48 protein-coding genes are annotated in these 46,057 nt (G+C 43.9%); 19 read left to right on the forward strand and 29 right to left on the reverse strand.

Features of this window, described 5'->3' with window-relative positions; translation table 11 throughout:
* Nucleotides 1-303: 303 nt before the first annotated feature.
* The gene (locus tag AAEO50_RS16145; RefSeq protein ID WP_341985335.1) at nt 304-1,467 is read right to left on the reverse strand and encodes an iron-containing alcohol dehydrogenase; all 1,164 of its coding nucleotides are present in this window, start codon (nt 1,465-1,467) and stop codon (nt 304-306) included.
* Between the two features lie 191 nt (nt 1,468-1,658).
* Here AAEO50_RS16145 and AAEO50_RS16150 point away from each other — a divergent pair, with 191 nt between their 5' ends.
* A complete protein-coding gene (locus tag AAEO50_RS16150; RefSeq protein WP_032086367.1) occupies nt 1,659-1,892 on the forward strand; it encodes a DUF378 domain-containing protein in 234 nt (77 codons plus the stop codon).
* Nucleotides 1,893-2,014: 122 nt separating this feature from the next.
* On the opposite strand, the gene AAEO50_RS16155 is transcribed toward AAEO50_RS16150, so the two are convergent.
* From AAEO50_RS16155 to pruA, 4 genes are all read right to left on the reverse strand, one after another.
* Nucleotides 2,015-3,412, reverse strand: a complete 1,398-nt coding sequence (locus tag AAEO50_RS16155; RefSeq protein WP_341985337.1) for an aldehyde dehydrogenase — start codon at nt 3,410-3,412, stop codon at nt 2,015-2,017.
* Between the two features lie 143 nt (nt 3,413-3,555).
* A complete protein-coding gene (locus tag AAEO50_RS16160; RefSeq protein ID WP_341985378.1) occupies nt 3,556-4,800 on the reverse strand; it encodes a Glu/Leu/Phe/Val dehydrogenase in 1,245 nt (414 codons plus the stop codon).
* A 195-nt stretch (nt 4,801-4,995) separates the two neighbouring features.
* On the reverse strand, nt 4,996-6,192 hold the full coding sequence (locus AAEO50_RS16165) for an ornithine--oxo-acid transaminase (protein WP_341985338.1): 1,197 nt from the start codon (nt 6,190-6,192) through the stop codon (nt 4,996-4,998).
* A 146-nt stretch (nt 6,193-6,338) separates the two neighbouring features.
* Complete coding sequence (pruA, locus tag AAEO50_RS16170) at nt 6,339-7,883, reverse strand: L-glutamate gamma-semialdehyde dehydrogenase (protein ID WP_341985339.1); 1,545 nt, start codon at nt 7,881-7,883, stop codon at nt 6,339-6,341.
* 262 nt (nt 7,884-8,145) lie between these two features.
* Here pruA and AAEO50_RS16175 point away from each other — a divergent pair, with 262 nt between their 5' ends.
* On the forward strand, nt 8,146-9,534 hold the full coding sequence (locus tag AAEO50_RS16175) for a sigma-54 interaction domain-containing protein (RefSeq protein WP_341985340.1): 1,389 nt from the start codon (nt 8,146-8,148) through the stop codon (nt 9,532-9,534).
* A gap of 184 nt (nt 9,535-9,718) precedes the next feature.
* On the opposite strand, the gene AAEO50_RS16180 is transcribed toward AAEO50_RS16175, so the two are convergent.
* From AAEO50_RS16180 to AAEO50_RS16220, 8 genes are all read right to left on the reverse strand, one after another.
* Nucleotides 9,719-10,051, reverse strand: coding sequence for a DUF779 domain-containing protein (locus AAEO50_RS16180; RefSeq protein ID WP_341985341.1), 333 nt, complete (start codon nt 10,049-10,051; stop codon nt 9,719-9,721).
* Between the two features lies 1 nt (nt 10,052).
* Nucleotides 10,053-11,573, reverse strand: a complete 1,521-nt coding sequence (gene adh, locus AAEO50_RS16185; RefSeq protein WP_341985342.1) for an aldehyde dehydrogenase — start codon at nt 11,571-11,573, stop codon at nt 10,053-10,055.
* Nucleotides 11,574-11,752: 179 nt separating this feature from the next.
* On the reverse strand, nt 11,753-12,319 hold the full coding sequence (locus AAEO50_RS16190) for an MEDS domain-containing protein (protein WP_341985343.1): 567 nt from the start codon (nt 12,317-12,319) through the stop codon (nt 11,753-11,755).
* 174 nt (nt 12,320-12,493) lie between these two features.
* The gene (locus AAEO50_RS16195) at nt 12,494-13,078 is read right to left on the reverse strand and encodes an MEDS domain-containing protein (protein WP_341985344.1); all 585 of its coding nucleotides are present in this window, start codon (nt 13,076-13,078) and stop codon (nt 12,494-12,496) included.
* A 121-nt stretch (nt 13,079-13,199) separates the two neighbouring features.
* Complete coding sequence (gene yugI, locus AAEO50_RS16200) at nt 13,200-13,607, reverse strand: S1 domain-containing post-transcriptional regulator GSP13 (RefSeq protein ID WP_175990525.1); 408 nt, start codon at nt 13,605-13,607, stop codon at nt 13,200-13,202.
* Nucleotides 13,608-13,811: 204 nt separating this feature from the next.
* Entirely contained in the window at nt 13,812-15,095 is a 1,284-nt protein-coding gene (locus tag AAEO50_RS16205; protein WP_341985346.1) for a hypothetical protein, read from the reverse strand.
* On the reverse strand, nt 15,088-15,645 hold the full coding sequence (locus AAEO50_RS16210) for an RNA polymerase sigma factor (RefSeq protein WP_341985347.1): 558 nt from the start codon (nt 15,643-15,645) through the stop codon (nt 15,088-15,090). Before AAEO50_RS16210 ends, AAEO50_RS16205 begins: the two co-directional genes overlap by 8 nt.
* 431 nt (nt 15,646-16,076) lie before the next feature.
* Nucleotides 16,077-16,373 (reverse strand): spore morphogenesis/germination protein YwcE, encoded by a 297-nt coding sequence (locus AAEO50_RS16220; protein WP_341985348.1) that lies wholly within the window; start codon nt 16,371-16,373, stop codon nt 16,077-16,079.
* A gap of 336 nt (nt 16,374-16,709) precedes the next feature.
* Here AAEO50_RS16220 and AAEO50_RS16225 point away from each other — a divergent pair, with 336 nt between their 5' ends.
* Together AAEO50_RS16225 and AAEO50_RS16230 are read left to right on the forward strand one after the other, a co-directional pair.
* On the forward strand, nt 16,710-18,038 hold the full coding sequence (locus AAEO50_RS16225) for a sodium-dependent transporter (protein ID WP_341985350.1): 1,329 nt from the start codon (nt 16,710-16,712) through the stop codon (nt 18,036-18,038).
* 157 nt (nt 18,039-18,195) lie between these two features.
* Nucleotides 18,196-18,558 carry a helix-turn-helix transcriptional regulator gene (locus AAEO50_RS16230; protein ID WP_341985351.1) on the forward strand — a complete coding sequence of 121 codons (363 nt, stop codon included), beginning with the start codon at nt 18,196-18,198 and terminating at the stop codon, nt 18,556-18,558.
* A 369-nt stretch (nt 18,559-18,927) separates the two neighbouring features.
* Here the strand turns inward: AAEO50_RS16230 and AAEO50_RS16235 are convergent, their stop codons facing one another.
* Both AAEO50_RS16235 and AAEO50_RS16240 read right to left on the reverse strand, forming a co-directional pair.
* Nucleotides 18,928-20,100 carry an aminotransferase gene (locus tag AAEO50_RS16235; RefSeq protein WP_341985352.1) on the reverse strand — a complete coding sequence of 391 codons (1,173 nt, stop codon included), beginning with the start codon at nt 20,098-20,100 and terminating at the stop codon, nt 18,928-18,930.
* Nucleotides 20,097-20,597, reverse strand: a complete 501-nt coding sequence (locus AAEO50_RS16240; RefSeq protein WP_341985353.1) for an Lrp/AsnC family transcriptional regulator — start codon at nt 20,595-20,597, stop codon at nt 20,097-20,099. Before AAEO50_RS16240 ends, AAEO50_RS16235 begins: the two co-directional genes overlap by 4 nt.
* A gap of 164 nt (nt 20,598-20,761) precedes the next feature.
* Between AAEO50_RS16240 and AAEO50_RS16245 the strand changes: the two genes are divergently transcribed.
* Nucleotides 20,762-21,664 carry an alpha/beta hydrolase gene (locus tag AAEO50_RS16245; protein WP_341985355.1) on the forward strand — a complete coding sequence of 301 codons (903 nt, stop codon included), beginning with the start codon at nt 20,762-20,764 and terminating at the stop codon, nt 21,662-21,664.
* Nucleotides 21,665-21,903: 239 nt separating this feature from the next.
* Nucleotides 21,904-23,067: a MalY/PatB family protein gene (locus AAEO50_RS16250; protein WP_341985356.1), complete on the forward strand. Its 1,164-nt coding sequence runs from the start codon at nt 21,904-21,906 to the stop codon at nt 23,065-23,067.
* Nucleotides 23,068-23,172: 105 nt separating this feature from the next.
* Here AAEO50_RS16250 and AAEO50_RS16255 read toward each other — a convergent pair whose 3' ends face one another.
* The 3 genes from AAEO50_RS16255 to AAEO50_RS16265 all read right to left on the reverse strand — a co-directional run bounded on the left by AAEO50_RS16255 (nt 23,173) and on the right by AAEO50_RS16265 (nt 25,188).
* A complete protein-coding gene (locus AAEO50_RS16255) occupies nt 23,173-23,706 on the reverse strand; it encodes a superoxide dismutase family protein (RefSeq protein ID WP_341985357.1) in 534 nt (177 codons plus the stop codon).
* A gap of 137 nt (nt 23,707-23,843) precedes the next feature.
* On the reverse strand, nt 23,844-24,047 hold the full coding sequence (locus tag AAEO50_RS16260) for a hypothetical protein (protein ID WP_341985358.1): 204 nt from the start codon (nt 24,045-24,047) through the stop codon (nt 23,844-23,846).
* Between the two features lie 403 nt (nt 24,048-24,450).
* Complete coding sequence (locus AAEO50_RS16265; protein ID WP_425383213.1) at nt 24,451-25,188, reverse strand: peptidylprolyl isomerase; 738 nt, start codon at nt 25,186-25,188, stop codon at nt 24,451-24,453.
* Between the two features lie 92 nt (nt 25,189-25,280).
* On the opposite strand from AAEO50_RS16265, the gene AAEO50_RS16270 reads away from it, so the two are divergent.
* Nucleotides 25,281-25,688 carry a kinase-associated lipoprotein B gene (locus tag AAEO50_RS16270; RefSeq protein WP_341985380.1) on the forward strand — a complete coding sequence of 136 codons (408 nt, stop codon included), beginning with the start codon at nt 25,281-25,283 and terminating at the stop codon, nt 25,686-25,688.
* A gap of 79 nt (nt 25,689-25,767) precedes the next feature.
* Here the strand turns inward: AAEO50_RS16270 and kapD are convergent, their stop codons facing one another.
* A complete protein-coding gene (gene kapD / locus AAEO50_RS16275; RefSeq protein WP_341985359.1) occupies nt 25,768-26,388 on the reverse strand; it encodes a 3'-5' exonuclease KapD in 621 nt (206 codons plus the stop codon).
* A gap of 277 nt (nt 26,389-26,665) precedes the next feature.
* On the opposite strand from kapD, the gene AAEO50_RS16280 reads away from it, so the two are divergent.
* Both AAEO50_RS16280 and AAEO50_RS16285 read left to right on the forward strand, forming a co-directional pair.
* Nucleotides 26,666-27,880: an MFS transporter gene (locus AAEO50_RS16280; RefSeq protein WP_341985381.1), complete on the forward strand. Its 1,215-nt coding sequence runs from the start codon at nt 26,666-26,668 to the stop codon at nt 27,878-27,880.
* Between the two features lie 17 nt (nt 27,881-27,897).
* Entirely contained in the window at nt 27,898-29,748 is a 1,851-nt protein-coding gene (locus tag AAEO50_RS16285) for a transglycosylase domain-containing protein (RefSeq protein WP_341985360.1), read from the forward strand.
* A 370-nt stretch (nt 29,749-30,118) separates the two neighbouring features.
* On the opposite strand, the gene AAEO50_RS16290 is transcribed toward AAEO50_RS16285, so the two are convergent.
* Both AAEO50_RS16290 and AAEO50_RS16295 read right to left on the reverse strand, forming a co-directional pair.
* A complete protein-coding gene (locus AAEO50_RS16290) occupies nt 30,119-30,694 on the reverse strand; it encodes a DUF5366 family protein (protein WP_341985362.1) in 576 nt (191 codons plus the stop codon).
* A 194-nt stretch (nt 30,695-30,888) separates the two neighbouring features.
* Nucleotides 30,889-31,158 carry a hypothetical protein gene (locus AAEO50_RS16295; RefSeq protein WP_341985363.1) on the reverse strand — a complete coding sequence of 90 codons (270 nt, stop codon included), beginning with the start codon at nt 31,156-31,158 and terminating at the stop codon, nt 30,889-30,891.
* Between the two features lie 313 nt (nt 31,159-31,471).
* Between AAEO50_RS16295 and AAEO50_RS16300 the strand changes: the two genes are divergently transcribed.
* From AAEO50_RS16300 to mnhG, 7 genes are read left to right on the forward strand one after another with little or no spacing between them, the layout of a single operon-like run.
* Nucleotides 31,472-33,877: a Na+/H+ antiporter subunit A gene (locus tag AAEO50_RS16300; RefSeq protein ID WP_341985364.1), complete on the forward strand. Its 2,406-nt coding sequence runs from the start codon at nt 31,472-31,474 to the stop codon at nt 33,875-33,877.
* Nucleotides 33,874-34,305 carry a Na(+)/H(+) antiporter subunit B gene (locus tag AAEO50_RS16305; RefSeq protein ID WP_175990507.1) on the forward strand — a complete coding sequence of 144 codons (432 nt, stop codon included), beginning with the start codon at nt 33,874-33,876 and terminating at the stop codon, nt 34,303-34,305. Before AAEO50_RS16300 ends, AAEO50_RS16305 begins: the two co-directional genes overlap by 4 nt.
* Nucleotides 34,305-34,646, forward strand: a complete 342-nt coding sequence (locus AAEO50_RS16310; protein ID WP_175990506.1) for a Na(+)/H(+) antiporter subunit C — start codon at nt 34,305-34,307, stop codon at nt 34,644-34,646. Before AAEO50_RS16305 ends, AAEO50_RS16310 begins: the two co-directional genes overlap by 1 nt.
* Complete coding sequence (locus tag AAEO50_RS16315) at nt 34,639-36,120, forward strand: Na+/H+ antiporter subunit D (protein WP_341985365.1); 1,482 nt, start codon at nt 34,639-34,641, stop codon at nt 36,118-36,120. Before AAEO50_RS16310 ends, AAEO50_RS16315 begins: the two co-directional genes overlap by 8 nt.
* Nucleotides 36,121-36,126: 6 nt before the next feature.
* Nucleotides 36,127-36,603: a Na+/H+ antiporter subunit E gene (locus AAEO50_RS16320; protein WP_341985366.1), complete on the forward strand. Its 477-nt coding sequence runs from the start codon at nt 36,127-36,129 to the stop codon at nt 36,601-36,603.
* Nucleotides 36,603-36,887, forward strand: a complete 285-nt coding sequence (locus tag AAEO50_RS16325; protein WP_175990503.1) for a Na(+)/H(+) antiporter subunit F1 — start codon at nt 36,603-36,605, stop codon at nt 36,885-36,887. Before AAEO50_RS16320 ends, AAEO50_RS16325 begins: the two co-directional genes overlap by 1 nt.
* Nucleotides 36,871-37,233, forward strand: a complete 363-nt coding sequence (gene mnhG, locus AAEO50_RS16330; protein ID WP_341985367.1) for a monovalent cation/H(+) antiporter subunit G — start codon at nt 36,871-36,873, stop codon at nt 37,231-37,233. The genes AAEO50_RS16325 and mnhG overlap by 17 nt, the downstream gene beginning before the upstream one ends.
* Nucleotides 37,234-37,361: 128 nt before the next feature.
* Here mnhG and AAEO50_RS16335 read toward each other — a convergent pair whose 3' ends face one another.
* Nucleotides 37,362-37,730, reverse strand: a complete 369-nt coding sequence (locus tag AAEO50_RS16335; protein ID WP_341985368.1) for a DUF2188 domain-containing protein — start codon at nt 37,728-37,730, stop codon at nt 37,362-37,364.
* Between the two features lie 110 nt (nt 37,731-37,840).
* Complete coding sequence (locus tag AAEO50_RS16340) at nt 37,841-38,224, reverse strand: PaaI family thioesterase (protein ID WP_341985369.1); 384 nt, start codon at nt 38,222-38,224, stop codon at nt 37,841-37,843.
* A gap of 174 nt (nt 38,225-38,398) precedes the next feature.
* On the opposite strand from AAEO50_RS16340, the gene AAEO50_RS16345 reads away from it, so the two are divergent.
* Entirely contained in the window at nt 38,399-38,803 is a 405-nt protein-coding gene (locus AAEO50_RS16345) for a hypothetical protein (RefSeq protein ID WP_341985370.1), read from the forward strand.
* A gap of 102 nt (nt 38,804-38,905) precedes the next feature.
* Here AAEO50_RS16345 and AAEO50_RS16350 read toward each other — a convergent pair whose 3' ends face one another.
* From AAEO50_RS16350 to AAEO50_RS16360, 3 genes are all read right to left on the reverse strand, one after another.
* Nucleotides 38,906-39,118, reverse strand: a complete 213-nt coding sequence (locus AAEO50_RS16350) for a hypothetical protein (RefSeq protein ID WP_341985371.1) — start codon at nt 39,116-39,118, stop codon at nt 38,906-38,908.
* A gap of 482 nt (nt 39,119-39,600) precedes the next feature.
* Nucleotides 39,601-40,917, reverse strand: coding sequence for a Na+/H+ antiporter family protein (locus AAEO50_RS16355; RefSeq protein ID WP_341985372.1), 1,317 nt, complete (start codon nt 40,915-40,917; stop codon nt 39,601-39,603).
* A gap of 589 nt (nt 40,918-41,506) precedes the next feature.
* Nucleotides 41,507-43,012 carry a leucyl aminopeptidase gene (locus tag AAEO50_RS16360; protein WP_341985373.1) on the reverse strand — a complete coding sequence of 502 codons (1,506 nt, stop codon included), beginning with the start codon at nt 43,010-43,012 and terminating at the stop codon, nt 41,507-41,509.
* A 157-nt stretch (nt 43,013-43,169) separates the two neighbouring features.
* Between AAEO50_RS16360 and AAEO50_RS16365 the strand changes: the two genes are divergently transcribed.
* Nucleotides 43,170-43,649, forward strand: coding sequence for a divergent PAP2 family protein (locus AAEO50_RS16365; protein ID WP_341985382.1), 480 nt, complete (start codon nt 43,170-43,172; stop codon nt 43,647-43,649).
* A gap of 10 nt (nt 43,650-43,659) precedes the next feature.
* Nucleotides 43,660-44,469, forward strand: a complete 810-nt coding sequence (locus AAEO50_RS16370; protein WP_341985374.1) for a cobalamin-binding protein — start codon at nt 43,660-43,662, stop codon at nt 44,467-44,469.
* 59 nt (nt 44,470-44,528) lie between these two features.
* Here AAEO50_RS16370 and AAEO50_RS16375 read toward each other — a convergent pair whose 3' ends face one another.
* From AAEO50_RS16375 to AAEO50_RS16385, 3 genes are all read right to left on the reverse strand, one after another.
* The gene (locus AAEO50_RS16375; protein ID WP_341985375.1) at nt 44,529-45,236 is read right to left on the reverse strand and encodes a 3D domain-containing protein; all 708 of its coding nucleotides are present in this window, start codon (nt 45,234-45,236) and stop codon (nt 44,529-44,531) included.
* Between the two features lie 232 nt (nt 45,237-45,468).
* Nucleotides 45,469-45,786 carry a YuiB family protein gene (locus AAEO50_RS16380; RefSeq protein WP_341985376.1) on the reverse strand — a complete coding sequence of 106 codons (318 nt, stop codon included), beginning with the start codon at nt 45,784-45,786 and terminating at the stop codon, nt 45,469-45,471.
* 80 nt (nt 45,787-45,866) lie between these two features.
* A partial coding sequence (locus tag AAEO50_RS16385; protein WP_341985377.1) for a hypothetical protein occupies nt 45,867-46,057 on the reverse strand: 191 nt, incomplete at its 5' end.

Here is a 46,057-nt window from a genome sequence, read left to right on the forward strand (position 1 = left end):
AGGCGAGCAAGCCGGAAAGGCGTTCTTTGCCTTTTTGGCTTGCTTGACTTATGACCTCGAGCCTCTAGCCGCCGGAGCTGGACAGGTCTCACATTAGCTACTTTTTCCGTAGGAGTCTTCGTCTTCCACTCCAATCAACTGCTGGTATCACCCTAATATTAATAACGGAGGATAACTAAGAAATAAACAACAGGTGCGATCACTCATGAATTGAGAGCAACTCTCGTTCATTTCCGATTTAATTATTATTATCACCTTATAGAAAAAGAGCAGCCGTAAAAGCTGCTCTTTTCCGATGAAAGATTATAAAGAAGCTCTAAGAATAGAAAGAACGTCTTCTTTGTTGAGTTTGTTGAAGTTGCCGAATTCTCCGTTTGCCATTGCTTTGTCTGCCATGATGTCAAGCTTGCTGTCATCGATGTTGTAGTCGGCAAGGCTTGATGGTGCACCGATTGAGGTCCAGAATTCGCGAAGTTTGCTGATTCCTTCGAGTGCTGTTTCTTCTTCTGTCTTGCCAGTCGGATCGACATCGAATACACGTTCAGCCATTTGCGCAAAACGAGCTGGATTTACTTTCAGATTGTGCTTCATCCAGTTCGGGAAAAGGATCGCTAGACCGCCGGCATGAGGGATATCATATACAGCTGATACAGCATGCTCGATATTGTGGCTTGCCCAGTCGCCGCGGTAGCCCATTTGGAGCATCCCGTTCAATGCGATCGTTCCTGAATACAGGATTGTTTCACGAAGCTCATAATTTTCAAGGTCATTGATTAATTTGGGAGCTGTTTCAATAACCGTTCTTAATGTACTTTCACACATGCGATCCTGTAAAGGTGTGTTTGTTGCATCGTTAAAATACTGTTCAAATACGTGGGACATCATATCAACCATCCCGTAAACAGTGTGATTTTTCGGCACCGTGAACGTATTTACCGGATCGAGGATCGAGAATTGCGGGAATGTCACAGGGCTTCCCCATCCGTACTTCTCCTGGGTTTCCCAGTTTGTGATAACAGAACCGGCATTCATTTCAGAACCCGTCGCAGCAAGCGTCAGCACCGTTCCAAATGGCAGTGCTTCATGAGCCACGGCTTTCTTCGTCACAAGATCCCATGCATCACCGTCATATTTAGCACCGGCTGCGATCGCTTTTGTACAGTCGATGACACTGCCGCCACCGACAGCAAGAAGGAATTCGATATCGTTTTCCTTACAGATTTTCACCCCTTCTCTCACAGAAGAAAGACGCGGGTTCGGATCTACACCTGGGAGCTCATGCACTTGTGCATCAATGCTATTTAAAATGGAAACCACTTCATCGTATAGGCCATTGCGTTTAATGCTTCCGCCGCCATAAACGAGAAGCACTTTCTTTCCATATTGAGGTACCAATTCTTTCAATTGTTCAACTTGATCCTTACCAAAGATCAGCTTGGTCGGATTATAATAAGTAAAAGTATTCATTTATGTTACCTCCTTTTTATAATGACGGGCTTACTAAATTGATCAAGCCCGAATCATTCACCTTTCCATTATCGAATATATCTTTCCCAAATTGCAAAGAACTTGCACACAGAAATACTTTCTTGTCTGGAATAAGAATAAAAAGATTGGACACCTTATTAATGAGCCATTGTTTAAGGAGGAAAAATGACATGAGTGCAATTCAACGTATTGCTTTGGTTCTAACGATCATAGGGGCCATTAACTGGGGACTAATCGGATTTTTCCAATTTGACTTGGTAGCGGCCATCTTCGGTGGACAAGATTCTGCGCTATCTCGGATCATCTATGGTTTAGTTGGTATCGCCGGTCTCATAAATCTCGGATTATTATTCAAACCAACCGAAGAGATCGAAAGAGAACCGCACACAGAACCGACACGCTAAGACTTTGATAACAATAAAGGCCCGTCCCTCGCTGCTTTAAAGCAGCGAGGGACGGGCCTTTTAATTATCCCAACAAAACCAAATAAGGAGACTCATTCACCTAAGCTAGAGTCCCCTCCACATCATTTAAACAGTTTCTTAAGGATTTTCAACCCGAATTTTGAATTTGGATAGCGGAAACTGAAATCAAACTTGGTGGTTTGTTTCAGAATGCTTTTATAATGGGAAAACGTCGAAAAGCTTGATTCTCCATGATAATTTCCGATTCCGCTTTCCCCTACCCCGCCGAATGGAAGATAGGGAGTGGCAAGATGCATCAGCGTGTCGTTCACGCAGCCCCCTCCATACGAAACCGAGCTGTTTACTTTATCCGCAACATCGTCATCACTTGTAAATAGGTAAAGCGCTAAAGGTTTCGGACGATCATTAATAAACTCGATCACCTCATCCAGAACTTCAAACTCCATCACAGGGAAGATCGGTCCAAATATTTCATCCTGCATGACAGGAACAGAATCGTCGTTCGGTACCATAAGGGTTGGTTCGATCTTAAGACTGGCATGATCTACACGTCCTCCTGTCAAAATCTCTCCGTCCTGCAGGTAGCCCGTCAGTCTATTGAAGTGACGTTCATTCACTATTTTCCCGAAGGTGTCATTGGTAAGCGGGTTTTTTCCGTAAAAATCGTGAACGGCTTTCTGGAATTCCTCAATAAATTCTTCTTTCACTTCTTTATAAACGAAGAGATAGTCGGGGGCGACGCAGGTCTGCCCCGCATTCGTCACTTTACCGAACGCAATCCGTTTTGCCGCAAGTGCGATATTGGCCGTTTTATCAACGATACACGGACTTTTCCCGCCCAGTTCTAACGTAACGGGGATAAGCTGCTTCGCTGCCGCCTCCATGATCACCTTTCCGACCGGCACGCTTCCCGTAAAGAAAATATAATCAAAAGGCTGTTCCAGTAAATGCCGGGTTGTATCTACCCCGCCTTCCACTACCTTTATATATTCAGGATCAAAATGTGAATGGACGATATCGGCAATCAAATTAGACGTGTGCGGTGTCAGCTCAGAGGGCTTGATTACTGCCGTATTTCCGGAAGCGATCGCCCCGATGATTGGAGAAATCGCAAGCTGCAGCGGATAATTCCAAGGAGCGATAATGAGTGCGGCCCCGTATGGCTCAGGGACTTTGTAGGCTTTGGATCCCACATGAGTTTTCGCCGTTTTCACCTTGACCGGGGCAGCCCATTCGTCTATATGCTTTAATGTAAATCTGATTTCTTCCAGCAGGATGCCGATTTCAGTCGCATAGGTTTCCATTTCAGATTTATTCAAATCCTGCTTTAGCGCATGCAGGATTTCTTTTTCATGATTTTTTACGACATCAGCCAGCTTTTCAAGCGTTTGTTTACGAACGTCCAGCGGCTTCGTCTTGCCCTCTTTAAAAAATTGCTTTTGCTTTTCAATTACAGCTTGTATGATTTCCCGGGATGATTCTTCAATTGCTGCAGCCACTAAGATCCCTCCTAATGAATAAATTTTTTCACCTTATTGTAAATATAGCATGAAATGCCATTTTATTCCGTATGGTAAACTCTGAAAAACAAAAGAACCTGCCCCCTAATAACTTGGAGACAGGTCCTGCCTATATGATGGGGCTATACCCAACCTCTGAATCTTGACGCCTCTGCCATCTTGCGTGCACCGACCATATATGCGGCAAGGCGCATATTGACGCGGCGATTCTGCGATGTTTCGTATACATTATTGAAAGCATCAATAAGTTTAGCTTCAAGCTTCTCGTTTACTTCTGCTTCAGACCAGTAGTACCCTTGATTATTCTGAACCCATTCGAAGTAGGATACCGTTACTCCTCCTGCACTGGCCAGTACATCGGGAACAAGCAGGATTCCTCTCTCGGAAAGAATTCGTGTTGCTTCAAGAGTGGTCGGTCCATTAGCAGCTTCTACCACAATGGATGCTTTGATATCATGAACATTTTTTTCAGTGATTTGATTTGAGATCGCTGCCGGAACCAGGATATCACAGTCAAGCTCCAACAGTTCTTTATTCGTAATTGTGTTTTCGAACAATGTCGTTACTGTTCCAAAACTGTCACGGCGGTCTAATAAATAATCAATATCAAGACCTGCAGGGTCGTGAAGTGCTCCGTGAGCATCAGAAATGGCAATCACTTTTGCACCGGCATCGTGCATGAACTTCGCCAGGAAGCTCCCTGCGTTTCCAAAGCCCTGGATCACGACCCGTGCACCTTTGATATCGATATCGCGTTTTTTTGCGGCTTGCTCGATACAGATGGTTACCCCTTGAGCCGTTGCTTTTTCACGTCCCTGGGAACCACCAAGTACGATCGGTTTGCCGGTGATGAAGCCAGGTGAATCATTTTCACGAAGGCGGCTGTACTCATCCATCATCCACGCCATGATCTGGGAATTTGTATATACGTCAGGTGCAGGAATATCCTTCGTAGGACCCACAATCTGGCTGATTGCGCGAACATATCCACGGCTTAATTTTTCAAGTTCAGTAAAAGACATCGTACGAGGATCACATACGATACCGCCTTTTCCTCCCCCGTACGGCAAATCGACGATACCGCATTTTAAACTCATCCACATGGATAAGGCCTTTACTTCTTCCTCATCCACTTCAGGGTGAAAACGGACGCCTCCCTTAGTTGGACCGACTGCATCGTTATGCTGCGCACGATAACCGGTAAACACTTTGATGCTGCCGTCATCCATGCGTACTGGGATTCGGACGGTCAACATACGAATCGGCTCTTTCAGCAACTCATACATTTCCTCTGAATAACCGAGTTTTGATAAAGCATCATTAATGACATGCTGTGTAGAAGTAAACAGATTAAGGTTTTCTCCCATTTTAAACATTCGCCTCTTTATTATGTGATCTAAAACGTAGTTATTGTAACATATTACCTTGTACTAAACCATTGGCTTTTTTTAAATAAATTTTTCATTCTTATTTTTACACTTTAAAGGGACACTAACTATCTATTCAAAGCGGATCAAAAACGTGAAAAGCCAGTTTATTTCTGGCTTTCACACATATTCATATTATTTTGAAAGCACCTTTTTAATGCGGTCGATCGCCCAATCAAGCTCTTCCTGTGAAATGACGAGCGGAGGAGCGAAACGGATCACTGTGTCATGCGTTTCTTTGCAAAGCAGCCCTTCCTCTTTCAACTGTTCACAATATTTACGTGCCGGCTCATTAAGCTCAACTCCGATGAACAACCCTCTTCCGCGAACTTCCTTAATCATAGGATTGTCTATCTCACGAAGTTTACTCATAAAGTATTCTCCAAGTTCCAATGAGCGGTCTGCAAGCTTTTCATCAAGAAGGACATCGAGTGAGGCCACTGACACGGCACAAGCCATCGGATTTCCGCCGAAAGTGGAACCATGGGAGCCGGGATTAAACACGCCTAGTACTTCATTGCTGGCTACGACACATGAGATTGGGAATACTCCGCCTCCAAGTGCTTTCCCGAGGATGTACATATCAGGATCTACATCTTCCCATTCACATGCAAACATTTTACCGGAACGGGCGAGCCCCGCCTGGATTTCATCTGCGATGAACAGAACATTATTTTCTTTACAAAGCTCGTAAGCTGCTTTCAGGAAACCTTCAGGAGGAATGACGATACCCGCCTCACCCTGGATCGGCTCAATCAGGAATGCAGCTGTGTTTGGTGTGATTGCTTCTTTAAGGGCATCAAGGTCTCCATAATTAATCAGGTTGATTCCTGGAAGCATCGGTCCGAATCCACGCTTGTATTCTTCTTCTGAAGAAAGGGAAACAGCTGTCATCGTTCTTCCGTGGAAGTTTCCGTTACATGCGATGATTTCCGCTCTGTTTTCTTCTACCCCCTTGACATCATAAGCCCAGCGGCGTGCCGTTTTGATGGCCGTTTCGACTGCCTCTGCCCCGGTGTTCATCGGAAGCGCCATTTCCTTGCCTGTTAGCTTACAGATTTTTTCATACCAAGGAGCCAATTGATCGTTGTGGAAGGCACGTGAAGTCAATGTCACACGATCCGCCTGATCCTTGAGCGCCTGGATGACTTTTGGATGACGATGCCCCTGATTTACTGCAGAATAGGCACTCAGCATATCCATGTACTTGTTTCCTTCAGGATCTTTCACCCATACACCTTCTGCTTCAGAGATGACGATCGGAAGCGGGTGATAGTTTTTCGCACCATATTTTTCTGTTTGTTCGATAATGGAATGAGTATTCACTGACATAAAAAAGTTCCTCCTTAATGAAATCGCAGATAGCTTTTAAAAAAATTGCAGCTTACGGAAATCTATCTTCCGCGGTTACAATCACATACTTATACAAAAGGATGGAGCCTCTGCTAACAAAGGCTCCTCCCTATTCTCATGTGGTATTATAGTGTTTCTGAAGTTGTTTTAGCCTGCATGTGAAGAAGCAGGTAGTCCGGCCCGCCGGCTTTAGAGTCGGTCCCTGACATGTTGAATCCGCCGAATGGCTGGTATCCAACGATTGCTCCCGTACAACCCCTGTTGAAGTATAGGTTACCAACGTGGAAGTCTTCACGAGCCTGTTCGATCTTCGCACGGTTATTTGTGATGACCGCACCAGTCAAACCATATTCTGTGTTGTTTGCAATCTCTAGCGCGTGATCGAAATCCTTCGCTTTGGAGAATGCTACAACAGGTCCGAAGATTTCTTCCTGCATCAGGCGCGCATCAGGTGCAACGTCTGCAAAGATCGTCGGTTTCACGAAGAATCCCTTGGAATTGTCTCCTTCTCCGCCGATCATCAGCTTGCCTTCTTCTTTGCCGATTTCAACGTAACTCATAATTTTGTCAAAGGATGCCTGGTCGATCACAGGACCCATGAAGTTATCATTGTCAACCGGATCGCCGACTGTTAATTCTTTTGTTAATTCAACTGCACGATCGAGCACTCTATCGTATACATCTTCTACGATGACTGCACGTGAGCAGGCAGAACATTTTTGACCTGAGAATCCAAATGCAGAAGCAACGATTGATTGCGCTGCAAGCTCCAGATCTCCTTCGCTGTCTACAACGATTGTATCTTTACCGCCCATTTCTGCGATTACACGCTTCAGCCATTTTTGGCCTTTATGGACCATGGCAGCTCTTTCGTAGATGCGCGTCCCTACCTCACGTGAACCTGTGAATGAAATAAAGCGTGTCTTCGGATGATCAACCAAGTAGTCACCCACTTCAGCACCGCTTCCAGGAACGTAGTTGATAACACCTGCAGGAAGTCCCGCTTCCTCCAATACTTCAATGAACTTGGCTGCTACAACGGATGTCGTTGAAGCCGGCTTAAGAAGGACAGTATTACCAGAAACGATTGCAGCTACAGCTGTACCCGCCATGATCGCAAACGCAAAGTTCCAAGGAGAGATGACAACGCCAACTCCAAGCGGAATATAATTGAACTGGTTGTATTCACCAGGACGGCTTTCTACAGGGAACCCATCTTTAATACGAAGCATTTGACGCCCGTAGTACTCCATGAAGTCGATTGCTTCTGCTGTATCAGCATCCGCTTCCTTCCATGGTTTACCGGCTTCCTTCGTTAATAAAGCAGAGAATTCATGCTTACGGCGACGAACAATGGCAGAAGCACGGAACAGGATGTCTGCACGTGTTTCAGGTTTCACTTTACGCCAGGTCTGGAACGTATCATAGGCAACATTCATTGCTTTTTCGGCAAGATCCTTGTCAGCTTTTGAAACGCGTCCGATAAGTTCTTCTTTGTTTGCCGGATTGACAGAAACAATCTTATCTTCAGTCGTCACACGCTCACCGCCGATAATCAGCGGATAATCTTGACCCAGGTAACTTCCTACTGCTTTTAAACCTTCTTTGAATGCCTTCTGATTATCTTTTTGTGAGAAATCAGTGAATGGTTCGTGCTTGTAAGGAATCATTTGGGTATTCCCCCTTTTTAACAAAGATTTTTATTCATCCTCTAAACCGAGGTTAGATAACAGGCATGCAAAAAAAATTTGCATTTAGAAAACCCTTACACTTATAATAATGCAAAAGATAGTTGCGTTTTTCAAGAGTTTTTTAAAAATTTTTTCATTAAGCGCTTTCATATTAACTCATTTTACTGAAATAACAATTTCGCACGCATCTGAAAACTGGCAAACTAAGAATCGGTACTTTAAAATTGAGGAGAGAGACATCATGCAAGAATTCGAAAAACGTTTATATATGTATGAAAAAGCCGCCGAACATCTCGAATCAGGTGTCCATGTCATCGACTCAAGGGGCAAAACCATCATCTACAATCGCAAAATGCGTGAAATTGAAGGTATGGAAATAGAAGACGTGCTCGACAAAAACCTTCTCGATGTATTTCAATTCCACTCCGAAGAAGAAAGCACTCTTCTTCAAGTCCTGAAAACCAAGGAACCCGCTCTCAATGTAAAACAAACTTACTTTAATATAAACGGAATTGAAATCACGACCATCAATGATACCTTCCCAATTTGTCATGACGATGTGCTGATCGGTGCTATCGAGATTGCCCGGGACGTCACCATGCTCGAGAAAATGATGCGTGATAATCTGCACAAACGGACGAACAGCCTCTATACATTTGACAGCATCGTTGGCGGAAATCTCCGTTTACAGGAAGCAGTCGAAACCGGCAAAAGGGCGACACGGACTTCTTCCCCTGTCTTGATCTGCGGGGAAGCAGGGACCGGTAAAGAGTTGTTTGCTCAGAGCATCCACAACGGCAGCTTGCGTTCCGATCGCCCGTTCATCGCCCAGAACTGCTCTTCTTTGCCGGAAGACATACTGGAGAGTATTCTGTTTGGAGCGGACACAGAGACGAAGGAAGCGGAAGCATCAGACCGTCAAACCCTTTTTCAGCAAGCACAGGGGGGGACATTATTGCTCGATGAAATCAACTCATTACCCCCTTCCCTCCAGCAAAAGCTGTTAAACATCCTGCAGGGGGGGACTGACCTTCCACATGATGTCAGGGTGATCGCAACGGTGAACGAAGACCCGATCGACGCAATCGCTGAAGGGCGCCTGTTAAAGGATTTGTATTATCGATTAAGTGTCGTTTCCATCTTCATCCCTTCTCTTCGCGACCGAAAAGAAGATATGAAAGAATTGATCTCATTTTTCATCAATCAATTCAATCACCACTTCGCAATGAACATCAGAGGACTGACAGAAGAAGTCGAAAACGTTTTTCTAGAATATGAATGGCCAGGGAATGTCAGAGAATTGGAGCATGTAATAGAAGGAGCCTTCAACCTGGTCGGATTTGAAGAAATGATCAATTTCAATCATCTGCCGATCGGTTTCAGGCAGCGCCTTCAGCATGGTGCTACCAGTCAGGACGTCCAGGATGACTCAGACTTCCTGTACCAGACAGGGACCGACATCAAGCCGCTTGAGATGTTTGTTGTAGAAGCAGAAACCTATTATATTCAAAAAGCGTTGAAGTATCATGAATATAATATTACTCAAACTGCAAAATCCCTTGGCATGAGCCGCCAAAATCTGCAGTATCGGATCCGGAAGTATGGAATCGAGCGAGGGGCTGGGTATTGAGTGATGTGATGAGATGTTTCTGGGAAGAGAGCCACGCCCGTAGTTATCGGGTGTGGCTCTTTTTGTTAAACTAATCAAACTGTAAGTAAGGAATCCAATCAACTGACCCATAAAAAAGAGACAACTTATAAAATAAGTTGTCTCATAAAATATTATTTTTTAATAATGGAAATGGAGTTGGTAACTAAGACTTCATCAGCTCAGAATCCGTGATGAACCTCATTCCCTCGGTGGATTCCAAAGAGAATACGCCTCCTCTTCCGGGTTTCACATCCAATATGATCTTGAAATTCTTCCAGTATTCATATTGCTGTGAGTTCATATAGAAAGGACAATCGGCTGCAGTACCCACTAACACATCGCTGTCACCTATGATCAAATCATCCTGACTCAAGCACATCGGGGAACTTCCATCACAACATCCTCCTGACTGATGGAAAAGCAGAGGGCCATGCTTACTCTTAAGCTTTTCGATCAATTGAAGGGCCTGCTCTGTCGCCTCTAGTCGATTTTCCATTTTAGAAGAATCCTAACTTCTTAGGGCTGTAGCTAACCAGTAAGTTCTTTGTTTGTTGATAGTGAGATAGCATCATCTTATGATTTTCACGGCCGATACCGGACATTTTGTAACCGCCGAATGCTGCGTGTGCAGGGTATTGGTGGTAGCAGTTTGTCCATACGCGTCCCGCTTGAATTTCTCTTCCGAAACGGTAAGCGGTATTCATATCACGAGTCCAGACTCCCGCTCCCAGACCATAAAGTGTGTCGTTGGCAATTTCAAGCGCTTCTTCCTTCGTTTTGAAAGTTGTGACTGACACAACTGGTCCAAAAATTTCTTCTTGGAAGATACGCATGCTGTTGTCGCCTTTAAATACAGTCGGCTTCACATAAAAACCTGTTTCATGATCCCCGTCTAATTTATTTTGCTCTCCGCCAATCAGACATTCCGCACCTTCTTGTTTACCAATTTCAATGTAAGAAAGAATCTTCTCTAATTGTTCTTGAGATGCTTGAGCACCGAGCATCGTTTCTGTATCTAACGGATTGCCCTGCTTGATTTGCTTTACGCGCTCAATCGCTCTTTCCATGAACTTGTCATAGATCGATTCCTGGATAAGCGCTCTTGAAGGGCATGTACACACTTCCCCTTGGTTAAGAGCGAACATAACAAAGCCTTCCACAGCTTTATCAAGGAAATCATCATCTTCATTCATGACATCTTCAAAGAAGATATTCGGTGATTTACCACCAAGCTCAAGTGTTACAGGAATGATGTTTTGAGAAGCATATTGCATGATCAGGCGTCCGGTTGTTGTTTCCCCAGTGAAGGCCACCTTTCCAATACGCTTACTTTGCGCAAGTGGCTTACCTGCTTCAACACCGAAACCTTGAACCACGTTTAATACCCCTTTTGGCAGTAAATCCTGTATTAATTCCACAAGGACCATAATAGAAGCCGGTGTTTGTTCAGCTGGCTTCAGGATGACGCAGTTTCCGGCAGCAAGTGCAGGAGCAAGCTTCCATGTAGCCATTAGAATAGGGAAGTTCCAAGGAATGATTTGACCTACCACCCCAATCGGTTCATGGAAATGATACGAGACCGTGTCTTGATCAAGCTCACCAACCGAACCTTCCTGAGCCCTGATGCAGCCTGCGAAATAACGGAAATGATCAACCGCTAACGGTAAATCTGCAGCTAAAGTCTCCCGGACGGGTTTTCCATTATCCCATGTTTCAGCTACTGCAAGCATTTCCAGGTTTTCTTCTATGCGATCAGCGATTTTATTTAAAATGGAAGATCTTTCAGCTACAGATGTTTTCCCCCACGCATCCTTCGCCGCATGTGCAGCATCCAGCGCCTTTTCCACATCCGCTTCGTTTGAACGCGCAATCTTCGTAAAAAATTTTCCTGTTACTGGTGATACATTCTCAAAGTACTCACCATTTGCCGGCGGTACAAATTCCCCACCGATGAAGTTATCATATTTGTCTTTGAATTGAACCAACGATCCTTCTGTATTCGGATTATTATAAAGCATTTTAGCCCCTCCCGATTATTATGTATTTCTATTTTTAAAGCGCTTTCATTTTTCATTATATTCTATATAAGTTGTACGGACAAGTATATTGTTTAAAAATTCTATATTTTTCGCCAAATCCTGACGTTTACAGAAATAAAGCGATGACTCCCCCCTACTGGATTCATTGCTTTACCTATTTACAGCTTGATTTTATTGTACAACGCAGAATCAATAAGATCTTCATCGGTCATTATGTAAGGATGACTTTTTTCTAAGATGGACTGCATGTCTGCCGGCATTTTTTCTGCTTCATACGCACATACGAGTGTAAGTTCTTGTTCATTAACCACTTTATCCGTTTCTTTTTCGAACCAATCTACGATGTGAGCAGGATTTTCCAGTGCCCCCCACTCTACATTTGTCCAGGTTCGGAATGGGGCATCACCTTTAAAATAAGGTGTGTATATCTTTATTAATTGCTCATAGATCGCAGGTGGATGATAGCTCCCGCTTGATAGATAGAAATCGAAATTACTGATCATATGAACGTGTTTAAATTGATTGTCTGTTAGCTTCTCTTTTAATCGACCGACAAGCAATTTCAGGTTTTTCTCACTTTCAATTAGAATGACAGTTTCCCCTGACTCGACCCCATCCACAAGAAAGGCAAGCACCTTTTCTATATATGAATCTATATCGTGGTAACAGTAGAGGATATGTGAGCATGGGTTTGCTTTTACAAAACCATTTAGTTCTTTTGACATTTTATGAAGTCCTCCCTGCGTTTCTTTTATTACATGTATTCGTCATAAATCTTAGAAATCTTCTTCAAGCAAAAAGACAGCTTGTTACTGAAGCATCTTCGAGATTAAATTTATATTTACAGTTATGACTGTGTAGAAGTTTAATTTAGACATGCAAAAAAAGAACTGATTCATTTATTTAGAATCAATCACTTTATTTACAGCCAAATGTGAAGGGTCGTACGTGTATGATTTATAAAAATTATCATCCGTCATTATATAGGGATGACTTTTTTCCAGAATTGATTGCAAACAATCAGGCATTCTGGCTGCCTCATATGCACAAACAACTTTCAAACCATATTCATGAACTGCTTTATCCGTTTCTTTTTCAAACCAGTCTACGGTTTGAGAAGGATCTTCAAGCAACCCCCATTCCACATTTGCCCACGATCGAAAAGGAGTATCGCTCTCTAAATAAGGAGTGATTGTTTTCCTCATCTGCTCAAGAATGGCAGGTGCGTGGTAGCTTCCCCTTGCAAGATAGAATTCGAAGTTACTGATCACATTGATCTTTTCTAACTGATCATTGGTTAATCGGCTTTCCAGTTGTTTGAACAGTACTTTCAAATTCCTTTCATTTTCAATGAGAATTATGGAATCTCCCGCCTCGATCCCGTCGGTAATATAGGAGATGGCATTTTTTATATAGTGCTCACCGTTTTCATATGAGTACAGGACATGAGTACACGTGCTTTGATTCATTATTTCGCTTTTCATTTAGTATCCCCCCCCATTACCAATAACTCTTTCTCTATATAACTTCGGTACAAACTGCAGAAAACCTTTATATAAATAAAGACCACCCCAATTCATATGTTGGGGCGGTCTTATAAAGTCATTATTTCTTGATTAGGTCTTCACGTTCAGATTGCTCGATCCACTCTTCAAGCTTGTCTTTGAGTGTGTTGAAGCCTGCTGGAGTTGTTTCTTCAGCTGCCGGCTTTACACTTCCTTGACGGCGAGGTTTTTTCGCTGCTGCAGGCTTAGCCTGTTGTGCAGGAGCTTCTTCTGTAGCACGGATTGAAAGGCTGATTTTACCAGCTGCTTCGTCCACTGATAATACTTTGACCTTTACTTCGTCGCCTACTGAAAGGTGCTCACTAACGTCTTTAACAAAGCCGTGTGTGATTTCAGAGATATGAACAAGTCCTTGAGTTTCTTCGTCTAATGCAACAAATGCTCCGTATGGCTGGATGCCTGTAACTTTACCTGTTACAACAGATCCTGTTTCGAATTTTGTAGTCATGGTAACACTCCTAGTATATATATTATTTTTCTCTTTTACACGCAATTTTAGATTATACCATAGTTTGTGGGTTTCGGCAAAAAGGAATTATACAGGAGTATGAATTTGTTCCTTTTATCCATCTAAAATAACGCATCTCACTAGTTATGTTTCCCTATTCATCTAAATATTAAAACGATTTTCACTTTTTGATATCCTTGGTGATCAACCGCTGCCCTCGTAAATCTTTTGCACTTCTGATGAAATAATGACCGGTGTATGCTGCACCCAATTTTCAGGCTTCACAAAATTCGATTTCCGCAGTTCATTCAAGACCTGCTGCAGACTATCTGCGGTTTTATAAGATGAATAGTTCTCCACTATATATTCGTAGGCTTCATGCACTTCCGGCTTCAGCTTGCCTTTCTCTGTAAAGATCGGCTGATTGACGCCGCCGTTCACATAATGCTGATAAAGAAGATCGTAATCCAGCTTCACTTCGTTTCTGAATTGGGAATCCTCAGGCAGCTTTTTAAGGATTTGTTCAAGGAGCATGAGCCTGTCTCCCGCTTCCTTCCAGCCCGTTGTAAACTCTCCTGCTTTCAATACAGAAGCCTGCCGGGTTTGCATGTAGGAAACATACACATCGGGAAGGGCGTCTTCTGACAATATGCTGACGTACTCAAGGTCAATGGTTGTTTCAAGAGTATCTTCCTTTTCATTGTAGGACAGCTTTATCGCATTGTTTGTAATCCCACCGAGCATCATCCTAAATTCACTAGGGTAAGGTTGAGCTGCATTCAAGCTTTTCATATTGATTTCACCGTTTTCAATATGGGGCTTCCACCATTCCTTATTTTCCTGAAGTTTTTCTTCATAAATGGGAAGCAGCCCAGTCTGCTTTTCCATGAATTCTTTAGTCCAGGCCTCCGCCTCCATCATTGTGACGTTGCCTTTGAGACTCCGGATCATCATATCAGGCGTCCTCAATGATTCTTCAATCCATTCTTTCCCTCTATTTGCCCATTCAAGTTTCATATCATGGGGATAGTCGCGTTTGGTGATGGATTTCACATAAATTACCTGTCCCTGTGCATCCTTATCCAGCTGCGTTGTACTAAATGTGGACTCTGTGAACCCAAGACGCTCCATTGCCTGTGTCTTCCTAAGTTCATAGAGGGCTTCGGCATCCTCGATTTCTGTCTGTAACTCTTTGCTTGTTTTACCTTGATCGTGATTCTCGGCAGCTTGCCGGCTTTGCTCTCCTGGTTCACCCTGAGTATCTCCACCCATCGTCAATTGCAGAGCCAATACGGTGCCGATGAGGAGGACACCGATAAAACTTGCAACATAGGGCCAGTGGATGACCGGACGGGAACGCTTTTTCTTTGATCGACTCTTTTCTTCCTTAATGGCTTTAAGGATGGCATTCGAATCGGTCTGAGAAGGCATTTTCATATACGAACGGCCCAGTAGTTCCATCCGCTTTTCAAACCTTTTTTCATCCATTGATTGTTCCCTCCCCATTTTCCGCTTCCTCGAGCAGTTTTTTAAGCATGCTTTTCCCTCTCAGGATCCGGGTTTTAATCGTGGACAGATTGACGGAGAGTATATCTGCAATCTCTTCATATTTCTTGTCATGAAAATAGTATAGGATGATCGGGGCTCTATACTTCTCATCGAGCTCTTGAATGCATTCGTGAAGAGCACGGTCCTCTTCCTCCCTAAGGATGGTTGCATGAATGGATGCCGTCTCTTGCAACGGTTCGCTCATCACCTTCTGAAGTCTTTGGTTATACTGATTTTCTTTTCTCTTAAAGTCCCTCGATACATTTAATGTTATTTTATAAAGCCAGGTCGTGAATTTTGCATGTGTGAATCCGTCGATGAACCGGTATACCCTGATAAAGACTTCCTGACTGATATCCGGTATATCATCTATTTGGTTCCCCATCTGATAAGCGAAGCGTTCCACGATGGGGGAATAGTCGATGATCAATTTGCTGTAGGCGGTAAGATCGCCCTGTTTTGCCTTTTCGATGAGCTGTATTTCTTCCAATGCTCTAAACTCCTCCTCCCTTTCTGACTTTTCTTATCTATGTAACGCAGCCTGAATGACTTTTGTTTCAAAAAGAGGTATTATTTTTCTGAATTGGGTGTCAGTTTTATTAATCATACCATCATGGTTGTGGAGAAAAGAATCGAACATTTTAGAGACGGCTCTGAATACCGCTAATGATTTCCGCGCAAGACTTCGCTTTCCGCGGGTAGCCTGTGAGCCTCCTCGTCACTGCATTCCTGCGGGGTCTCACATTAGCTACTCTTCCCGCAGGAGTCTTCGTCTTGCACTCCAATCAACCGTTGGAACAAGCTAATTCAACAAACATGCTTAAACAAAGCCAAATAAAAAAAATCCGAACTAATTCGAATTCTAATTAAAGAATTTTGAATTATAGTTCGGATTTTTTTTACTAAAACTTTTTTCCATCCTCATTTATCAAGACTATACTTGCGCTGTTCCATCATTTTCTTTCTGTGCTTCTTCAAGTAAGGCGCTGCGTATAACCAAAACGCTGCCAGATGTGCGAAAGCAAAGTTGAAGACAAATAGACTCCAGAAGGTCACATGTCCCCAGCCGCCCATTTCAGGTACTGCCACATAATAAATGAAGATGGCCCATAATGCTACTAAAAATGGAATATGAATCAATGCCCATTTCCGGTGCTCGATCCATAAAAATAAAGGAGTAGCCGTTGCAACGAACAAATACACCATAAACATATCCATAAATGATCCCTCCATAGTTAAGCGCTTTCAATTTTGACTAATTAATGTCGGATTCGTGTCTAATTTGTGAACGTATTGTTACCACTAGTATACTATACTTTGCTAACTTTTCCAGCCCGTTTTTATTTTTTCAATAAAATAGGAGTTTTTTCATGATTTAAAACGTTTACAACCATACTAATGAAGAAGACATCATGAATTATTTGAAAAATCCCTGAATTCATTACATTTACCACCATTTTTAATATATATTGAAAATTTAAAAATCCGGTGTACACGGCATAAAAAACATAGTAGTATGGAAAAATCATTTTGTTTTTAGAAAGGAGCATCGTCATGGCGAAGAAACAACAGTGGTCTTCAAAACTAGGATTTATTCTGGCAGCTGCGGGTTCTGCCATCGGCCTAGGGGCAATCTGGAAATTCCCTTATATGGCCGGCGCAAATGGAGGGGGAGTGTTCTTTCTGCTCTTCATCATCTTCACGATTTTGATCGGCACACCGATTTTGCTTGCAGAGTTTGTCATCGGAAGAAGAGCCGGTGCCGATGCTGTCACTTCTTATAAGAAGCTTGCGCCTGGATCTGCCTGGCACTTAATCGGATATCTAGGCACAATCGTTTCATTTATCATCCTCTCCTTTTACAGCGTTGTGGGAGGCTGGATTCTTTCTTATCTTGCCAGAAGCTTTACAGGAGCTCTCTCAGGAAAAACCCAAGAACAGTACGGTGCACTGTTTGAAAGCATCATTGCGAACCCTTGGGAAATCCTGATCACGCAAGCCGTGTTTATTGTACTGACTGTAATGGTCGTTCAGGGAGGGATTCAAAAAGGGATTGAGCGTGCGAGCCGATATATGATGCCGTCTTTATTCATTTTATTCCTTATCCTGGTGGCGCGCTCGCTTACCCTTGACGGGGCAATGGAAGGTGTACGATTCCTGCTGGTCCCTGACTGGAAATACCTGACGGGAGAAACGGCATTACTTGCGCTTGGACAAGCCTTCTTCTCGTTAAGTGTCGGACTTTCCGTCATGGTGACATACGCTTCCTATCTTTCAAAGGAAGACAGTATGCCGAGGTCGGCAATTTCGGTATCAGGACTGAATATCTTCATCTCTCTGCTGGCAGGGTTGGTGATTTTCCCATCTGTCTACGCATTGGGGTTCCAGCCTGATGAAGGGCCCGGAATCGCCTTTGTCGTCCTTCCTGCCGTTTTTAATGAAATAGCTTTCGGCGGGATTTTCCTGACCGTATTTCTAGTCCTTCTGCTCTTTGCGACGTTGACATCTGCTTTCTCCATACTCGAAATCGGAGTAGCCGCGTTAACGAAAGGAAATCAAAAGAAGAGAATGCCTTATACATGGTTGATGGGAATCTTGGTGTTTATCGCAGGGATTCCAAGTGCACTCTCATTTGGGGTATTCAGCGAGTTCACTCTTCTCGATCGGAATTTCTTTGATTTTGCAGACTTTATCACAAGCAGCTTTGGACTGCCTATCGGTGCATTGTTTATAAGTATATTTGTTTCCTACCGGATGAAGCGGGAAGAAGTATGGAATGAAATCCAACAGGGATCATCCACTTCAAAAGGGCTGTTCAATGCCTGGATCGTCCTCCTTCGCTACATCGTCCCGATCGCGATCATATTTGTATTTCTATCCTAGCCGCTCAAGCCCCTTGAAGGCCCGTCCCTCGCTTTAAAGCAGTGAGGGACGGGCCTTCATTTTTAACATTTTGTTCACGAGTGGACAGTCTATTTATTTCCATTTGGTGATAAAATAAAAGTAAGAAGAGATTTGATTATTTGGGAGGGGTTTTAGGATGTCACACTTTGGTGAGAATTTGAAAAGAGTCAGAGAAGATCGAAATATTTCACAGCGTGAGTTAGCCCTGAAAGCTCGCTTAGGCGCGAGTACGATTGAAAAATATGAAAACAATGAACAGATCCCTGATACACAAACCATTTTAAAACTGTCTACGGTTCTCGATATCCCCGCTTCAGAGCTTTTGGAACGCGAAGAGACCAATCACCACCCTGCAGGGATTGATGCCGAGATCGAGCAGCTCATTAAAGAAATCGGGCCCAAACGGACAAAGCTGATTCTCCGTAAAGCGAAGGAATTCTCCGAAGACGACTTCCTCCGCGTAATGCAGATGCTGTTTGAAGTAAAATACGAAAAATAATTCTTTATGTATATAAGTCTTCAAAACGGGTCATACTGAGACTAAGCTTTCTAAGTATTCCCCCTTTTGTTTTCATTTTTTGGACGATTATTGTATCGTCCTATTTTTTTTGGCTTGGCATAGGCAAATATGTGGCCGGATTTATGAGTTTGAAAAGGGAGTTCACTATGGTTGAAGAAAGAGTTTTAATAAAGGAAATACTGGAGAATATAGCATTTATGATCCATTTTCCAAATATATGCTCCTTTAAGAATCATTCTAAACTGGACCACACACTCCCTGCCGAACCTAAGCCTCCCTCCGCGCACACCAAATAAAAACCAGGCCCCACTAATCAGGAACCCGGTTTAAAAATACAAATCCAACTGGCTAACGACTATGATTCTCAACAAACCGCTTCATTCGCTTCACGGCTTCCTGCAACTGTTCCATGGAGGACGCATATGAACATCGGATATGACCTTCCCCGCCTTTACCGAATACATTTCCAGGTACGACGGCTACTTTTTCTTCCATCAACAGTTTTTCAGCAAATTCTTCAGAACTGAAACCGGTCTTTGCAATCGACGGAAATGCATAAAACGCTCCACCCGGCAAGTGGCACGCAAGCCCCATCTCATTCAATGAATCGACAAAGTAATGTCGGCGGTGACGATAGCTTCGCTTCATTTCAAGTACTTCTTCCATTCCCTTATCAAGTGCTTCGATTGCTGCGTATTGTGCAGGAGTCGATGCACACATCATCGCGTACTGGTGAATCTTCAAAAGAGGTGCTGCAATTTCCACCGGAGCGCATATAAAACCGAGCCTCCATCCTGTCATCGCAAATCCTTTAGAAAATCCATTGATCACAATCGTTCTACCCCTCATTTCCTCGAGAGAAGCGATTGAAACGTGACCGCGGTCATAGGCAAGTTCAGAATAGATTTCATCTGAAAGCACCACCAGATCATGACGGCGGATGACTTCTGCAACCTCTTCCAGGTTTTCTCTTTCCAACACGGTTCCGGTCGGGTTATTCGGTGAGCATAACAGTACAGCTTTTGTCCTGCTTGTGATCGCTTCTTCAAGTTCCCCTGCCGTCAGCTTGAATCCATTCTCCGCCTTCGTTTCAACGGTTACAGGTGTTCCACCTGCGAGCTGCACGAGCGGGACATACGAAACGAATCCCGGCTCGACAACCACCACTTCATCTCCCGGGTCGATAATGGCCCTCATGCTGATATCAAGCGCCTGACTTGCACCGACTGTTACGATGATTTCGCTTTTCGGATCATACTCCACTCCATAGCCATTCTTCATATAGCTGCTGACTTTTTCACGAAGTTCCAATAGCCCGGCGTTAGCCGTATAGGAGGTAAAGCCCTGCTCCAATGAGAGGATGGCGGCTTCCCTTACTGTCCAGGATGTAATAAAATCAGGTTCCCCCACACCGAGGGAAATGACGCCTTCCATATTTGCTGCCAGATCAAAGAATTTGCGGATGCCGGACGGCTTCAGATTTTCAACCGACTTCGAGATATAAGATGTCTTTGTTGTCATGGAGACACCACAATTCGTTTATCTTCATTGAAATCGCCGAAGATGGTGCCGTCATGCTTATACTTTTTGAGCTGAAAATGGGTCGTTGTGGACAGGACCGAATCCAGTGTGGAAAGTTTTTCAGACACAAAGGTGGCGACTTCATGCATGGAACGCCCTTCAACTGTCACCGACAAATCATAGGCCCCCGACATCAGGTATACACTTTTTACTTCTTTATATCGATAAATCCGGTGGGCGACTTCATCAAATCCGACGCCTCTCTTCGGAGCAACCTTTACGTCGATCATAGCGGTCACACCTTCATGTCCCTCGACCTTTGACCAATCCACAATCGAGCTGTACCGTACAAGGATATTTTCCTTTTCAAGCTTGGTAAGGGTCTTTTCCACTTCGTCTGATGATACTTGAAGCATCTTTCCTAAGCTTTCTGTTGAAATTCTGGCATCCTTCTGTAAAATCCTTAGTAAATCAAGCTCCAATTCGCTAAGCTGCATAATGCTCCTCCTTCAATTCCACTTAAATGGTTACATTATAGCAGAAGATGATGAAATAAAAAGGGGTACCACATGTTTCTTATCATACAATCAATTGTTATTGGTGTTAAATAACAGAAAAAGGGTAAAATACGATAAACAACCATTGTGAGGAGAGAGGAATCATGCAGGGAAACGATTTTGCAAGAACGGTAAACGTCAATGGAGCCCATGTGTATTATGAATACCATAAGCACCCGTCAGCCTCTGAAACATTCGTTCTTCTACACGGATTTCTATCTTCATCTTTCAGTTTCAGACGGCTGACGCCTCTTTTGAAAGAACAATATAATGTCATTTCAATTGACCTCCCTCCATTTGGCAGCAGCGGCAAATCCAATCGTTTCATCTATTCCTATGAGAATTTAGCAAACACCGTCATTTCACTGCTCGATCACCTGAATGTGAAGAATATTCACCTGACCGGGCATTCAATGGGAGGTCAGATTGCGTTGAATGTCATGAAAAAAGAGCCTTCCCTCGTCGATAAGGGTGTACTCTTATGCAGCTCGGGTTATCTCAAAAAAATGAATTGGCCGGTCCTGATGGCGAGCCGGATCCCCTTTTTCCATCTGTATGTAAAGCTTTGGCTGACAAGGTCGGGCATCCGAAAAAACCTTGAAAATGTTGTCCATAACAGGGAATTGATCGATGACGAGATGATGTTCGGCTACCTAAAGCCTTTTCTCGAAGATGATATCTTCAAAGCACTGACGCGTATGATAAGGGACCGCGAAGGTGATTTATCAATCGCCGAATTAAAGAAAATTGAGACACCCTGCCTCCTTGTCTGGGGAGAACATGACCGTGTCGTCCCACTCACGACCGGAGAAAGGCTGACAAAAGACCTCCCCCAATCAAGGCTTGTGGTGTTAAAGGAAACCGGTCATCTTGTACCGGAAGAAAAACCTGACGAAGTACTGCAGCACATTCAGCAGTTTGTAAATTCCGAAGCGGGTGAATATGTAAAGAATGAACAGCACCACTATAAAAAAGGACTTTCCCAAACGCTTCTTACTGAAACGTAAGGGAAAGTCCCTTATATTTGTGTTAAATTGCGCAGGTTCCGATGTCCTTCTCTAACATCACCTGCACTTATAGTGTCTGAAACTTTGAATAAACGATAAAACAAATTATTTTCATCTTATCGACTTACATAATAAGATGAACATAACATAAGATTTCACCAGAAGTTTGATGACAACAGGCAAAAGAATTATTAAAGCTTCCGGCACTTACCATTTTTAGTGTGAAAGGGGTAAAGACTTTGAATGAATTCGAGAAAATAATCGATCGAAAAGGGACATCTTCCGTGAAATGGGATATGACCAAAACTGTTTTCGGAAAAGATGATGTACTGCCGATGTGGGTGGCGGATATGGACTTCCTGCCGCCGGCCGAAGTAAGCGAAGCCCTCAAGAACAGGTTGGACCATGGGATCTTCGGTTATACCTTTGTCGGTGACGGTCCCGCAGAAGCCATCGCTGAATGGATCCAGAAAAGACACGGCTGGAGCATACATAAAAGCTGGCTTCAATACAGCCCCGGCGTCGTGCCGGCCATCGCCGCAATCATACAGGCACTGACAGAGCCCGGTGACAAGGTACTCGTTCAGTCACCTGTGTACACACCGTTCTTCAGCATGACAGAAGAAAATGGCCGCGTGATTGAAAATGCTCCGTTAGTGTACGAAAATGGCACGTACAGCATTTCATTTGAAGAGTTTGAAGAATCACTGAAAAAAGGCGTCAAATTATTCCTGCTGTGCAATCCGCACAACCCGAGCGGGCGCGTTTGGACACGTGATGAACTAACCAAAATGGCAGAGCTTTGCAAAAAGCACAATGTCATCATCGTATCGGATGAAATCCACTCCGATCTCGTCTATGACTCTCATACACACACGCCGATTGCAGCCATCGATGACAGCTATAGAGACATGACCATTACCTGCATCGCACCAAGCAAAACATTCAATCTTGCCGGTCTGCAGGCATCAGCCATGATCACGCCAAACGAAGAATTCCGGGAGAAAATAGCAGGTGTCCATAAAAAACAAGGATTCTTCACTTTGAATACATTCGGCATCACCGGCATGGAAGCTGCTTATCGCCATGGTGAAACATGGCTCGAAAACATTCTGGGCTATTTAATGGAGAATGTGAAGATCACGAAGGCATTCCTCGAAGAGCACCTCCCCGACATTCATCTAGTTGACCCGGAAGGAACCTATCTTCTTTGGATTGATTGCAATAAGCTTGGCCTTTCAGATGACGAGCTGAAAGAGCTCCTCTTGGAAAAAGGAAAGCTCGGCTTAGAGCCCGGACCTAAATACGGAAAAGGCGGCGAAGGCTTTGTGAGGATGAACATCGCCTGTCCCCGGGAAGTACTGATGGATGGATTGGAAAGAATACGCAAGGCTCTTAAATAACGATGAATAGAATGTCAGCAGGAAAGCCAGGACTGGCTTTCCTGCTCTTTTTTTTAGGGCCTGAAAAAATCCCTCTGCCCAGGAAAATTGAACAGAGGGTTTTTCTTATTTCTTCTCTTTTTCTTGTGCAATTTCAGCACATGCAATTCTGGCTCCCGAATCTCCGGCAGGCTGTGTCATTCCATCATCCTTGTTTTCGGTAATGACCAGGGAGGTCCCATCCTTTGTGAACAAGGAAGTCTTCCCTTTTGTCAATGTGACCAGAGGTGCCATCAGCTTCGCCTTTACAGACCCGTCACCTTCCACGATGAGATTCGGAAGGTCGCCGGCATGTGCTCCTTCAGGATGCATAAGTCCATGCTTTTTATCATCAGGATTGAAATGATTGCCTGCCGATACAAAGTCAGGACGTTTACACGTTCCTTTTTCATGAAAATGGATCCCGTGTTCACCAGGCGGCAGTCCCTCCAGCTTGAGATCCACTTCCACTCCATCTGATTTCTCTTGGAGGATCACCTTTCCCAGCGAATCGCCCGTATCATTCTTCATATCGATTTCCATTTTCTTCGGATTTTCAATAGCGCACGCCCCAAGCAGGAACGCCGGTAAAGCTATGTATAATAATTGATTCTTTTTCATATATGATTCCTCCAAATGTGCATACTCTTCCTCCATTTTTGACGAGATGAGGGGAAAGTATTCTTTTTAATGAGAAAAACGCTTTGGAAGGAATTATAAAAAGCACGCCATCACTTACAAGCGTGCTCCATGTTCGATCATTCAGTTTCGCGATTTCGCTTCATTACTTCTTCCTCGATCGCTTTTGTTTTAAGTTCTTCCTTCTTGGATACCTTTTTAATTAAACGGAACGTCAAGATCGTCAATACAAAAAAGATGGCCATCCAAATCGCGGCTGGAATGTACTCTGTCTTGTCTTCCGGAAAGTATAAAAACAAATTTAATACAAATGAAGAAAGCATAGTTAGCTCCTTTCCTTTCACAACAAACTCTTTCCCCATTATACCAAGATAAAAATGAAGAAACCATTTCCCCGCTGAAATTATTTAACGATTCTATGAACACGCTGTAGAATATCAATACCATATCCCTCTTTTAACATCAGCGCCGGGCGGTCTTTCAAGACTCAAATACCGACAATTTCCGAGGAAATAAGCGACAAGTTTCTTATCAAAGACCGGTCATAATCATCGGGACAAGCTTGCTGTGCTTCTATAAGCTGTTTTCTTGCTAAAAGAAAAGAACCTTGAAGCTGAATCATCAAGGTTCTTTTCGTTGAAGTGTTTATTAAAGCGCGCCCCCTCATATCGGGTCACGATACGCGATATACCATACACCCGATATTGGCCGCCCCGTATTCTTCCGTTACTTCACCACAGTGATCTTTTCAATGATCACATCTTCTTTAGGGGCATCATTCTGCCCGACTTCCACATTCGCGATTTTATCCACGATGTCCATGCCTTCAGTCACTTGTCCGAAAACAGAGTGCTTGAAGTCAAGGTGCGGAGTTCCCCCGCGTTCCATATATGCGTCGATGATTTCCTGCGGGAATCCCGCTTCCTTCATTTTCTCTTCGAAGCCCGGGTTCATTTCACTGTTTTGAACGATAAAGAATTGACTGCCGTTCGTATCAGGACCTGCATTCGCCATTGAAAGCGCTCCGCGGATGTTGAATAGCTGCTTGGAGAATTCGTCTTCGAAAGACTCTCCCCAGATGCTTTCGCCTCCAGTACCGTTACCATTCGGGTCTCCGCCCTGGATCATGAAGTCTTTGATCACGCGGTGGAATTTCAATCCGTCATAGTAGCCGTTTTCACTGTGAGTGATAAAGTTTTCAACCGTTTTTGGTGCCTGCTCAGGGAATAATTTTATTTTAATTGTCCCCATTGTGGTCTTCATTTCCACTACTTTTTCGTTCTCTGCTATTTCTGTCGTCAGCTGTGGGTAATTCATTTCTTCATCTCCTCCAGATTCTGTGTCACCTGTTTTCTCTTCTGTTTCAGCAGGTTTTTCTTTGCTGCTGTTATCCTTCTCTGTTTGTCCACATCCGGCAAGTATTAAACCTATCAGACACAAGGATAATAATACCAATCTCTTCATATATGTACCTCCGCATGTTACTTTTATAGTAAGCTTTATCAAAACACTTTATGTTCCATTATAATAGACTTAGACACTTAAGAGGAGGGGTTATTTTGCAAAATTTTCAAATAGGGGATAAAGTCACAGCTTTTTATAAAACGGGAAAATATATCGGTGAGGTGACGGGACAACGTCCAGGTGCATACGTCGTTAAGATCCTGGCTGTACTCAAACACCCCCGCCAAGGTGATTTACATAACCCGGCTGAAGTGGATGTACCATTATTCCATGAGCGCAAGGCACTGGCATTTCGTGAACAAGCCAACATGCCTGAAAAAATGGTGAAGCCTTTTGAAGGGGAAATACCTGAATATAATGAAACACTCCTGACAACTTTCGGAGAATTGAAGAGACAACAGGAAGCCGATGGTTCCCCTCATGCCGAGAAGAGTCTGGAAGCTCTAAAAGGGGTACAGCGGGAGTATGAGCTGATGTATGGATTGACGTTTGAGGATTAAAAAATTCTCTATACCCTCTCAAGGATAAAACAAAAAAACGTGCCTGTCAGGGGCACGTTTTTTGTATATAACGATATTCTCAAGCCAGCTGATTATAAAGCTTGCTCAAATCAATCCGATCGCCGATTGTGGTGGGTTCAGCTTTGTCGAGATACTTTTTATCTTTTTCCACAAGGTTGTATATATGTTGAGTGGTCAGCGCATCATCGAGAGCTTTATGATGCTTTCCGACACCCTCCCTGCCGTATTCCTGGACCGCCTTCCATAAACCAGTTTGATTTTGATCTCCGAAGAATCGTTTGTATTCCATCGATAAATCGACAAATTGGGCTTGAAAAGGAAAGGCAGTGCCTGACTGGGCACAATTATCCCTTAATACTTTCATGTCCATGTTTCCCCATGTTACAACTTTCTCGATTCCATTTGAATTCAGCTGATTGAAGTAATCGATGAGGGTCTGGAAGGAGATGCCTCCGTCTACTTGATCTTGCGTGATCGATAAAAACCGTTTGCAGCGATTGGTTAGTTTAGGAAAGGCAGATGGTTTTACATAAGTTGAAAACGTATCTGTCACTTGCCCATTCTGAACCACTACCACACCCGCTTCAATTATTTCAGGGAAAAAGCCTTTGGGGACTCTATGTCGTTCAGGCATTGAAAACTCAAAGTCAATGAACACAAGCTGCTTTGCTTTAACCACGTAACTCCCTCCTCAATCTTGTACAGACCCCAATTTTCATTCTAGTAGACTAGTAATGTAAAAACGAACGGGTTTATGTACACGCACTGGCTTATTCGCTTTTCTGACGTGTGTACATAGTTCTTATTCTTATATTATATCATGTTCAACCTGAAAAATATGACTAAATCCTTTTAACATACGCTAAAAAATCTCATTCAGTGGACTCTGCCATCCATTTTCTATAAACTGTATATTTAGGAAACCGAAATAAATAGTTTATGAGAAGGTGTTAATCATTTCAATAGAAAAAAAGAATCTTGTCATTATGGTCATGGCGAACTTTTTAGTTGCCGCCAGCGCCACGATGGTTCTGCCGTTCTTATCTCTTTATATAGAGACCTTCGGTGATTATAGTGCTGAATATGTACAGCGCTGGTCCGGCTTTGTGTTTGGAATCACGTTTCTGACGGCGTTCTTCATTTCACCTTTATGGGGACGATTTGGTGACCGTTATGGATATAAACCCATCCTTTTGATCACTGGTTATGGAATCGCAACGTCGATATTCTTCATGGGTTTCATGGATTCTGTGCAGGGGATGTTTATATTACGGCTGCTGATGGGGGCCGTGACCGGCTTTATCCCAACCTCGATGGCACTTATCTCTTCTCAGACATCGAAAAAGGAAGCAGGTAAGATTCTGGGAACGCTCCAGATGGGAACGGTGTCCGGAGGCTTGTTCGGTCCTGTCATCGGAGGGCTGCTTGCTGATCATGTTGGTTTTTCTTATACCTTTATCTTCACAGCAGTCTCAATCGCGATTGCTGCGACAGTAGTTCTGTTCGGAATAAACGAGCAGCGGAGTAATGAGCAGAGGAATAAGCAAAACAAATATTCAAGCAAACAGGTGCTGAGGCACATATTGAGTCATAAGCTCCTTGTGACGGTCATCATTTTGTCGTTGATCATCCAGGTCGCGAATTTCAGCATCCAGCCGCTTCTGGCACTTTATGTCGATGAACTGACTTCATCCGCCAATCTTGCATTTTTAGCTGGCCTTGCCTTTTCGGCTACAGGCTTTGGAAATTTTATCGCTACCCGGCAATGGGGGAAACTTGGTGATCAAATCGGATATGAGAAGGTCCTCTCGATCCTGTTGGTGCTGGCTTCAATTCTTATCGTACCACAGGCTCTCGTGACTGAGCTCTGGCAGCTTGTCCTGCTCCGTTTCTTATTCGGGATCGCCATCGGGGGCATGATTCCTTGTGTGACGGCTTACATTCGCCAGGAGGCCCCGCTCAGTATGCAGGGTGAAGTATTAGGCTACAACCAGAGCTTTCGTTTTCTTGGAAATGTGATTGGACCGGCTTTAGGAGGCATTGTTTCCGGATATGTTGGAATTTCTTCCGTTTTTTATGTAACAGGTGCTTTATTCTTGGGGGCATTTGGATTATTATGGTGGAGTATGAGACATTCTGAAGTTGAAGGTCACGTGAATCAAGATTACTAGAAAAGTAGAGTGGAAATATGAGAGTGTTTGCAGGATTTCTGACAGTGATTTGCTTTATGACATTGTTTTTCACCACGTTGTTCTTCACGACTGAAGAAGTCGACAGAGTCCAGGGGTTTCAGGACGAACTCGAAAACACCGTGAATACAGACCAATTGAACCTGAATAAGACCAGTTTGCTTCTCGATAAAAACGGAAACGTATTCTCAGAAGTGAATCGTCCCTTTCGATTATACGTAGAAGATGAGAAGATCCCACCATTCGCAAAAGATATCCTGGTCGCTTCAGAAGATCAGCACTTTTATGAACATGTGGGATTCGATGCGGGCGCCATTTTAAGGGCAGTCGTTAAAAACCTGGTCTTCACACATATTCAACAGGGCGGAAGCACGATCACCCAGCAGCTTGCCCGAAATTTATATTTAGGGCAGGAGAAAACGTACAACCGGAAACTGACCGAGCTCTTCTATGCACATGAAATCGAAAGCTCCCTTTCTAAAGATGAAATACTTGAGCTTTATCTTAACGTCATCTATTTCAGCAACGGGGTGTATGGGATTGAAACGGCTTCCCAATACTATTTTCAAAAAAGTGTTTCGGAATTGAACAAAGCAGAGTTGGCATTCATTGCCTCGATTCCGAATAATCCGGGCAAATACGACCCTGTCGATCATTTCGATCAGACTAAAATTCGTCAGGAGCGTCTGCTTGATATACTCGTCAACACCGAAAGACTTACAGTAGAAGAGGCGGACAAGCTGAAGAAAACGCCTATAAAGCTCAATATCCGTAAAAAAATCGACCGTTATCCTGATTACGCGTTTTACGTTGAAGAGGAACTGAGAGAGCTGATCTCCCTCCACGAAGGGTACAAAGTACAACTGGAAAATGCCTCTTCCGCATTGGAAAAGGAACAGATCATCAAAAAACTGGATGAACGGATTGAAAGTGTGATTGCTTCAGGCGTGAGGATTCAGACTGCCCTCGACCCTGCCCTGCAGCAGAAAAGCGTAGAAGCGTTGAACAACGGGCTGCAGGGTGAAAAACTGCAGGGTGCTTCAGTAACGATCGATAATGAAACAAGAAGAATCGCTGCAATGACCGGCGGGAAAGATTATCAGAAGTATAATTTCAATCATGCCTTCCAAGCCTACAGGCAGCCTGGCTCTTCCATCAAGCCGCTGCTCGTGTATGCACCTTATCTGGACAAATTCAAGGCATCCATTCATGAAAAAGTGAACGCCGACAACTATTGTATCGGAAATTATTGTCCCATCAACTACGGCGGCGTACAGCCGGGTACTGTGACCTTAAATCAGTCAATGGCCCAATCCTACAACACCCCCGCTCTTCGTTTGATGGAAAAAGTCGGTGTCGAAGGGGCATTCAACAAGCTTTCATCTTTTTCATTTGAACGGGTATCAGCAAAGGACCAAACGTACGCTGCTTCAATCGGCGGGTTCACCTACGGCTTAAGCCCGCTCGAAATGACGGGTGCTTATACTTCTTTCATCAACGGAAGCTATAAAAGAAGCCATGCCATCGTGAACGTGAAAGACGGGAATGGAAAGATTCTTTACGAGTGGAAAGACCAGCCGAAGCAGGTCTGGTCCAATGATACAACGGCAAAAATGAGGCAGATGCTTGCTAATGCCGCTGAGAACGGTACAGGGAAAGCCGCTTACGTCTCCAAACCCTATGTTGGCATTAAAACAGGCACCACCAATAATTATCATGATTACTGGGTGATGGGATTGACAAACGAGTACACAACCGGCGTTTGGGTCGGCCACGACATCCCCCAGAACATGAGCAGAATTGAAAAACTGCGCCCGAGTCATAAAATATGGAAGAGCATTATGAAATAACGCCCGGAGAATCGTCTCCGGGCGTTTTTTATGTATTCGGTTTTGGCAAGAGTAATTTGATGAAATCTCACTTATTAGAATTGGATGGAGATTTAACCGGATCCAGCTGGTGATTGGAGTGGAAGACGAAGACTCCTGCGGGAGAAGTGGCCAATTCGAAAAGCGGAAGGGCTTTGCTCAGAGGCGTTTGGCATAAGGCGAACCGAACTAGAAGGCGCTCTTTGCCTCCTTGGACGGTTTGACTTATGACATGTGCCTCTAAGCCCTGCAGCTAGGCATGTGAGACCCCGCAGGCGCAGCCGAGGAGGCTCACGGGTCACCCGCGGAAAGCGAAGTCTTCCACGGAAATCAACAGCGGTGACGTAAGGGTTCACAACTTCACCTTCGACATGATTGGCAAACTCGCCATGACACCGTTATACAATTTCAATAAGACAAAAAAGATCGTCATGAACAAGGAAGACCACGTGAATAATTGCAGGCTGATGACGCCGAAGATTCCTGCTTTGGAAACGGTGACGCTTATTTTATATACAAAGTAAACAAAATAAACGATCGAAGTGACGGCGAAAATGGCGATCAATCCCATGAAGGACTTGAGGCTGACAACCGAAACGAGACCGCCGATGAAATAAATCATGGAGCCTGACCGGACCCGGTTATATAACTGGCCCTCTGATTCTTTGGAGAAAAAAAGCATGGAGACCCCGTTGATGGTTTCGGCTATAAGCTTCAAGGCTGCAAACACCATGAAAAAGACGATCATCAGCAGAATCAATAAGACAAATTTCAATTCGATATCAGATAAGAATTCGCGCATTCCGGGGTAGACGCCAATTTTCTTAAAGAGGTCGACAAACACTTCCACCCCGTAGACGGAGAAGGTCAAACTGAATAACAGGATGGAAAACAGAGGCAGGTAGCTTGTTAAATATGTATTCTTCAATTGATAACTCTCCTATAAAGATTATTGCATACAGCACTTTCATCATAATCGTTTATGGGAGTCTTGAAAAGGGTAAGGATAAGAAAATCCTGGGCATTTTGTCTTGCACGTTCCCGCTTTTGAAAACAGAACGAAAGCTTACAATGTCACAAAATAAAAATGACTGCCTCTCCCATGCGGACATGAAAAGGCAGTCATTCGATTACTTGATTTGTTTGTGAAGTTCTGTTTGGCACAATGCGAATGTATTCCCTCGATTTAAAGGGCTGACGGATCCTCTCGCTTTGGACAGGGATTTCCTCTTCCCCTTCTGTGCCCCCATAACGGACAGGCTCCAGATCAGCGGTTGCCGGGTCATCTGTTTCGAATATGCCCCTGTTGAAACGATCTTGTGATTCAACCAGCCACCCAAATCCTATAAATGTAAAGAGAATCGTCGTAAACGCCACTGTTTTCCTTTTCAATTTCATCACCACCTTATGGATAGGATTCTCCAAAATAACCAAAACTATTCTTAATAAGAGATATTTCAAAAGGAAAGACTTAAAAAAAATTCGGGACTTTCATCCGCGTTTCTACATATTTAATAAGTTAAATACGATTCCATTAAGCCAGAAGCCTGAGTAATGCAAGCATTGTTTTTTTACGTTATAATGCTCTTTAGGTTAAGCTTTCCGGACATACTGGGAGAACGGATGAAGATTTTCCAAAAAGTGAAAATGAAACTACATAAGACTAAGTTGAAGAATACAGGAATTTTATAAGAGGGGGGTTTTTATGACATTACTACATTGGGCTATTATATCGCCCTTTTTATTTGCAATTCTGATTCCATTTCTTTATAAAGCATTTCGAAGGGTACATACCGGATGGTTTGTACTGCTCCTGCCGGTTGCTTTATTCAGTTACCTCATTCAATTCATGCAGATTACGAGGGATGGAAATACGATAAGGGAAACAGCGGAGTGGATGCCTTCTTTCGGCATCAATTTTATTGCGTACGTCGATGGCCTCGGGCTGTTGTTCGCACTTTTAATAACCGGGATCGGTTCGCTTGTCGTACTTTATTCGATTTACTATCTGGATAAGAATAAGGAACAACTACATAACTTTTATGTGTATTTAATGATGTTCATGGGAGCCATGCTTGGTGTGGTCCTATCTGATAATCTTATCGTCCTTTATATGTTCTGGGAATTCACGTCCATTTCGTCTTTCCTATTGATCGGGTATTGGTATCACAGGGAGCGTTCGAGATATGGCGCACAGAAATCAATGCTGATTACTGTTTTCGGCGGATTATCCATGCTTGGGGGATTCCTCCTTCTTTATCTTATGGGAGGAACATTCAGTATCCGTGAATTGATTTCACAATCCGAGCAGCTCATGACGCAAGCTCTGTTCATTCCGGCTATGCTTCTTGTACTGCTTGGAGCTTTCACGAAATCTGCTCAATTCCCATTCCACATCTGGCTTCCGGATGCAATGGAAGCCCCGACACCTGTCAGTGCTTATCTGCACTCGGCCACGATGGTAAAGGCGGGTATCTACCTTGTTGCCCGCATGAGTCCGGTATTTGCCGAGACCAGCCTGTGGTTATGGCTTGTCGGCGGATTTGGTATTTTCACATTATTCTGGGGATCCTTTAATGCTGTTAAACAAACAGATTTAAAGGCGATTCTCGCATTCTCCACTGTCAGTCAACTTGGTCTTATCATGTCGCTTCTCGGGGTTGGTGCAGCCGCCCTGCACTATACTTACTTAGACGACAATATTTTCATGGTGGCAACACTTGCCGCCGTTTTTCACTTGATCAATCACGCTACCTTCAAGGGAAGCCTGTTTATGGTTGTCGGAATAATTGACCATGAAACGGGTACGAGGGATATCCGCAAACTAGGCGGGCTGATGAGCTTTATGCCGATCACCTTTACGATTGCGATCATCGGCGCCTTCTCCATGGCAGGTCTTCCTCCATTCAATGGCTTCTTAAGTAAAGAGATGTTCTTTACCGGGATGGTCCGCGTGCTCGAGATGGATATTTTCAACTTGGAGACCGCAGGTATTCTATTCCCTGTCCTGGCTTGGGTGGGAAGCGTATTTACGTTTATCTACAGTATGATTCTTGTGTTTAAAACCTTCACAGGTGAACACCAGCCTGAAAAGCTGGAGAAGAAGCCGCATGAAGCACCGCTTGGCATGCTGATTTCACCAATCATTCTGGCTTCTCTTGTGATAGTGTTCGGGTTCTTCCCTAATATTCTGTCTGACAGGATCATCTCTCCTGCAGTTGAAGCGATTACTCCAAGCCTGGTGGAAGAAGGTCATATAGTAGAGGCGGAGATTTCGTTCTGGCACGGCTTTACACCTGAATTATTTATGACGTTAGGTGTGATTCTGTTTGGAATACTGCTTTATCAATTGCTTCCGAAATGGAAGAAAATCTACTCATGGATTCCTGAACGCTTAACGCTGAATTCCATGTATGACGGAGGTTTAGTACGTGGGGAACGTGCTGCATTCTCTTTTACAAGAGGATATATGACCGGGTTCATCCGCAGCTACCTTGTCTATATTTTCGCGTTCTTCATCGGTATCCTGCTGTTCAGCTTGTGGTTCAAAGGGGCGTTTGCGATCAATACGAGCGACCTTGCACCAATTGGTATCTACGAAATCGCGATCGCACTGCTGCTGGTAATCAGTTCCGTATCGATTTTATTTGCGAAGTCACGATTAACCGCGATCATTTTACTCGGTGCGGCCGGATACACCGTTTCTCTGTTCTTCGTCCTGTTCCGCGCACCGGATCTGGCGCTTACACAGCTTGTAATTGAAACGGTATCGGTTGCCCTGTTCTTATTATGTTTCTATCACCTTCCTCCATTGAGCCGCCATGAAGAGCGGATGAGCTTCAAACTTGGAAATGCGCTGATTTCAATCGGAGTCGGTGTGGTGGTGACGCTGTTTGCCATTTCTGCTTACAGCACTAAATTATCTAAATCGATTTCTGAGTATTATATTGAAAATGTTTATGAGGAAGCTGCTGGTAAGAATATGGTTAACGTCATTCTTGTAGACTTCCGCGGATTTGATACCCTGTTTGAAATCTGCGTACTGGCGATTGCTGCCCTGGGTATCTACTCCATGATTAAATTGCGTCTGACAAGGAGGAAAGAGGGATGAAGAAACCCAAAACAAATGATGTGATTCTTCAAACGGTCACTAATGTTGTCACGTTCATCATTGTCCTGTTTTCTCTGAGTCTTTTCTTTGCTGGACATTACACTCCAGGGGGAGGCTTTATCGGGGGATTGATGACATCCGCTGCGATCGTTCTCATGCTGCTTGCATATGATCTCGATACGGTGGCGAACATCCTCCCGATCGATTACAAGATTTTAACAGCCGTGGGACTATTGATAGCGGTGGCGACAGGAGCCGGTGCATTGTTGTTTGATGTGCCTTTCCTTACACATGCTTATGATTATTTCTATCTTCCGCTTTTGGGAAAAACGTCTCTTCATACAGCGGTCTTATTTGATACAGGTGTGTATCTGGTTGTTATCGGTGTAACGATGACCATTATTCAGACAATAGGAGTGAGTGAATAATGGAGATATTAATGGCAGTTGTTTGCGGCATTCTGTTTATGAGTGCTGTATATTTAATGCTTTCGAAAAGTTTATTACGCATCATTATTGGAACGGCATTGCTGAGTCATGGAGCCCATTTACTGCTCCTTTCCATCAGCGGTCTCAAAGGGGGAGCTGCACCTCTTTTGGGGGAACATGCGAAATCTTATGTGGATCCGCTGCCTCAGGCTTTGATTCTGACAGCGATCGTTATCAGTTTCGGTGTCACGGCTTTCTTCCTGGTGCTCGCTTACCGGACTTACCAGGAGCTTGGAACTGATAATACGGATCAAATGAGAGGAAACGAAGGAAATGACTAACTTACTGATTTTACCCATACTAATCCCGTTATTCACGGCGATTATCTTACTGTTCATAAGTAAATATATTAACGTACAAAGAGGGATTTCAGCCATTTCGACATTGGCTACCATTGCAGCATCCCTCGTGCTTATCTACACCATCAACAAAGATGGAATACAAAGCGTAAACCTTGGAAGCTGGCAGGCACCATTTGGAATCACCCTGGTCTCGGATATGCTGTCCGCGTTATTGGTGACGACGACGAGCATCATAACACTTGTGGTACTGCTTTATTCTTTCAAAGCCATCGGGACAGACAGGGAGCGTTTCTACTATTATCCGGTCGTACAGTTCTTATTGGTCGGTGTGAACGGTGGCTTCACGACAGGTGATATCTTCAACCTGTTCGTATTCTTCGAGGTTATGCTGATGAGTTCTTACGTCCTGATTGTATTGGGCGGCACAAAAGCCCAGCTGCGTGAAGGGATTAAGTATATTCTTGTAAACGTCATCTCTTCTGCGCTGTTTGTTATTGCTGTAGCCTATTTATACTCGGTTGTCGGGACGCTGAATATGGCAGATATTTCGGTGAAGATCTCTGAAGAGAACCAGCCTGTGATTCTTACTTCTATCGCCGTTCTGTTCCTGATCGTTTTCGGACTGAAAGGAGGAATCTTCCCCCTTTATTTCTGGCTTCCTGGTTCATATTATGCGCCGCCGACTCCGATTCTTGCTCTTTTCGGAGCATTGTTAACCAAAGTGGGGATCTATTCCATCATGAGAACCTACACGTTGTTCTTCTATCATGATACCGGCTATACCCATATGATTCTCGCAGTGTTAGCCATCATGACGATCATATTCGGATGTATCGGTGCTGTTGCTTATTGGGATGTTAAAAAGATTATTATCTATAATATCATCATTGCAGTAGGGGTCATCTTATTCGGGGTTTCTACAATGAATCCCGATGCATTGGAAGGCTCAGTTTATTATCTCATCCACGATATGATCATCAAAGCAGCTCTCTTCCTTCTTATCGGTGTGATGATTGCGATCACAGGTACGACCGACTTGAAGAAGATGGGCGGATTGATCAAAGAATATCCTTGGCTTGGATGGACATTCCTGGTCGCTGTCTTTTCACTTGCGGGTATTCCTCCCCTCAGCGGCTTCATCGGAAAGTTATTGATTGTCCGGGGGAGCTTTGAAGCGGAAGATTACTTAGGAGCAGGATTGATCCTCCTTTCAAGCTTAATGGTCCTGTATTCAGTGATTAAGATTTTCTTAAATGGAATTTGGGGAACCCCTAAAGATTACAAGTTGGTGTCAAAGGGGCATGCGCGCTATTTATGGATGACATCAGCACTGCTTGTGGTCCTCGCCGTGTTTTACGGTTTTGGTGCAGAGGCATTGCGTCCCCTATTCTCACAGGCAGCAGAAGTACTGGTGGACCCGAATATCTATATAGACGCAGTGTTAAAGGAGTAATGTAAAATGGCCTTTCAATTTTTATTAAACATATTCCTGGCTTTTGTCTGGATGTTTCTATCGGTGTCCTTTACTTCTCAGTCATTTATCATTGGCTTTTTATTAAGTTTAGCGATACTCTTTGCATTCAGAAGGTTTTTCAGTTCACGTTTTTATATTCATAGAGTGATTGCCGTCGTCAGCTTGTTTTTTCTCTTTTTAAAAGAACTGATCATGGCAAATATCGCTGTATTGAAGACGATCCTGAGACCTAAGCTCGATTTTAAGCCCGGGATCTTTGCACTTCCCACTGAGTTAGAGACGAACTGGGAAATCACCCTGCTCGCAAATTTAATCACATTAACTCCGGGTACGCTGGTAACGGATGTATCGTATGATAATAAAATTCTCTATATCCACGCCATTGATATTCAGGATAAAAACGAAGCAATTGATGAAATCAAGAACTCTTTTGAAAAAGCAATCATGGAGGTGAGTCGATAATGTTGCATACAATTCTTCAGCTGACATTATTATTGGTCTCCCTCTCAATGCTGGGATTGATTTACCGCCTGATTAAAGGACCTACCACACCGGATAGAGTTGTCGCACTTGATGCGATAGGGATCAATCTGATTGCGATCATTGCACTGGTATCCATGCTCCTGGATACATTCGCTTTCCTCGAAGTCATCCTGCTTCTTGGAATTCTGGCGTTTATCGGAACAGTAGCCTTTTCTAAATTCCTGGAGAAAGGGGAGATCATTGAACGTGACCGAGATCATTAGATTTATCATTGGATTTTTATTAATTGTCGGTGGATTTCTCAGCCTTGTCACAGCATTCGGTTTGTTGAGGCTGCCTGATGTTTATACCCGGAACCATGCTGCTTCTAAAAGTGCAACACTCGGAGTAATGTCCATTCTCCTTGCAACCTTTCTCTATTTCTATTTAGAGCATGGGCATTTCAATTCAAGACTGATCCTTGCCATTATCTTTATCTTTGTGACCGCCCCGGTTGCGGGACACCTCATGGCACGAGCTGCTTATCACTCAGGTGTAAAGCTCTGGGATAAAAGCGTGCAGGATGATTTGAAGCACAAGAAAGAATATGAACAACAGAACTCCAACTAAAAAAGCATGATCTGGTAAGGGGATCCCCTTCCAGGTCATGCTTTTGTTATTAAGCTCTTTTCTCATACTTTGTTGCATTAGACTAGCCTTTGTACGAAAGTAGCAATCTTTTAGAATACAGCCTTTTATTATTGATCGTATAATTCCTCTTCCACACTGCCATCCTGCTTATGGATGATAAGCGTGCCGGAATGATCGTTCACATAATCCTTCGCTTTTGAAAGAAGGTCCTCTTTCGTGTCTTCTACCATAATTGCGCGGCTGCTGTCCGCCTTAATCAATTGCCAGCCATCTTCATGTGTTTTTACATGATACTCGGTTTTATCCGTATCCGTCCCCTCTTCGGATTTATGGGCACGATCAGTGGCAATCGCAATGGCTCTTCCTTCATCATAGCCCTCATCCAAAAGGGCGTTCGCTATCTCAATTGCTTTATTCCGGACATCTGTCGGGAGATTCTTCAATGACGCCGGATAATCATTTTTACTCCAAGGCATAGTGTAACCTCCTTAACATGGTTACTTATTGATTTCCCATTGCGACAGCTTTTAAACGTCCTATATGTACCACAATTGCTTCCCAGTACTGGAACTGGCAAGGAAGCAGGTCAGCGTTTCGGCACCACTGCCATCGTACAGCGGGACACACAGATCAATTGATTCTCTTCATCGGTGATTTTAATATCCCAGACCATGGTCGTTTTCCCCTGGTGCATGACAACAGCCGTTGCAGTAACCACTCCATCACGTTTTGCTTTTATATGATTGGCATTGATTTCAAGACCGAAGCAGATTTCTTTCTCAAGATCGATTAATTCCACTGCCCCCACACTCGCCACCGTTTCCGCAAGGGCGACTGACGCACCGCCGTGAAGGAACCCGAAAGGCTGGCGCGTTGCCTCGTTGACAGGCATGGTCGCGATCACCTTTCCTTTTCCTAATTCCACAAACTCAATTCCCAGCGTACTGATCAGCGTATTTTCCACATTCATTCTGTTCACCTCATTAAAGTTTTCATATAGTAGAATTTCGGTAAAAAAAACAAAAATCCTCTTATTGTGTCTAATAGGGCTCAATTTCCATACAAAAACAGCTTTAAGAATAAACCGGCATGCCGTTACATACATTTCCTTAGAGTCTATTTGCCAGGAATAAGGAGGTATTTCATGAATCGTTATCACCCGTTTTATCATCCCGTCCAGAGCCCCTATCAGCCCCATCATTTGAGAAGAAATTATCCACTGTATCCAAACTTTCATTATCGCACTAACTTTCCTCCAGTTGAAACCAAAACATTTATGGCCTCTGCAGATAAAACCTTAACGTTAATGGAAAGTGCCAATCTCGTATTAACGAAAATCAAGGAGGATACTTCGTTTGCTCATCAGCTGATGGTATTAGCACAGCAGTCCAATACTTCAGAGGTCCTTCAGCTCATCCGCAGAACCGGGGTAAAGGTTGTCCCCGTCGTCTCTTTCAATCCTGACGGTATCCATATGGTATTCGATGAGAAGCTTGGGCAAGTCGATTGCTGCCATATAATTGTGGATGTGAGATGGCGGGAAATATAGGTTCATTCCACCATCTATTAAGGTGGATGTGGCAGATGGGGATGCAGGATCAAAAAAAGTGACTTCAAGAGAGGATTCTTGAAGTCACTTTTTTATCTATGCTTAATAATATGGGTAATACCCCGGATATCCATAGCCATACCCGTAACCATACCCGTATGGTGGATAATACGGTCTAGGATATAAGAGAGCAGAACCTAAGAGTCCGCCTAATACGCCTCCTAAAAATGGTCCGCCAAAGCCCCCTCCGTAGAATGGTCTTCTGCCGAATCCGTACGGTCTTGGTCTTCTGTCATACACAACTCGATTATACATTCTTGCATCCTCCTCTTCTCAGTTTGCTTGGGACAGCCATCTATTTTTATAGGCTTCACTACTGTTTTATGCGAATTTCAAAGATTTTGAGTGGGCTAATGATATATTAATGAGAAGAGAAGCAAGTTGATGTGATGAATTCACAATGAGGGGTTCGTTGGGTAAAGATTTTTCGACAAGTTGCTCGTATTTCAGAAAAGTGGATCGTATTTTCTGAAACTGGAATGAATATCGGGAAAGTGGATCGTATTCTCTGAAACTCAGTTTTATCTATCATGAAAACGGCTCGAAATCTCTGAATGCCGCACGTTGGGGTTAAAAGTGTGTCAAAAATCATGTTTAGAGGCCATTCAGTCATGCGGTTCGTGACAAAACCATTTTAAATCCCCACTTTTCATTTTATTTTAGATTCCGTAATTACCGGTTATCACTTCACTCAAAAAAAGCAGAGGACTCAAAAATCCCCTGCTAAGAAACCAAACTTAAAACATGATCGCCGCAATCCATCCAAAGAGGATCAGCGGAATATTATAGTGCAAGAACGTCGGTACACATGTATCCCAAATGTGATTGTGCTGGCCGTCTGCGTTCAATCCGGCTGTCGGCCCGAGCGTACTGTCGGAAGCAGGAGAACCCGCATCACCCAGAGCACCGGCTGTTCCGACAATGACGATTGTCGACATCGGGCTGAACCCAAGCTCCATGCAAAGAGGCACGAAAATCGCTGCAATGATCGGGATCGTTGCAAACGAGGAGCCAATCCCCATTGTGACAAGAAGACCAACAATGAGCATGATCAACGCTGCCATTGCCTTGTTTCCGCCGATTGCATCTGCAGTCGCTTCAACCAGCGTTTCTACGTGTCCCGTTGCTGTCATCACTTCGGCAAATCCTGAGGCGGTAATCATCACAAACCCGATGAACGCCATCATTTTCATTCCTTCATTCAACAGCCCGTCTGCTTCCTTCCACTTCACTGAACCGGAAAGATAAAGGACCGCGATCCCCGCCAATGCACCGAAGATCATGGATTCAAGCTGCAGCTGAACATACAGCGCCACGATGATCGAAATGAAAGCAAAGACCATCGCTTTCTTGTTATAGATCATTTTTTCCTCTGAAATGACTTCCTTCGCTTCACTGTACTTTCTTGGTTTACGGTAGCTCACAAATACCGCAATCAACAATCCAATGAACATTCCCCCAACAGGAATAAGCATGGCTTTCGGGATGTCCGATAGACCAACTTCCATTCCGCTGCTCGCCATATTCTGCGCGATGATTTCGTGGAACTGCAAGCCGAATCCTACTGGTAAAAGGATATACGGAGCAGTCAATCCAAATGTAATGACAGAAGCGATCAAACGTCTATCCAACTCCAGTTCCGTCATCACCTTCAATAGCGGCGGAATCAGGATGGGGATAAACGCAATGTGAATCGGGATCAAATTTTGAGAAAAGACAGCCATGATTAATATAGCAAAGACAATAAGTGCTTTAGAAAGAGCTGTTTTTCTTGAGTCTCCTTTTTTCCCGACAACCTTCAATACCCAGTCTACAAGCAGATTCGGAATCCCTGTATACGAAATCGCTACAGCGAATCCTCCAAGTAAGGCGTAACTTAATGCGATATTGGCTCCTCCTGATAATCCTTCAGAGAATACCGTAATCGTCTCGTTCAAGCCCATGCCTCCTATAATCCCTCCGGCCAGTGCACCCGTGATGAGGGCAAAGACGACATTGACACGCACTAAACTCAATATGAGCATGATCAGAACGGCAATGACAACTGCGTTCATCGTTAATTCCTCCCTTAAAAATATTGTTCAGCCCTTTTTCGAAATGGCATATTACCACCGGCTGATTCGTTTATTAGTAGTTCAATAGAATGATTTACTTTAGTTCGCTAAATTGGTAGAGTGATAAAACAACGTTTTTAACTTTAACAAGATAAAGAGAGGTTGTCAATACTTTAGTCTGATGAATCGTTAAAATGTTGGATGGTAAGTTTTTGTATGGTTCTGAGGATGGGTTTTTCAACTCCGCTGTTGATTTCCGTGGAAGACTTCGCTTTCCGCGGGCGGCCGGTGAGCCTCCTCGTCTTCGCCATAAGGTGGACTTAACTGTCCAGCTGCAGGGCTTAGAGGCACATGTCATAAGCCAAACCGACCAAGAAGGCAAAGAACACCTTCATGGCCGATTCGACTTAGCCACCCGCCTCTGAGCAAAACCCTTCCGCTTTTCTGATAGGAGTCTTCGTCTTCCACTCCAATCAACAGCTGGATTCACCTCTAAATCGACAAACATCTTTAATATATCCTTTGAACATGAAAAAAAGCCCTTCCCTAATCCAAAGCTGGATCAGAAAAAGGCTTTTATCAATCATACTTATTTTTCTAAAGGCTGGAATCGTTCCACAAGGAGGGCCAGTGTGCGGGCCATGACTCCAGTGGCACCTGAAGGGCCAAGGTCATGATGGCTCTTTGTGGTGGCGGTTCCTGCGATATCCAGGTGGACCCATGGGAGGCCATCGGCAAATTCCCCTACGAAGGCCCCGCCCATGATGGCATGTCCTGCTCGTCCCGGTGAATTGTTGAGGTCCGCTATCTTACTGCTGCGTACACGCTTTTTATCATGCTCTGTATACGGCAGCTGCCAGATGAATTCGCCTGACTCGCTTGAGGCTTCAAGGACCTGTTCAAAGAATGCTTCATTATTTGTCAATGCACCTGTTTTGTCTTCACCAAGGGCCACGATGACTCCGCCTGTCAACGTCGCCACATCTACGAGGTAATTCGCTCCGTGATGCTTCGCGTACGTCATTCCGTCAGCTAACGCGAGTCGTCCTTCTGCATCAGTGTTCAGCACCTCGATCGTTTTACCGCTCATCGCCGTGATCACATCATCAGGCTTGAATGCGGAACCGCTGACCATATTGTCCGTTGAAGGGATGACGGCTACCACATTCTGCTCCGGCTTTGTCTCTCCGATGATTTCCATCGCGCCAAGAACAGCAGCTGCCCCTCCCATATCCGTCTTCATTCCGACAATGCCGTCCTTCGGTTTGATGGAGTAGCCTCCGGTATCGAAGGTGATCCCTTTTCCGACTAAACCGATGACATCCTTCCACTCATCTTTACCGTTGTATTTCAGGACAATCATCTTTGGGGGCTCGACCGATCCCTGATTGACGGCAAGAAGCGCGCCCATTCCCAAGCTTTCCATCTCTTCTTTATCCAGGATCTCCGCTTCGAATTCATACCGCTTTGCAAGTTCAAGTGCATATTCTGCCATTTTAGTGGATGTCAGCAGATTTCCGGGCGTGTTCACCAAGGTACGGGCAGAGTTGACTCCTCTTCCGAAAGCCGCTCCCACTTCCAGGGCTGTTTGGACTTCTTTTGCGTCTTCGCTTGTAAAAAATTCAACGTTGTCTATATAGACATCAGGCTCATTTGTTTTTTGTTTATAGCCTTCGAATTCATACGTTGCCATCGTGAATGCTTCCGTAAAAGCATGGGCTGCGTCCACAGCTGGAAGTTCTTCTGAAGAAAATGTATCAAGTGCAACCGAAAAGGATGAGACTTTCATCTTTTTCAGTTCTTTTGATGCCGTACCCATCGCTTCTTTTAAAAGATCGAAGGTTAACTCCTTTTGTTTGCCAAGACCGACAAACAGGATACGTTTGCTCCCGATTTTTCCAAAAGTATGTATTTTAGATAATTTCTTAGGTTTTGATGCAATGTCTCCGTCCTTCACTAATGCAGTAAGGTACCCTTCAAAGGCGCGATCCAATTCTTTCAGCTCACCTTCGAATGATGGCTGGTTATAAACTCCGGCCACTAAACAATCTTGCGATGCATCTGTTATATCTTTTTGGTTGATAGTAAAATTCATTTCCCCTACACCTCCATTTTCCATTATAACGGAGATGTCTGTTTATTTCGATATTCCCGCTTCCCTGGTGCGTAAGTTAGTTCTGCTTTCAATCGGGTATGATATAATAAGAACATTATTTTATTTCAGATTCTTTAAAAAGGTGGCATGTGACAGCATGGAAGTATTTTTGAATTTTCCATTATGGGCCTCTTTATTTGCAATCTTCTTTGCACAATTTGTTAAGGTGCCCATACAATTTATTGCAACGAGGGAATTAAACTGGTCATTGATCACCTCTACAGGCGGAATGCCAAGCTCGCACTCTGCTGCAGTAACGGCATTAGCCACAGGTGTCGCCCTGGAAACCGGACTCTCTTCCCCCATTTTTGCCGTGTCGGCGATCTTTGCGATCATCACCATGTTTGATGCAACCGGCGTAAGAAGACAAGCGGGTGAACAAGCCATTGTATTGAACCAGTTAACGATCGATTTCCAAAAATTCATGACAGAAGCCAAGGGCTGGCAGAACAAGCCTGAGCAGGAAAAACGGAAAGAGTTAAAGGAACTGCTTGGACATAAACCGATCGAAGTCTTTTTCGGCGGCCTTTCAGGAATTGTCCTGACCTTGCTTCTTCACTATCTATTTTTCACCTAGGAGTGATTCGATGAGAATTGTCTCTATTTGCCCGAGCAATACTGAAATCATTGACTACCTTGGGTTGACCTCCAATCTGATCGGAGTGGATGATTTTTCCGATTATCCTGAAGAAGTCCGTTCACTTCCAAGACTCGGACCAGACCTGTCCATCGATATGGATAAGCTCCAATCATTGCAGCCTGATCTTGTCTTTTCTTCATTAAGTGTTCCCGGCATGGAAAAGAACATCGAGGAATTAAATAAAAGAGGCATTCCTCATATCACACTGAATCCGCAAAGCTTCCGGGATATCGCCGAAGATATTTTAACAGTCGGAAAAGCCTGTGGAATAGAAGATACTGCGGCCAAAAGGCAGCAGACCTTTTTACATACGGTAGAGGAGTTGAAGCGGCTGAGCAAGAACGTCGATCACACGCCCGTCCTCTACTGGGAATGGTGGCCCAAGCCCGTTTTCACCCCAGGAAAAATAAATTGGCTCACTGAACTGAGTGAAATGGCCGGGGCCAAAAATAGTTTCAGCGATGTGGAACTTGCGAGTGTCCAAACCGATTGGGAAGATGTAAAGAAGCGGGATCCCGACTATATCTGCCTTGCATGGGTAGGCGTCCAGCAAAAGCGGGTGAATCCGGAAGTCGTGAAGAAGCGGCCTGACTGGGATACCATGAAAGCTGTTCAGGAAAACCGGATACTCATTCTGGAGGAAGCCCTTTACTGCAGGCCGTCCCCCCTTCTGTTAAAAGGAGCAGTGCAAATCGCCAGAAAGCTTCATCCAGCTGTTTATGAAGAATTGGAGCTTCCTTTGGGTTATTCCAGTTAGTCCGTAAGCATTGAAAAAGCTCGTACACTTTAGAACTGCGTACGAGCTTTCTATTTAATTTATTCTATTTTAGCTGATAAGATCTGCTGCCTGAACACCTGCATCGATTCGTTGCTGTTCAGCTTCACCAGGTCCTCCTCTGTCAGCTTACCTGTCCCCACTTGAACGACATACACATCAAGGGTCTGTTTTCCCCATTCATCATAAACCTGTTCAACGGTATCGTAATATAAATCAAGCTTATTTCCCTTGATTGCGCTCCCTGTATCAGCGACGACCCCATATCCATAGTTAGGGATGAAGAGGATCGTACCGATCGGATAGACGGATGTATCCGCTGCAATCGTAGAATATAAGTCTCTTTTCACTTTCACGCCCGAGTATGTAATTCCGTATCCTGGGTGTCCTGGACTCTTCCCGGTTGATTCGACACCAGCCGTATATCCAGTTGCCACAACGGTATTCTTCGGATACTGTTCCCAATTGACCGATTCTTCCAGCGTCGGAAGCTTTCCTTCAACAGGCTTGCTTGAAGAGATCATCGTCTTGACACCTGCTAATCTCTTCAAAAATTTAAATGACAATGATATATCTTTTATTTTATGATTTTCTGAATAGCGCTCTGACTGTATCCCTTTATTTTCATTCAGCCAGGATTTGAACGTCTGGGCTTCTACCCCCGAGACCGATTGAAAGGTGGTACCTAAGGCTAGTACAAATAAACTAACCATAACGATTCGTTTCGTCCATATAATTACCAAATTCATGAATTCACTCCTCCCATCCTTATTCCTTCCCCATAATGATGGAAACTATTCATAAATTGATAAAAAAATCGAATAGTTTCAATATTTGGAAAATATTAGGTTGAGAGGTTATCGCAGGCGAACGAAGCTGCTTTAAGACAAATCGTCTAAAAGGTTCTTCGTTATCCTACAATGTGCAGCGCAAATAAAAAATCCGTTCAACCCGGGCTCTTACGGGTTAAACGGAATAAAATTAAAACATCCTATATCCTTTAGTTCGCAGGATTCTCATTACAATTCCCGAAAGAATTGCGCCTGTCAGACCGCTTCCAAGAATCAAAAGATCCGCCAAAGCCAAATGACTTATTTTGGTCCCCAGCTCCGAAAACGATTCGCCTGCATTACGGAAATATTCAATAAAACGGACATCATCTACGATAAAAATGACAATGATTGGATAGATAATCGCCATAATCCACGTCATACGCAATAACATATTTAACAAAAAGCCGATTCCAAAAAACAGAACCAGAAAAAGCAGCATCGAAATGATCATTACATGTATAGGCATTTACTGTCTGCACCTCCATAAAACACTAAAGAATAGTGTACTCAATGTTTATAAAAGCGTCAATCTTTTGGAGTAGGTATTCACAAAATCAACAAAATTACAGCCCATTTCAGCAAAAAGAAGTTAGGAAAATAAACACCAATGTCTAGTGACGACATTATAGAGTAGGCTCTAAACACCGCTATTGATTTCCGTGCAAGACTTCGCTTTCCGCGGGTAGCCCGTGAGCCTCCTCGTCGCGTTCGCTCCTGCGGGGTCTCACATAAGCTAC

The organism is Rossellomorea oryzaecorticis, from assembly GCF_038405515.1.
Taxonomy (GTDB): domain Bacteria; phylum Bacillota; class Bacilli; order Bacillales; family Bacillaceae_B; genus Rossellomorea; species Rossellomorea oryzaecorticis_A.

Coding starts and splice junctions, on each gene's coding strand:
- AAEO50_RS16145 (WP_341985335.1), bottom strand. CDS start 1,467: ATGAATACTTTTACTTATTATAATCCGACCAAGCTGATCTTTGGTAAG.
- AAEO50_RS16150 (WP_032086367.1), top strand. CDS start 1,659: ATGAGTGCAATTCAACGTATTGCTTTGGTTCTAACGATCATAGGGGCC.
- AAEO50_RS16160 (WP_341985378.1), bottom strand. CDS start 4,800: ATGGGAGAAAACCTTAATCTGTTTACTTCTACACAGCATGTCATTAAT.
- AAEO50_RS16165 (WP_341985338.1), bottom strand. CDS start 6,192: ATGTCAGTGAATACTCATTCCATTATCGAACAAACAGAAAAATATGGT.
- pruA (WP_341985339.1), bottom strand. CDS start 7,883: ATGATTCCTTACAAGCACGAACCATTCACTGATTTCTCACAAAAAGAT.
- AAEO50_RS16175 (WP_341985340.1), top strand. CDS start 8,146: ATGCAAGAATTCGAAAAACGTTTATATATGTATGAAAAAGCCGCCGAA.
- AAEO50_RS16180 (WP_341985341.1), bottom strand. CDS start 10,051: ATGGAAAATCGACTAGAGGCGACAGAGCAGGCCCTTCAATTGATCGAA.
- adh (WP_341985342.1), bottom strand. CDS start 11,573: ATGCTTTATAATAATCCGAATACAGAAGGATCGTTGGTTCAATTCAAA.
- AAEO50_RS16190 (WP_341985343.1), bottom strand. CDS start 12,319: ATGTCAAAAGAACTAAATGGTTTTGTAAAAGCAAACCCATGCTCACAT.
- AAEO50_RS16195 (WP_341985344.1), bottom strand. CDS start 13,078: ATGAAAAGCGAAATAATGAATCAAAGCACGTGTACTCATGTCCTGTAC.
- yugI (WP_175990525.1), bottom strand. CDS start 13,607: ATGACTACAAAATTCGAAACAGGATCTGTTGTAACAGGTAAAGTTACA.
- AAEO50_RS16205 (WP_341985346.1), bottom strand. CDS start 15,095: ATGGATGAAAAAAGGTTTGAAAAGCGGATGGAACTACTGGGCCGTTCG.
- AAEO50_RS16220 (WP_341985348.1), bottom strand. CDS start 16,373: ATGGATATGTTTATGGTGTATTTGTTCGTTGCAACGGCTACTCCTTTA.
- AAEO50_RS16225 (WP_341985350.1), top strand. CDS start 16,710: ATGGCGAAGAAACAACAGTGGTCTTCAAAACTAGGATTTATTCTGGCA.
- AAEO50_RS16230 (WP_341985351.1), top strand. CDS start 18,196: ATGTCACACTTTGGTGAGAATTTGAAAAGAGTCAGAGAAGATCGAAAT.
- AAEO50_RS16235 (WP_341985352.1), bottom strand. CDS start 20,100: ATGACAACAAAGACATCTTATATCTCGAAGTCGGTTGAAAATCTGAAG.
- AAEO50_RS16240 (WP_341985353.1), bottom strand. CDS start 20,597: ATGCAGCTTAGCGAATTGGAGCTTGATTTACTAAGGATTTTACAGAAG.
- AAEO50_RS16245 (WP_341985355.1), top strand. CDS start 20,762: ATGCAGGGAAACGATTTTGCAAGAACGGTAAACGTCAATGGAGCCCAT.
- AAEO50_RS16255 (WP_341985357.1), bottom strand. CDS start 23,706: ATGAAAAAGAATCAATTATTATACATAGCTTTACCGGCGTTCCTGCTT.
- AAEO50_RS16260 (WP_341985358.1), bottom strand. CDS start 24,047: ATGCTTTCTTCATTTGTATTAAATTTGTTTTTATACTTTCCGGAAGAC.
- AAEO50_RS16265 (WP_425383213.1), bottom strand. CDS start 25,188: ATGAAGAGATTGGTATTATTATCCTTGTGTCTGATAGGTTTAATACTT.
- AAEO50_RS16285 (WP_341985360.1), top strand. CDS start 27,898: ATGAGAGTGTTTGCAGGATTTCTGACAGTGATTTGCTTTATGACATTG.
- AAEO50_RS16300 (WP_341985364.1), top strand. CDS start 31,472: ATGACATTACTACATTGGGCTATTATATCGCCCTTTTTATTTGCAATT.
- AAEO50_RS16305 (WP_175990507.1), top strand. CDS start 33,874: ATGAAGAAACCCAAAACAAATGATGTGATTCTTCAAACGGTCACTAAT.
- AAEO50_RS16310 (WP_175990506.1), top strand. CDS start 34,305: ATGGAGATATTAATGGCAGTTGTTTGCGGCATTCTGTTTATGAGTGCT.
- AAEO50_RS16315 (WP_341985365.1), top strand. CDS start 34,639: ATGACTAACTTACTGATTTTACCCATACTAATCCCGTTATTCACGGCG.
- AAEO50_RS16320 (WP_341985366.1), top strand. CDS start 36,127: ATGGCCTTTCAATTTTTATTAAACATATTCCTGGCTTTTGTCTGGATG.
- AAEO50_RS16325 (WP_175990503.1), top strand. CDS start 36,603: ATGTTGCATACAATTCTTCAGCTGACATTATTATTGGTCTCCCTCTCA.
- AAEO50_RS16335 (WP_341985368.1), bottom strand. CDS start 37,730: ATGCCTTGGAGTAAAAATGATTATCCGGCGTCATTGAAGAATCTCCCG.
- AAEO50_RS16340 (WP_341985369.1), bottom strand. CDS start 38,224: ATGAATGTGGAAAATACGCTGATCAGTACGCTGGGAATTGAGTTTGTG.
- AAEO50_RS16345 (WP_341985370.1), top strand. CDS start 38,399: ATGAATCGTTATCACCCGTTTTATCATCCCGTCCAGAGCCCCTATCAG.
- AAEO50_RS16350 (WP_341985371.1), bottom strand. CDS start 39,118: ATGTATAATCGAGTTGTGTATGACAGAAGACCAAGACCGTACGGATTC.
- AAEO50_RS16355 (WP_341985372.1), bottom strand. CDS start 40,917: ATGAACGCAGTTGTCATTGCCGTTCTGATCATGCTCATATTGAGTTTA.
- AAEO50_RS16360 (WP_341985373.1), bottom strand. CDS start 43,012: ATGAATTTTACTATCAACCAAAAAGATATAACAGATGCATCGCAAGAT.
- AAEO50_RS16365 (WP_341985382.1), top strand. CDS start 43,170: ATGGAAGTATTTTTGAATTTTCCATTATGGGCCTCTTTATTTGCAATC.
- AAEO50_RS16370 (WP_341985374.1), top strand. CDS start 43,660: ATGAGAATTGTCTCTATTTGCCCGAGCAATACTGAAATCATTGACTAC.
- AAEO50_RS16375 (WP_341985375.1), bottom strand. CDS start 45,236: ATGAATTTGGTAATTATATGGACGAAACGAATCGTTATGGTTAGTTTA.
- AAEO50_RS16380 (WP_341985376.1), bottom strand. CDS start 45,786: ATGCCTATACATGTAATGATCATTTCGATGCTGCTTTTTCTGGTTCTG.